Source organism: Microbacterium sp. K27 (genome assembly GCF_004794435.1).
GTDB lineage: Bacteria > Actinomycetota > Actinomycetes > Actinomycetales > Microbacteriaceae > Microbacterium > Microbacterium maritypicum_A.
The window spans coordinates 111,674-169,344 of sequence record NZ_SSDK01000032.1; the positions used below are offsets into that span (position 1 = coordinate 111,674).

General features: G+C 69.2%; 43 protein-coding genes (2 of these 43 running past the window's edge). 28 read left to right on the top strand and 15 right to left on the bottom strand.

Annotated elements, in window-relative coordinates:
• The 3 genes in view from DW307_RS05040 to DW307_RS05050 are tightly spaced (each overlapping or abutting the next) and all read left to right on the top strand, a layout consistent with a single transcriptional unit that may run on beyond the window.
• Positions 1–901, top strand: partial view of a putative FMN-dependent luciferase-like monooxygenase gene (locus tag DW307_RS05040; protein ID WP_136024190.1) — the 3' portion only. Its footprint begins 140 nt before the window's first position; only the last 901 of its 1,041 coding nucleotides appear in the window; the start codon falls outside the window, past its left edge; its stop codon occupies positions 899–901.
• Positions 898–1,530 (top strand): CMD domain protein, encoded by a 633-nt coding sequence (locus DW307_RS05045; protein WP_136024191.1) that lies wholly within the window; start codon positions 898–900, stop codon positions 1,528–1,530. The genes DW307_RS05040 and DW307_RS05045 overlap by 4 nt, the downstream gene beginning before the upstream one ends.
• Positions 1,527–2,135 (top strand): alkylhydroperoxidase domain protein, encoded by a 609-nt coding sequence (locus tag DW307_RS05050; protein WP_136024192.1) that lies wholly within the window; start codon positions 1,527–1,529, stop codon positions 2,133–2,135. The genes DW307_RS05045 and DW307_RS05050 overlap by 4 nt, the downstream gene beginning before the upstream one ends.
• A gap of 15 nt (positions 2,136–2,150) precedes the next feature.
• On the opposite strand, the gene DW307_RS05055 is transcribed toward DW307_RS05050, so the two are convergent.
• Both DW307_RS05055 and hrpA read right to left on the bottom strand, forming a co-directional pair.
• On the bottom strand, positions 2,151–3,095 hold the full coding sequence (locus tag DW307_RS05055; RefSeq protein ID WP_136024193.1) for a quinone oxidoreductase family protein: 945 nt from the start codon (positions 3,093–3,095) through the stop codon (positions 2,151–2,153).
• Between the two features lie 38 nt (positions 3,096–3,133).
• Complete coding sequence (hrpA, locus tag DW307_RS05060) at positions 3,134–7,084, bottom strand: ATP-dependent RNA helicase HrpA (RefSeq protein ID WP_136024194.1); 3,951 nt, start codon at positions 7,082–7,084, stop codon at positions 3,134–3,136.
• A gap of 63 nt (positions 7,085–7,147) precedes the next feature.
• On the opposite strand from hrpA, the gene DW307_RS05065 reads away from it, so the two are divergent.
• Entirely contained in the window at positions 7,148–8,350 is a 1,203-nt protein-coding gene (locus DW307_RS05065; protein WP_240750493.1) for a heparan-alpha-glucosaminide N-acetyltransferase domain-containing protein, read from the top strand.
• A 263-nt stretch (positions 8,351–8,613) separates the two neighbouring features.
• On the top strand, positions 8,614–11,871 hold the full coding sequence (locus tag DW307_RS05070) for a LamG-like jellyroll fold domain-containing protein (RefSeq protein WP_240750495.1): 3,258 nt from the start codon (positions 8,614–8,616) through the stop codon (positions 11,869–11,871).
• Between the two features lie 57 nt (positions 11,872–11,928).
• Here the strand turns inward: DW307_RS05070 and DW307_RS05075 are convergent, their stop codons facing one another.
• On the bottom strand, positions 11,929–12,714 hold the full coding sequence (locus tag DW307_RS05075; protein WP_136024195.1) for an SDR family NAD(P)-dependent oxidoreductase: 786 nt from the start codon (positions 12,712–12,714) through the stop codon (positions 11,929–11,931).
• A gap of 150 nt (positions 12,715–12,864) precedes the next feature.
• On the opposite strand from DW307_RS05075, the gene DW307_RS05080 reads away from it, so the two are divergent.
• The 9 genes from DW307_RS05080 to DW307_RS05120 all read left to right on the top strand — a co-directional run bounded on the left by DW307_RS05080 (position 12,865) and on the right by DW307_RS05120 (position 21,718).
• Positions 12,865–13,473, top strand: a complete 609-nt coding sequence (locus DW307_RS05080; protein ID WP_240750497.1) for a TetR/AcrR family transcriptional regulator — start codon at positions 12,865–12,867, stop codon at positions 13,471–13,473.
• A 54-nt stretch (positions 13,474–13,527) separates the two neighbouring features.
• A complete protein-coding gene (locus tag DW307_RS05085; protein ID WP_029267081.1) occupies positions 13,528–14,364 on the top strand; it encodes an aldo/keto reductase in 837 nt (278 codons plus the stop codon).
• 90 nt (positions 14,365–14,454) lie between these two features.
• Entirely contained in the window at positions 14,455–15,024 is a 570-nt protein-coding gene (gene msuE / locus DW307_RS05090; RefSeq protein WP_029259601.1) for an FMN reductase, read from the top strand.
• Between the two features lie 33 nt (positions 15,025–15,057).
• Complete coding sequence (locus tag DW307_RS05095) at positions 15,058–16,860, top strand: thioredoxin domain-containing protein (protein ID WP_136024197.1); 1,803 nt, start codon at positions 15,058–15,060, stop codon at positions 16,858–16,860.
• Positions 16,861–16,927: 67 nt separating this feature from the next.
• On the top strand, positions 16,928–17,671 hold the full coding sequence (locus tag DW307_RS05100; protein ID WP_136024198.1) for a formylglycine-generating enzyme family protein: 744 nt from the start codon (positions 16,928–16,930) through the stop codon (positions 17,669–17,671).
• Between the two features lie 167 nt (positions 17,672–17,838).
• Positions 17,839–18,930, top strand: coding sequence for a histidinol-phosphate transaminase (gene hisC, locus DW307_RS05105; RefSeq protein ID WP_240750499.1), 1,092 nt, complete (start codon positions 17,839–17,841; stop codon positions 18,928–18,930).
• Positions 18,927–20,330 (top strand): amino acid permease, encoded by a 1,404-nt coding sequence (locus tag DW307_RS05110; RefSeq protein ID WP_021199915.1) that lies wholly within the window; start codon positions 18,927–18,929, stop codon positions 20,328–20,330. Before hisC ends, DW307_RS05110 begins: the two co-directional genes overlap by 4 nt.
• Positions 20,331–20,332: 2 nt before the next feature.
• Positions 20,333–20,815, top strand: coding sequence for an Lrp/AsnC family transcriptional regulator (locus DW307_RS05115; protein WP_021199914.1), 483 nt, complete (start codon positions 20,333–20,335; stop codon positions 20,813–20,815).
• Between the two features lie 30 nt (positions 20,816–20,845).
• On the top strand, positions 20,846–21,718 hold the full coding sequence (locus tag DW307_RS05120; protein ID WP_136024200.1) for a hypothetical protein: 873 nt from the start codon (positions 20,846–20,848) through the stop codon (positions 21,716–21,718).
• Between the two features lie 26 nt (positions 21,719–21,744).
• On the opposite strand, the gene DW307_RS05125 is transcribed toward DW307_RS05120, so the two are convergent.
• Positions 21,745–23,298 carry a dolichyl-phosphate-mannose--protein mannosyltransferase gene (locus DW307_RS05125; RefSeq protein WP_136024201.1) on the bottom strand — a complete coding sequence of 518 codons (1,554 nt, stop codon included), beginning with the start codon at positions 23,296–23,298 and terminating at the stop codon, positions 21,745–21,747.
• Positions 23,299–23,360: 62 nt separating this feature from the next.
• Between DW307_RS05125 and rsmI the strand changes: the two genes are divergently transcribed.
• The 11 genes from rsmI (at position 23,361) to DW307_RS05180 (ending at position 39,766) form a co-directional block, all read left to right on the top strand.
• Positions 23,361–24,182, top strand: a complete 822-nt coding sequence (gene rsmI / locus DW307_RS05130; protein ID WP_136024202.1) for a 16S rRNA (cytidine(1402)-2'-O)-methyltransferase — start codon at positions 23,361–23,363, stop codon at positions 24,180–24,182.
• 169 nt (positions 24,183–24,351) lie between these two features.
• Positions 24,352–27,681, top strand: coding sequence for an NACHT domain-containing protein (locus DW307_RS05135; protein WP_136024203.1), 3,330 nt, complete (start codon positions 24,352–24,354; stop codon positions 27,679–27,681).
• 140 nt (positions 27,682–27,821) lie between these two features.
• Positions 27,822–28,928 (top strand): LacI family DNA-binding transcriptional regulator, encoded by a 1,107-nt coding sequence (locus DW307_RS05140; RefSeq protein WP_136024204.1) that lies wholly within the window; start codon positions 27,822–27,824, stop codon positions 28,926–28,928.
• Positions 28,929–29,135: 207 nt separating this feature from the next.
• Positions 29,136–30,785: an ABC transporter substrate-binding protein gene (locus DW307_RS05145; protein ID WP_136024205.1), complete on the top strand. Its 1,650-nt coding sequence runs from the start codon at positions 29,136–29,138 to the stop codon at positions 30,783–30,785.
• On the top strand, positions 30,782–31,762 hold the full coding sequence (locus tag DW307_RS05150; protein ID WP_021199908.1) for an ABC transporter permease: 981 nt from the start codon (positions 30,782–30,784) through the stop codon (positions 31,760–31,762). The genes DW307_RS05145 and DW307_RS05150 overlap by 4 nt, the downstream gene beginning before the upstream one ends.
• Entirely contained in the window at positions 31,759–32,673 is a 915-nt protein-coding gene (locus tag DW307_RS05155) for an ABC transporter permease (protein WP_021199907.1), read from the top strand. The genes DW307_RS05150 and DW307_RS05155 overlap by 4 nt, the downstream gene beginning before the upstream one ends.
• Positions 32,670–34,397 (top strand): ABC transporter ATP-binding protein, encoded by a 1,728-nt coding sequence (locus DW307_RS05160; RefSeq protein ID WP_136024206.1) that lies wholly within the window; start codon positions 32,670–32,672, stop codon positions 34,395–34,397. Before DW307_RS05155 ends, DW307_RS05160 begins: the two co-directional genes overlap by 4 nt.
• Before the next feature lie 37 nt (positions 34,398–34,434).
• Positions 34,435–35,604, top strand: coding sequence for a glycoside hydrolase family 1 protein (locus DW307_RS05165; protein WP_021199905.1), 1,170 nt, complete (start codon positions 34,435–34,437; stop codon positions 35,602–35,604).
• Positions 35,605–35,667: 63 nt separating this feature from the next.
• Positions 35,668–37,224: a molybdopterin-dependent oxidoreductase gene (locus DW307_RS05170; protein ID WP_446723828.1), complete on the top strand. Its 1,557-nt coding sequence runs from the start codon at positions 35,668–35,670 to the stop codon at positions 37,222–37,224.
• Positions 37,225–37,263: 39 nt separating this feature from the next.
• Positions 37,264–38,856: a methionine--tRNA ligase gene (metG, locus tag DW307_RS05175; RefSeq protein WP_136024207.1), complete on the top strand. Its 1,593-nt coding sequence runs from the start codon at positions 37,264–37,266 to the stop codon at positions 38,854–38,856.
• A gap of 31 nt (positions 38,857–38,887) precedes the next feature.
• The gene (locus DW307_RS05180) at positions 38,888–39,766 is read left to right on the top strand and encodes a TatD family hydrolase (RefSeq protein ID WP_136024208.1); all 879 of its coding nucleotides are present in this window, start codon (positions 38,888–38,890) and stop codon (positions 39,764–39,766) included.
• Here the strand turns inward: DW307_RS05180 and DW307_RS05185 are convergent.
• A complete protein-coding gene (locus DW307_RS05185; RefSeq protein ID WP_136024226.1) occupies positions 39,745–41,013 on the bottom strand; it encodes an MFS transporter in 1,269 nt (422 codons plus the stop codon). The two genes, DW307_RS05180 and DW307_RS05185, sit on opposite strands and share 22 nt — an antisense overlap.
• Positions 41,014–41,103: 90 nt before the next feature.
• On the opposite strand from DW307_RS05185, the gene rsmA reads away from it, so the two are divergent.
• From rsmA to DW307_RS05200, 3 genes are read left to right on the top strand one after another with little or no spacing between them, the layout of a single operon-like run.
• Complete coding sequence (gene rsmA / locus DW307_RS05190; protein ID WP_021199900.1) at positions 41,104–41,997, top strand: 16S rRNA (adenine(1518)-N(6)/adenine(1519)-N(6))-dimethyltransferase RsmA; 894 nt, start codon at positions 41,104–41,106, stop codon at positions 41,995–41,997.
• 9 nt (positions 41,998–42,006) lie between these two features.
• A complete protein-coding gene (gene mgrA, locus DW307_RS05195; RefSeq protein WP_021199899.1) occupies positions 42,007–43,074 on the top strand; it encodes an L-glyceraldehyde 3-phosphate reductase in 1,068 nt (355 codons plus the stop codon).
• A gap of 7 nt (positions 43,075–43,081) precedes the next feature.
• Positions 43,082–44,014, top strand: a complete 933-nt coding sequence (locus tag DW307_RS05200) for a 4-(cytidine 5'-diphospho)-2-C-methyl-D-erythritol kinase (RefSeq protein WP_021199898.1) — start codon at positions 43,082–43,084, stop codon at positions 44,012–44,014.
• A gap of 12 nt (positions 44,015–44,026) precedes the next feature.
• Here DW307_RS05200 and DW307_RS05205 read toward each other — a convergent pair whose 3' ends face one another.
• From DW307_RS05205 to DW307_RS05250, 10 genes are all read right to left on the bottom strand, one after another.
• Positions 44,027–44,488, bottom strand: coding sequence for an Lrp/AsnC family transcriptional regulator (locus DW307_RS05205; protein ID WP_029267058.1), 462 nt, complete (start codon positions 44,486–44,488; stop codon positions 44,027–44,029).
• 282 nt (positions 44,489–44,770) lie between these two features.
• A complete protein-coding gene (locus DW307_RS05210) occupies positions 44,771–46,441 on the bottom strand; it encodes a helix-turn-helix domain-containing protein (protein WP_168440987.1) in 1,671 nt (556 codons plus the stop codon).
• 124 nt (positions 46,442–46,565) lie between these two features.
• Positions 46,566–47,672, bottom strand: a complete 1,107-nt coding sequence (menC, locus tag DW307_RS05215) for an o-succinylbenzoate synthase (RefSeq protein WP_021199895.1) — start codon at positions 47,670–47,672, stop codon at positions 46,566–46,568.
• Positions 47,669–48,580 carry a GNAT family N-acetyltransferase gene (locus tag DW307_RS05220; protein WP_205810386.1) on the bottom strand — a complete coding sequence of 304 codons (912 nt, stop codon included), beginning with the start codon at positions 48,578–48,580 and terminating at the stop codon, positions 47,669–47,671. Before DW307_RS05220 ends, menC begins: the two co-directional genes overlap by 4 nt.
• Positions 48,577–49,728, bottom strand: coding sequence for a M20 family metallopeptidase (locus tag DW307_RS05225; protein WP_136024209.1), 1,152 nt, complete (start codon positions 49,726–49,728; stop codon positions 48,577–48,579). The genes DW307_RS05220 and DW307_RS05225 overlap by 4 nt, the downstream gene beginning before the upstream one ends.
• A complete protein-coding gene (locus DW307_RS05230; protein WP_136024210.1) occupies positions 49,728–53,060 on the bottom strand; it encodes a serine hydrolase in 3,333 nt (1,110 codons plus the stop codon). Before DW307_RS05230 ends, DW307_RS05225 begins: the two co-directional genes overlap by 1 nt.
• A gap of 18 nt (positions 53,061–53,078) precedes the next feature.
• Positions 53,079–54,122: an ABC transporter ATP-binding protein gene (locus tag DW307_RS05235; RefSeq protein WP_136024211.1), complete on the bottom strand. Its 1,044-nt coding sequence runs from the start codon at positions 54,120–54,122 to the stop codon at positions 53,079–53,081.
• A complete protein-coding gene (locus DW307_RS05240; protein ID WP_205810389.1) occupies positions 54,119–56,077 on the bottom strand; it encodes a dipeptide/oligopeptide/nickel ABC transporter permease/ATP-binding protein in 1,959 nt (652 codons plus the stop codon). The genes DW307_RS05235 and DW307_RS05240 overlap by 4 nt, the downstream gene beginning before the upstream one ends.
• Positions 56,077–57,075 carry an ABC transporter permease gene (locus DW307_RS05245; RefSeq protein ID WP_051668055.1) on the bottom strand — a complete coding sequence of 333 codons (999 nt, stop codon included), beginning with the start codon at positions 57,073–57,075 and terminating at the stop codon, positions 56,077–56,079. The genes DW307_RS05240 and DW307_RS05245 overlap by 1 nt, the downstream gene beginning before the upstream one ends.
• A gap of 21 nt (positions 57,076–57,096) precedes the next feature.
• Positions 57,097–57,671 carry the 3' end of an ABC transporter substrate-binding protein gene (locus DW307_RS05250; protein ID WP_136024213.1) on the bottom strand. 1,021 nt of this gene lie beyond the right edge of the window, so the window shows 575 of its 1,596 coding nt (coding positions 1,022–1,596); the start codon falls outside the window, past its right edge; the stop codon is at positions 57,097–57,099.

The window sequence follows — 57,671 nt, forward strand, 5'->3', positions numbered from 1 at the left end:
CTTCCACGCGGCCGAGGGCGGGCTGCCGTCCCCTCTGGTGTTCCTCGCCCACGTGGCCGCCGTGACCCGCGGCATCCGGCTCGGAACCGGGGTCATCACCCTGCCGCTGGAGGATCCGGTGCGGGTGGCCGAAGATGCCGTGGTCGCTGATCTGCTCTCCGGGGGGCGCGTGGATCTGGGACTCGGCAGCGGGGGGACACCGTCGTCGTTCGTGCCCTTCGGGGAGGACGTGCGCGACAAGGCACCGACCTACGACCGCAAGCTGCGCACGCTGCTCGACGGGCTGGCGGGTCGCGACATCGGGGCGGGCAACACGCTCTACCCGGATGCCGGAGATCTCGCCGACCGCATCTGGCAGGCCACCTTCTCGGCGCCCGGTGGGCACCGCGCCGGGGTGCACGGGCACGGACTGCTGCTCTCGCGCACGCAGCCTCGCCGCGCCGACCGGCTGCACGCACCGCTCTCCGAACTGCAGGATCCGATCATCGACGCGTACCTCGAGGCGCTTCCGGCCGGGGTGGAGCCGAGGATCACCGCGTCGCGGACGGTGTTCGTCGCGGACGACCGCGCCGATGCACTGCGGTTCGCCGAGGTCGGGCTGCGCCGGGCGGCGGAGGGCTTCCGCCGACAGGGGCAGACCATCCCCGGAGACAGCATCGACGAGTTGATCGCCGCTCTCGACACGCACCTGGGCACGCCCGAGGAGGTGGCGGAGTCGCTCGCCGCCGACACCACCCTCGCCCGCGCGACCGAGGTGGCCTTCCAGGTGCACTCGGTCGACGCCCCGCACGAGCACGTGCTGCGATCCATCGCCCTCTTCGCCGATGAGGTCGCGCCGGCCCTCGGCTACGCACTCAGCCCTTCCGCCCCAGACACCCTCACCATCAAGGAGAACGCATGACCGACGACATCGTGGACCGCATCGTGGAGGTGACGCCGGAGCTGGATGCGCTGCGCCGTCGTCGGCCGGTCACCCGAGAGCAGTTGCAGGCGAGCTTCGACGCACTCTTCCGACCGGTCACGGTCGAACACGTCTCGCAGGCGGAGCGCGAGCTCGTCGCCGCCTTCGCGACGGGGCTCGCCGGAGCGGATGACGCGACCGCGGTGTTCTATGCCGACCGCGCACAGGACGCGGATCCGGAGACCGCGAGCGTCGTGCTCACCGAGGCCGACGGCGCGGCCGTCAGCGGACCCTTCGGCGTGTACACCGAACTGGGTCTGCAGGAGGAGAACACGGAGGGGGAGCGGTACGTCCCCTCCGACGCGGTCACCGCGGTCATCGGTGAGCGCCTCGCCGCCGCCCTCGCACACACGCACCTGCTCGTGTTCCGGCCCCGCGAGGCCTCGGGAGCCGACCTCGGGCGGCTGCTCGACGCCGGGTGGTCGACCGACGGGATCGTGACGCTGTCGCAGCTGGTGTCGTTCCTCGCCTTCCAGCAGCGCGTCGTCACCGGACTCCGCGTGCTCGGGGCCGCGGGGCTGGCGACCGCTCCCGATACCGCCGTCTCCGAGGAAGAGGAAGCCGCATGACCATCGAACAGACCGTGCTCCGGCACGACGACGCCCCGCACCCGCACGCCTTCACCCGCGGGGAGGTCGGCTGGGTCCCGCACCTGGACCCCCTCGCGGAAGACGAGCTGACCGCGCGGCACTACGACGGTCTCGTCGACGCCGCACGGGCGAAGAACGACTACTTCCGACTGCTCGCCCGCGACCCCGAGGTGCTCAGGGCGCGGACCCTCGTCGACAAGGACATCTTCTACAACGCGGCCGAGGGGCTCCCGCGTGCCGACCGCGAGCTGGCGGCCACGGCGGCATCCCGCCGCAACGGCTGCGTGTTCTGCGCGTCGGTGCACTCGCGGTTCGCCGCACACCACAGCAAGCGCGTCGACGACGTCGACCTGCTGCTCGACGAGGGCGTCGACGCGGACCTGGGCGAGCGATGGAACGCGATCGTCGCGGCATCCGTCGCCCTCACCGACACGCCCAGCGCATTCGGGGAGCACGAGATCGCGCGGCTGCGCGCGGCAGGGCTCGACGATCTGGAGGTCGCGGACGTCATCCACGGCGCCGCGTTCTTCAACTGGGCGAACCGGCTGATGCTGTCGATCGGACGGCCAGTGGCTCCGGCCTGACCCGGAGCCCTGCGACTACGGGAGCAGGATGATCTTGCCCGAGGCGGCGCCGGATTCCATGAGCTCATGGGCCTGCGCCGCTTCGGCGAGCGGCATCTGCGGTCCGAGCTCGATCGTGAAGTCGCCGGTGTCCAGGAGGGCGATCGTCTCGGCGAGGGCCTCGGCACGCCAGGCGAGTTCCTGGTCGGTCAGCGGCACCGGCGATCCACCGGAGAAGGCGCGGATGCCGAAGGACGCAGCATCCGGACCCCGCACGATCGTGGCGATGCGGTCGCGGTCGGACACCAGCGCGAGCGAGGTCTCGATCGCCTCGTCGGTGCCCGCGCAATCGAGCACCACCGTGACGGCGGACGGAGCCGCCTCGCGGACCCGGTCGAGCAGGCCGTCGCCGTAGGCCACCGGGATGGCGCCGAGCTCGCGCAGCTGGTCGTGACGGGCGGGGCTCCCGGTCGCGATCACGGTCGCACCCCAGGCGACGGCGAACTGCACGGCTGCCTGTCCGACGGCCCCGGAGCCTCCGTGCACGAGCAGCACGTCGCCCTCGGTCACCCCGAGCGAGCGCAGCGCCTGGTAGGCGGTTCCGGCGGGGATGCCGATGCCCGCGCCCTCTGCGGTGGTCACGGAGTCGGGGAGCTTCGCGAGGTTCTCGGTCGGGACGGCGAGCGCCGAAGCGTAGGTGCCGTGCCCATCGCGGATCGCCACCCGGTCGCCGACCGCGAAGTCGTCGACGCCTTCGCCGAGCGCTTCGACGACACCGGCACCGTCGAAGCCGACCGGACGAGGTTCGGTGATCGGCGGCGACGGGCGCTTGCCGCCGCGCAGCTTCGCATCGATCGGGTTCGCCCCCGCCGCCTCGATGCGGACGACGACCTCGCCGCGGCCCGCCACGGGGTCGGGGATCTCGATCAGATGCAGGACAGCGGGGGAGCCGATTTCGGTGTACACGATCGCGCGAGCCATGCATTCAGGCTACCTGCGCCGACAGTGGCGGTCACGGATCAGCGCCCGGACAGCACCTTCATGATGCGCTGCGGCGACACCGGCTGCGCGGTGCCCAGACGCTGCGCGAACACGCTGACGCGGTACTCCTCGAGCAGCCAGCGCACCTCGACGAGCGCCGGCGAGGCGTCGGCCGCGAGCGGGATCGTGCCACCGGCGTCTTCGAAGGCCTTCGCCATCCGCTCGTACTCGGTCATGCGTGCACGGTCCTTGCCGGGCTCGCTGGACAGGGTCTTCAACCGGTCGAGCATCCCCTCCAGGTACCGGGGGAAGTGCGCGAGGCGGTCGACACCGGCGGTGGAGACGAACCCGGGGTGCAGCAGTCCGCTCAACTGGGTGCGGATGTCGTTCAGCGGGCCGAGCAGGGCGAGGGAGTTCTGCGACTTGATGCCGCGCTCCACGTCGCGTGACTTCGTGAGGATGCGTGCGACCAGGGAGACGCAGGCGAACAGCTCATCGACGAGGACGGCGGAGACCGCGTCGCGCACGCGGGCGAAGCCCGCCTCGTCGCGCACGATGCCATCCGGCACGATGCCTTCGATGACGTTGCGGGCGACCGCCGCACGCGCGTCCTCGATGAGGGCGGCGGCCGACGGATAGGGCGAGGCGGCGAGTGCGAGCTTCTCCTGGCTGGTCAGGTGCTCCTGCACGTACGAGGAGGGCGACGGCACACCCAGCAGTACGAGACGCAGCACGCCGTCGCGGGTGGCGGCCGCCGCGGCATCCGGGGTCGATTCGACGCGCACCGACACGCTCTTGCCCTGGTCGACGATGGCCGGGTACCCCCGCACGACGCCGCCGGCGACGCGGGTGTCGAGCACCTCGGGCAGTTCTCCGAAGGTCCAGGCGGTGAGGCCGGTCTGCTCGAGGGGCGCGGCCGCGATGCGTTCGATCCCGCCGCGTTCGGTGCCGCGTCTCGCTCCCGTCCCCCCGGAGCGGGGAGGAGCTGCGATCGAGCGGGCGACGCTGCTGCGGGCGCGGTCCGAGAGCTGGGTCTGCAGGGCGCGCAGATCGCGTCCGGAGCCGACGATCCTGCCGCGTTCGTCGACGGCGCGGAAGTTCATGCGCAGGTGCGGGGGCACGCGCTCGTCGTCGAAGTCGGCGGCGGAGACCAGCTGGTTCGCGAGCGGCTGGATGCGGCGGGCGAGCGCCTCCTTGAGCGTGCGCGGAGGCAGGCCGCCGTGCGACTCCGGCCCCTCCTCGACGAGCTCGGCACCGAACTTCTCGGCCCAGTCTGCGGCGGGGACCACGTGGCGACGGATCGCCTTGGGGAGGGCGCGCAGCAGGCCCGTCACCAGTTCGGCACGCAGGCCGGGAACCTGCCAGTCGAAGCCGCGGTCCTCGATCTGCGCGAGGAGCGGTAGCGGCACGACCACGCTCACGCCGTCGTCGTCGGCGCCCGGCTCGAACCGATACGCGAGGCCGAGCACCTGGTCGCCCTGGGTCCACCGGGTCGGGAACTCGCGCTGATCCGCACGCTCCTCGTCGTCGATCAGGTCGCTCTCGCGCATCACGAGCAGCTTCGGCGTCGTCGCCATGGCCTCTCGCCACCAGCTCTCGAACGACCGCACGTCGAACACCTCGGCGGGGATGCGCTCGTCGTAGAAGCGGAACACGGCCTCGTCGCCGGCGAGGATGTCGCGGCGACGCTCGCGCTCCTCGAGCTTCTCGAGGCGCTTGCGCAGTTCGGCGTTGCTGCGCCAGAACGCGCTCACCCGCTTGTCGAGCCGTGTCGGATCCCACTCGCCCTCGACGAGAGCGTGCCGCACGAACAGCTCGCGTGAGGCAGCGCGGTCGATGCGGGCGAACTGCACGCGCCGACGCGGGATGATCTCGAGGCCGAACAGGGTCACCTTCTCGAAGGCGACCGCCGCACCGGCATCCTTCGACCAGTGCGGCTCGGTGACCTGACGCTTGGCGAGGTCGCCGGCGAGGGGCTCGGCCCAGGCGGGGTCGATCGCGGCGACCGTGCGGGCGAACGTGCGGGAGGTCTCGACGATCTCGGCGGCGATCACCGCCCGCGGACTCTTCTTGCGCAGACCGGAGCCGGGGAAGATCGAGAAGCGGATGCCGCGCGCCCCGCGGTACTCGGCGATGCGACGGCCTTTCGGTTCCTTCGCAGGGGAGTGCGCCTTGCCTGCGGGGGCGGTGCGCTCGTCGAGGATGCCGATCTGCGAGAGCAGGCCCGACAGCAGTGCGCGGTGGATGGCATCGGGATCGCTGGTGCCGCCGTCGTCGCCCGCTCTCCGGTCGTCGCGGGGGCGGTCGGGCGTCTTCACGAGCGTGCGCAGCTGGCGATGCACGTCGAACCACTCGCGCACTCGCACGTAGTTGAGGTGCTCGGAACGGCACAGGCGGCGGAACGCGCTCGAGCCGAGCTCGCGCTGCTGCTCGCGCAGGTGGTTCCAGAGGTTCAGCAGGGTGAGGAAGTCACTGGTCGGGTCGACGAAACGCGCGTGCATCCGGTCGGCTTCGTCCCGGCGCTCCTCCGGCCGCTCCCGCACGTCCTGGATGGTCATGCCCGAGACGATCGCGAGCACGTCACGCGTCACGGTGCCGCCGGAGTCCGCCTTCCCTGCTTCGATCAGCATGCGTGCGAACCGCGGATCGATCGGCATGCGGGAGATGTCGCGACCCGTGCGGGTGAGGTGCGGGGTACCGTCGCGGCGCGATGCCTCGACGGCGCCGAGCTCGGTGAGCAGGTCGAACGCGGCCTTCACGCCCCGGGAGTCGGGCGGGGTGAGGAACGGGAACGCGGTGATGTCGCCGAATCCGAGCGACAGCATCTGCAGGATGACCGAGGCCAGCGAGGTGCGCAGGATCTCGGGCTCGGTGTACTCCGGTCGCCTGTCGTAGTCCTCTTCCGAGTAGAGACGGATCGCGATGCCGTCGCTGGTGCGGCCCGCACGGCCCGAACGCTGGTTGGCCGAGGCCTGGGAGACAGCCTCGATCGGCAGGCGCTGCACCTTGGACCGGTTGCTGTACCGGGAGATGCGCGCGGTGCCGGTGTCGATCACATATTTGATGCCGGGCACCGTGAGGCTGGTCTCGGCGACGTTCGTGGCGAGGATCACCCGGCGGCGCACGCCGGCCACCCGGCTGCGCTCGAACACCCGATGCTGGTCGGCGGCGGAGAGGCGTCCGAACAGGGGCAGCACCTCGGTGGGGGCGCGGTCGTTCGCGTAGGCGCCGCGCACGGCATCGGCGGCATCGCGGATCTCGGCCTCGCCGGGGAGGAAGACGAGAACATCGCCCGGTGCTTCCCGGTCGAGCTCGCGCAGGGCCGCGACGATCGCCGAGACCTCGTCCTCCGGCTCGGGCGGCGCATCCTCTTCGTCTGCATCCTCGACCGGCCCGCGGTAGCGGATCTCCACCGGATAGGTGCGGCCGGAGACCTCGATGATCGGTGCCGGGGTGCCGTCCGGAGCGGCGAAGTGCTTGGCGAAGCTCTCCGGATCGATCGTCGCCGAGGTGATGATCACCTTGAGGTCGGGGCGCTCCGGGAGGATGCGGGACAGGTAGCCGAGCAGGAAGTCGACATTGAGGGAGCGCTCGTGCGCCTCGTCGATGATGATCGTGTCGTAGCGGGTGAGCAACCGGTCGCGGTGGATCTCGTTGAGCAGGATGCCGTCCGTCATCAGGGCGATGCGCGTGACGTCCGACACCTTGTCGGTGAACCGCACCTTGTATCCGACGAGCGTGCCCAGCTCGACGTGGAGCTCTTCGGCGACGCGCTCGGCGATCGTGCGGGCGGCGAGGCGTCGCGGTTGCGTGTGGGCGATGCGCTCCCGACCGAGTTCCAGGGCGATCTTCGGCAGCTGGGTGGTCTTTCCCGATCCGGTCGCACCGGCGACGATCACGACCTGGTGGTCGCGGATGGCATCGGCGATCTCAGCCCTGGCGGCGCTGACCGGCAGCTCCGGGGGATAGGAGATCACGGGGGAAGACATAGCCCTCCATCGTATGCCGGGATCGGTCCTCCACGCACCGATGCCGGCCTCTACGATCAGGGGGTGATCACTGCTCTCGCCCCCGTCCGGTGGTTCCACGAGTTCGGACGACCTCCGCGCATCCTCGGGCTCGACGTCGCCCGAGGACTGGCGATCCTCGGCATGGCCGGAGCGCACATCGGCGAGACCGAGCCGTTCGACTGGTTCGACCCGTCGACGTGGACCGACCTGGTGCATGGACGCTCGTCGATCCTGTTCGCGGTGCTCGCGGGCATCTCGATCGCCCTCATGACGGGACGCAGCGCGCTGCCCGAACGTGAGCGCATCCCCGGCATCCGCCTGAACCTCATCGGCCGGGGCGCGGTGATCTTCGTGATCGGCCTGGCCCTCGAGATGTTGAACACCCCGATCGCAGTGATCCTCACGCTCTACGGTCTGCTCTACGTCGCGGTCATCCCGTTCCTGCGCTGGAGGCCCTGGCAGCTGCTGACGGGGGCGGCGGTGCTCGCACTCCTCGGTCCGGCGCTGCTCGCGTTCCTGAACGCGGTGATGCTGAACCCCTACGGTTCCGGCATCGGGTTCGTGCTGTACGGCACGTACCCCGTCACGGTCTGGATGTCACTGGTGCTGGCTGGCATGGCCCTCGGACGCCTGCGCGTCGAGCGGATGCGCACCGCGGCGGTCGCGCTCGGCGTCGGATTCGCGCTCGTGGTGGTCGGGTACGGTCTGGGCGGGGTCGGCCACGCCGCCGGTCTCGCCAGCGACGTCGGGAACGGCTCATCGGGGACGGAGGTCTCATCGGGCAGCTCGATCGTCGACCCCGGCTTCGTCGACATGGGCACGGCTCCCACCGGGTGGGAGGCCTACCCGCAGGCGCTCGCCGAGACCGACCCGCTCCGTGCCGTGCTCACGGCGGTCTTCGCCGTCGACCCGCACAGTGGAGGTACGGCCGAGATCCTCGGGTCCGGCGGGTTCGCCCTCGTCGTCATCGCCCTGTGCCTGCTGCTGAGCACACCTCTGCGCTGGGCGCTGCTCCCGCTGGGTGCGCTCGGTTCCATGCCGCTCTCGGCATACAGTGCGCATGTGCTCTCGATCATGCTGGTCGGTGGACCGGGGTCGTTCTTCACCAGCAACACGTTCTGGGCCGCGACTGCGATCGCTCTGCTCCTGCTGACCACGCTCTGGTCGATGTTCTTCGGCCGCGGACCGCTCGAACGCCTGGTCGGTCGGGGAGCGACGGCGATGGCGTCGGTGCCCCGGAGCTGACTCCGTCGATGCCGACCACGTCGCCGACCATAGGGCCGACCACGTCGCCGACCACGACGAGGGCCGAGAAGACGATGTGCTAGCGTGGAACGGCGACGCTTTCTGGCGTTCGCGACCGACCCCGATCTCGGGTCGGACTGGGGAGTTTCGAACTGGGGAGTTCACACCACCGCGTTGCGGCGATCCATTCGCCGTCTCGATGTCGTCGAGTGCGCGGGGGATGACGCCTGCGCGTTCGGAACGGCATCGACTGGGGAGTCACGGTGGGGAACACGAGTTTCGGGCGACGGGCACGCGGTGCCGTCGCATCAATTCTGACGGCCGGCCTGCTGATCGCGGGTCTGTCCGGTGTGGGAGCGACGGCGGCTGCTGCAGCCGACGTGCCGCCGACGACGCCTCCGCAGCTGCAGCGCGATGAGAACGTGGTGACGTCGGATCCGATTCCGACCGTCCAGATCGACAACGGATACGTGTGGGCGCAGACCACGATCGGCACCACCGTGTACGCGGTCGGCAAGTTCGACAACGCGCGTGAGCCGAAGGCCGCGCCCGGCACGGCCCTCACCGCACGCTCGAATGTGCTGGCGTACGACATCGTCTCCGGCGCGCTGTCGTCGTTCGCCCCGAAGGTCAACGGCGTGATCAAGGCCGTCGCGGCATCGCCCGACGGCACGCGCATCTACATCGGCGGATCCTTCAACAGTGTGAACGGCAAGGACCGGTGGAACTTCGCGGCGCTCGATGCGAAGACCGGCGAGCTGGTCCCGCAGTTCGCGCCGTCGATCGGCGGCAGTGGCGTGTACGCGATCACCACCGACGGATCGAACATCTACCTCGGGGGTCTGTTCACTCAGGCCAACGGCGTCGCCCGGAAGAACCTCGCCGCCTTCGACCAGAAGAACGGTGCGCTGCTGAGCTGGGCTCCCCAGGCCGACCGCCAGGTCGATGCCCTGGTGATGGATCCGGCCGGCACGAACGTCATCGTCGGAGGTCGCTTCTCGACGGTCAACGGCAGCAGTCTCCGTGGCTCGGCCGCTGTGGACAAATCCACCGGTGCAGCGGACACCTCCTGGGGCATCTCCCAGGTCGTGAAGAACAGCGGGAGCAGCAGCAACTCCGGTATCTTCGCCCTCGCCACCGACGCGAACTCGGTCTACGGCACCGGGTGGAGCTGGGCCGGCGGGGGCAACCTCGAGGGCACGTTCGCCGCAGAGGCGGGAACCGGAGCGGTGCGCTGGATCGCGGATTGCCACGGCGATCACTACGGCGTGTACTCGACCGGCAAGGTTGTCTACACGACGAGCCACATGCACTCCTGCAACACGATGGGCCTGCAGCCGCAGAAGAACCCGGCGGTCTACCAGTACGCCGAGGCGTACACGGCCGATGCGCGCGGCACCCTCTCCGCGAACACCTACTCGGGGTACGCCAACTGGGCGGGAACCCCTGCGCCGTCGCCCTACCAGTGGGCACCGGACTGGTCGGTGGGCACCACCACCGGACTCGGCCAGGCGGGCCTGTCCATCACCGGCGCGGGCGACATGATCTCGATCGGCGGCGAGTTCCGATCCGTCAACGGCGGTCAGTTCGAGGGACTGGTCCGGTTCTCCACGAACCCGCCTGGCGGCGCCAAGGACGGTCCCCGTGTCGCCGCTGCGGACTGGAAGCCCACGGCGGGCACATCGCCCGTCCCCGGGCGCGCTCGCGTGACGATCCAGACGAACTGGGATCGGGATGACCTGACCCTCACCTACGAGCTCTACCGAGCCGGAACCGCTGAACCTGTGGCGAGCACGACTGCGGACGGCACCTGGTGGAAGCGCGCGACGGTCACGCTCGATGACCCGACGGCGACGCCGGGCGCGACGCAGAGCTACACCGTGGTCGCGAAGGACGCCGCCGGGAACACCGCGACCAGTGCGAGCGTGAACGCGAAGGCGAACGCGGGGACCGTCTCTGCATACACGGCCAAGGTCCTCGCGGACGGTCCCTCGCTGTACTACCCGATGGGAAACATCTCGAAGGATTGGGCGGGCGCTAACACCCCGGTGAACGGGTCGGGCGCCACGGTCTCGTCGGCCGGCATCGAGAACAGCGGCACGGGATCGACCGCCTTCAACGGCACCACGACCGGCCGGGTCTCGTCCGACGCCAAGGCGGCGGTGTCGAAGGATTTCTCCTCGGAGATCTGGTTCCAGACGACCACGAAGACCGGCGGCATGCTCATCGGCTCCGGAGCCGCCAAGACGGGAAGCTCCGCGACCGTCGACCGACAGCTCTACATGACGAACAGCGGCACTCTGACCTTCGGCGTCTTCGCCGGTCAGACGCGCGCCACGGTGGCAGGGGACAAGGCGCTGAACGACGGAACGTGGCATCACGCGGTCGTCTCGCAGAACGCGGAGGGGATGAAGCTCTACGTCGACGGTGAGCTCGTCGCCTCGGATCCCGCGGTGACGACGTCCAGGACCGACTCCGCCTACCTCCGCATCGGCGGCGATGCCCTCGCGGGCTGGCCGTCGGCTCCCTCGTCGAACTACTTCAAGGGTGCGCTGGACGAGGCCGCGGTGTACCCGTTCGCGTTGAACGCGGATCAGGTGCGGTCGCACTTCCAGCTGGGGAAGGGCATGAAGGCTCCGACGGCGGCATTCACGGCACAGTCGACCGATCTGAGCGTGGCGGTCGACGCGTCGGGCTCGTCCGCGGACGGCGGAGCATCGATCAGTGCTTACGCCTGGGACTTCGGCGACGGTTCGACGGCCACGGGCGCGACCGCGACGCACGAATACGCGGCAGCGGGGACCTACACGGTGCGCGTGACGGTGACGGACAGTCGTGGACTGTCGGCATCGAGCGAGAAGCAGGTCGTGGTCACGGCCCCCGTCGTCGCCGATGTCGTCGTGGCATCGGACGGGTTCGATCGTGCGGTCGATTCCGGCTGGGGCACCGCTGATGTCGGTGGTCTGTGGACGCCGATGCAGGGCAAGTCGACCGCGCTCTCCGTGGCAGAGGGTGCCGGGGTGATCGACCTCGCCGCAGGGCAGACGCGCGAGATGCTGCTGGACGATGCATCGGTGCGGGATTCCGCCACGACGATGTCCTACACGCTCTCGGCCGGTCCGGAGTCCGGCACGGCGTACGTCGGTGCGGGTTCTCGTCGCGCCGGCGACAGCGGGTTCCGAGCCCTGGCCTGGCATCGCGCCGATGGGGCGGTCTGGGTGGTGATCCAGCGCAACGGGACGGCGATCGCCAGCGCGGCGGTCCCCGGTCTGACCTGGAGTGCCGGGACGATGTTCCACCTGTCGACGGAGACGTCGGGTTCACCGTCGACGACCATCCGCGCCAAGGTGTGGGCCGACGGCCAGCCCGAGCCGACGGCGTGGCAGGTGTCCGCGACGGATACGACGTCGACGCTCCAGGGCGAGGGATCGCCGTCGGTGTTCTCGTATCGGGCCGGCAGCGCGACCGGCACGAACATCGTGCGGGTGCACGAGGTCAAGGCCATCCGCTCGGGCGAGTGAGCTCAGGAACGAGTGCGCGGGTGGGGGCACCGGATCGGGTGCCCCCACCGGTGTCTCTCAGAAGTGCGTGCCGCCGTCGATGCGCACCTCGGTGCCCGTGATGAACGCACCGTCCTCGCTCGCGAGCATCGCCACGACGCCGGCGACCGACTCCGGTCCGGCGAAACCCTGACCGATCGCGGGCGCGAGCTTCATGAACAGGCTCATGTCGGCGTCGGCGGGCAGGCCCGGACCGTTGCTCTGGTTGCTCTGGCCGGATCCGTCGGTCATGCCGGACGAGATCGACCCGGGCTGCACCGCGGTGAAGCGGATCCCGCTCTTCGCGTATTCGGCGGCGAGCGCGTGGGTCATCGACTGCACGCCGCCCTTGCTGGCCGCGTAGGCCGCCATGTAGGGGTGCGCGAAGCCGGCTGAGGTCGAGCTGAAGTTCACCACGGCGGACGACGAGCCGTCGAGCAGTGCGGGGATCGCCGCGCGGATCACGAGGAACGTGCCGACCAGGTTGATCCGGATGACCTGCTCGAACTGGTCGAGCGTCGTCTCGTGGGTGTGCGAGGAGCGCAGGATTCCGGCGGCGTTCACGAGCACGTCGAGTCCGCCCAGAGCAGCGACGGCCTCGGCGACGCCGGCAGCCACGGAGGCTTCGTCGGCGATGTTCATCGTGACGGTCGTGAGGCGTTCGGCGAGTGCGCCGGCCTGGGCGACCGTGTCTTCGAGACCCGCGGTGCTGACGTCGGCGGCGACGACGCTGCCGCCTTCGCGGAGCATGCGCAGCACGGTGGCCTGACCGATGCCCGACCCTCCGCCGGTGACGAGCGCCCGACGTCCTTCGTAGCGGTTCATGATCTTCCCTTTCGTGGTGAATGTCGTGGTGGATGCGGTGATGGTGTCGCGAGGCGACGTTCCGTTGTAGGCAGACTATGCCTGTATGGCAGAACGTGCCACATAGACCCAACCTGCCGCGGCGTTCGCCTATTCCCGTACGCTGTGACGGTGGAGACCTCGACCCTCACCGAACGCCGCCGGGCCGCGACCGAGCGGGACATCGCGGCCGCCGCCGCCGCGCTGTTCGCCGAGCAGAGCGTGGCGGGGGTCACCGCCGAGCAGATCGCGGCGCGCGCGGGTGTCTCGGTGCGTACGATCTACCGGTACTTCGCCCGGAAGGAAGACGCGATCACGCCCATCCTCAGCGTCGGCGCCCAGCGCTGGCAGGAGGCATTCGCGCAGGTGGGGGAGCTTTCGCTGCGGGAGCGGATCCCCGCCGTGATCCACGCCCAGCTCGCCGAGGACGGGTCAGGGGAGCGGTCATCCGAGGGGCTCGAACTCGACACGATGCTCGGCGTGCTCCGGGGCCTCGACGACGACACGGCGATGCGCGATGTCTGGCTGCGCGTCAACGACGACTCCGAGCGTCGACTGCGAGCGATCCTCCGGGAGCGGGGGATCGCGGTGTGGGATGCGGCTCTGCTCGCCGCTGTCGCGACGGCCTCCATCCGCGTCGGTCTCGAGCAGTGGGCGGCGGATCCCGACGGTGCTCGTCCCGCGGAGCGCGCTGTCGAGGCCTTCCAGGCCATGTCGCAGGGGCTCGACGGGCTCGACTGACTTCTTTCGTCACCGGCCGGTCCGACCTGTCATCACAGGTCATAGGCTGGAGGCATGACGATTCCTGCACTCGAACTGAACGACGGCAACTCCATCCCGCAGCTCGGCTACGGCGTCTTCAAGGTGCCGCCGGCAGAGACCGAGCGGGCGGTGAGCGAGGCGCTCGAGATCGGCTACCGCCACATCGACACCGCCGCCATCTACGGCAACGAAGAGGGCGTCGGCGCCGCCATCGCCGCCTCCGGCATCCCGCGCGACGAGCTGTTCGTCACGACGAAGCTCTGGAACGACCGTCACCACGACGACGAGCCGCGCGCCGCCATCGGCGAGAGCCTCGAGAAGCTCGGACTCGACGAGGTCGACCTCTACCTCGTGCACTGGCCGACCCCGGCCAAGGACGACTATGTGCACGCGTTCGCGAAGCTCATCGAGCTCCGCGAGGCGGGTCTCACCCGCAGCATCGGCGTCTCGAACTTCCTGGTCCCGCACCTGGAGCGCACGGTCAAGGAGACCGGCGTCGTCCCGGCCGTGAACCAGATCGAGCTGCACCCGGCGTACCAGCGCCGCGAAGAGGTCGCCTGGGCCGACGCGAACGGCGTCCGCATCGAGGCGTGGGGTCCTCTCGGCCAGGGCAAGTACGACCTCTTCGGCATCCCGGCGGTGGCAGATGCCGCCGCAGCGCACGGCGTCACCCCGGCACAGGCGGTGCTCCGCTGGCACCTGCAGAAGGGCATCATCGTGTTCCCGAAGTCGGTGCGCGCCGAGCGGCTGCGTGAGAACCTCGACGTCTTCGGCTTCGAACTGACCGACGCCGAGATCGCGGCGATCGACGCCCTCGACCCGCTCGACGGCTCCGGCCGCGTCGGCTCGCACCCGGACGAGGTCAACTGACCCCGCTCCCGTGGGACGGAGCCTCGGGCTCACATGACGCCCCGTGTCGCATCGCGCGACACGGGGCGCCGTCGTGAGTACCGTCGAGGCATGACAGCTCCGTTCCGCGTCGTCGCCGTGTCGGGATCCCTGCACGAGCCCAGCAAGACGACCGCCCTCGTCCGCGCGATCACCGCCGCCATCGCCGAGCGCGCCGAGGTCGAGTCGCAGCTCATCGAACTGACGCAGATCGGTCCGGGACTGGCCGGCGCGCTGCAGCGCGATCAGCTGCCGCCGGAGGTCGAGGCGCAGCTGCAGGCGATCGAATCGGCCGACCTGCTGATCGTGGGCAGCCCCGTCTACCGGGCGTCGTTCACGGGGCTCTTCAAGCACCTGTTCGATTTCGTCGGCCAGTACGACCTGGTGGGCAAGCCGGTGCTGCTCGCCGCGACCGGTGGCGGCGAGAAGCACGCGTTGATCATCGAGCACCAGCTGCGTCCGCTGTTCGCGTTCTTCCAGGCGCTCACCCTTCCGCTCGGCGTCTACGCGAGCAACACCGACTTCGACGGCTACGAGATCGCCTCCGAGGTGCTCGAGGCCCGCATCGCGTTGGCTGCCGAGCGCGCCCTTCCGCTGGTGGGGTACGCGGCATCGCGTCCGATCGAGCTGCTCGTCGGCTGACCGCACCCCCTCCGCGCGGCGTAGCGTGAAGGCATGACTAATCGGCTCGCCGACACTCTCAGCCCGTATCTCCGCGCGCACGCCGACAACCCCGTCGACTGGTACCCGTGGGGCGAGGAGGCATTCGACGAGGCGCGGCGGCGGGATGTGCCGCTCCTGATCTCGATCGGCTACTCGACCTGCCACTGGTGCCATGTGATGGCTCGGGAGTCGTTCGCCGACCCGGCCACCGCCGCGCTCATCAACGACGGGTTCGTGGCCGTCAAAGTCGACCGTGAGGAGCACCCGCAGGTGGACGGCGCCTACATGGCCGCGGCCTCCGCCTTCACGCAGAACCTCGGCTGGCCGCTCACCGTGTTCGCCACACCGCGTGGGCGCACCTTCTATGCCGGCACCTACTGGCCACCGGAAGCCCGGCCGCCGATGCCCGCATTCCGCGACGTACTCGCGGCGGTGCGGGAGGCGTGGACGCTGCGTCGTGCGCAGGCGGAGGAGTCGGCGGGTGCCGTGACCGACGCGCTCGCCCGGGCGGCGGAATCCACACCATCCGACCTGCCGGACATGGTGGCGATCGCCGCGGCGGCCGCGTCCATCGCGCAGCGCGAGGATCGGCAGTTCGGCGGCTTCGGAGGTGCGCCCAAGTTCCCCGTCGCCACGACGCTGCGATTCCTGCAGCATCCGCTCGTGCGAGAAGGCGCGCCCGAGGCGGCGGCCGCGGCGGCACGCGCGCTCGCGGCGATGGCGGGTTCGGACCTGCGCGACGCCGATGGAGGATTCTTCCGTTATGCGACACAGCGTGACTGGACCGTGCCGCACTACGAGCGGATGCTGACCGACAACGCGCAGCTGCTCGAGATCGCGCGCGACGCGGGAGACGAGCAGACCGTGCGGGGCATCGCCTCCTTCCTGATCGACGTGCTCCAGCGCGACGGCGGGGGATTTGGTGCGGCGCAGGACTCGGAGTCGACGATCGACGGCGTGCGCAACGAGGGTGGCTACTACCTCCGCGCCCTCGCCGACCGCGCGGGTCTGGAGGTGCCGGCGGTCGACGGGAAGGTGATCACCGGTTGGAACGGACTCGCGATCGGCGCCCTCGCCCGGGCGGGGGCGGCCTTCGGGGAGCAGGGCTGGATCGACGCGGCCACTTCCGCTGCGGAACAGGTGCTGCGGATCAATCGGGATGCCGACGGTGACCTGGTGCGTGCTTCCCTCGACGGGCGGGCATCCGCCGCGGTCGCGACCGCCGCCGACCTCGGGCTGCTCGCCGACGGTCTGTTCGCGCTCGCCCTGGCGACGGGCGACGCGGGGTGGGCGGTCGAGGCGCGCGTCGTCCTCGACGAGGCTCTCAAGGGGGCGGCCGGTGACGACCCGCTCCTGTCGGCCCAGGGCATCGCGACGTCGCCCGATCAGACCGATGGCGACCTGCCCTCAGACGCGGCGGCCGTCGCCGGTGCCGCCCTGACGGCCTGGTGGCTGGGGGCGGGGGAGCGATATCGCGAAGCGACCGTCTCGACGGTGCGCGCGCTCGCAGAGCGCTCTCGGGAGCAGCCGTTCGCCCACGGCACGCTGCTGCGGGTGGCCGCGGGACTCGCCGTTCCGCCTCGCCAGCTCGTCGTCGTCACCGAAGCACGTGACAGCGCCCTGGCCGTGGCGGGCAGGGGTGCGGACGCCGAGGTGGTCGCCGTGGTCAGCGCCGAGCAGGCACGATCGTTCGCGGATGCGGGATTCGCCCTGTTCCAGGGCAAGGATGCGACGACGGAACGCGCCTACGACTGCCGGGCGTTCGTGTGCCGACTGCCGGTGAGCGACCCCGCCGAGGTGACGATCGCGCGCTGACGCTCGGCCCTCGCTCGCGCCAGGGCTCCTACGCTGGGAACGAACCGGTTTCGATGGAGGAGCGGGCATGGCCGTGCAGCAGATCGAGTGGGTCGACATCCCGGCGGGAGCACTGCAGCGGGGAACGCCGCTCGATCAGGTCGACGCCCTCACCGTCCGGTATGCTCACACCGGCGTTCCCCGAGCCTGGTACGAGAAGGAGACGCCGCGCACGCAGGTCGTCGTCCCGGCGTTCCGGCTCGCCCGCACCCCGGTGACGGTGGCGCAGTGGAGGGTGTTCGCGGAGGCGACCGGCGCCCGTGCCCTCTCCGGCATCGACGAGCATCCGGTGGTCGGGGTCTCGTGGGACGAGGCCACCGCCTACGCCGCCTGGATCGGCTCGCAGCTCGGCGTGGACGCCCGGCTGCCGACCGAAGACGAGTGGGAGCGGGCGGCGCGCTGCGACGACACCCGCGAGTTCCCGTGGGGTGACGAGTACGTCCAGGGCCGGGCGAACCTGTTCGACCTGGGACTCGGCACCACGACACCCGTCGGTTCGTTTCCCGACGGCGCCAGTCCGTTCGGGGTGCTCGACATGGCGGGCAACGTCGACGAATGGACCTCGACCCTGTACGCGCCGTATCCGGGGGCACCCGACGACGTCCCTGCCGTCGAGGACTGGGCGGCCGACCCGCACATCACACGCGGCGGAGCGTTCCGCCACGACGTGGATCTGGCCCGCTGCGCCCGACGGCACGGGGCGTACGAGGAGGACCTCGTCGCTGTGGGCATCGGGCTCCGGCTCGCGGCGCCCGCGATCGCGACAGCGTGACTGTGCAATCTGACTAACCGTTGCCCCGGGGGTGCCGGTCGGTTGCGCGAGATGCGCAGCTTCCGGTGCGCCGATTGCCCAGTGGATGCGATCCGTTCTACTGTTGCGCGACAGCAGGCGGTGCCGCTCGGGGGCCGCCCATGGATCACAGCAAGGACGCTCTGACGATGCCCCTCCCCACCCGCGCCGGACTCGACGCCGTTCCCGCGTACCGTCAGGGGCGCTCCGCCCCGGCCGGTGCCTCGAAGCTCTCCTCGAACGAGTCCCCGCATCCGCCGCTGCCCTCGGTCGTCGCGGCCGTGCGCGATCGCCTCGACGGCATCCACCGCTACCCGGACATGAGCGCCGCCGCCCTGCGCGAACGGCTGGCCGACCGCTACGGCGTCGATCCGTCGGAGGTCACGGTCGGTGCGGGGTCGGTCGAGATCGCCGCTCAGCTCATCCACGCGGTCGCCGGCGATGGTGACGAGGTGGTCTTCGCGTGGCGGTCGTTCGAGGCGTACCCGTCCCTGGTTCGCATCGCGGGTGCCACGCCCGTCCCGGTGCCGCTCGACGCAGACCACGGACACGACCTCGACGCGATGCTCGCGGCGATCACCCCGCGCACCCGCCTGATCTTCGTGTGCAACCCGAACAACCCGACGGGCACCGTGGTCGGCGCCGATGAGCTCGAGAGCTTCGTCGCCGCGGTGCCGCACGATGTGCTCGTGGTGATCGACGAGGCCTATGTGCACTTCGATCGCACCGAGAGTCGAGGTGCCGGCATCGAGCTGTTCCGGCGGCACCCGCATGTGGCGGTGCTGCACACGTTCTCCAAGGCCTACGGGCTCGCGGGCCTGCGCATCGGCTATGCGATCGCCCCGGCCGCCGTCGCCGAGAACCAGCGCAAGGTCGCCGTGCCGTTCGGCGTGACCGACCTCGCGCAGACCGCGGCGCTCGCCTCGCTGGACGCCGAGGACGAGCTCGCGACACGCATCGACGAGGTCGTCGTGCAGCGCGACCGGCTCCATGCCGTGCTCGTGGCGGCCGGATGGCCCGCCGTCCGGTCCCAGGCGAACTTCGTGTGGGTGCCGTCCGCCGACCGCACCGCGGAGCTCGAGCACCTGCTGCAGGCGGGCGGCGTGATCGCGCGCGCCTTCGCCGGGGAGGGCATCCGCATCTCCTCGGGCTCTGTGGAGGACATCGACCGGGTGGAGGCCGCGCTCGCAGGCGCCGCCCGGGAACGCGGTGCCGCTGAGCGTGTGGAGGTCGGCGCATGACCGATGACCGCATGACCGAGATCCCCCCGACCACCACGACCACCAAGGGTCTGCACCCGGGCCTGACCCGCCGCCAGATCTCGATGATGGGGCTGGGCGGTGCGATCGGCGCCGGGCTGTTCGTCGGATCAGGTCAGGCGATCAGCATCGCGGGGCCCGCCGTGCTGGTGTCGTACCTGGTCGCGGGCGGCATCGTCGTGCTCGTGATGGCGATGCTGGCCGAGATGGTCGCCGCCCGGCCCAGCTCGGGGGCTTTCAGCTCATATGCCCAGAAGGCGATGGGACGCAGCGCCGGCAGCGCGGTCGGCTGGCTCTACTGGATCCAGCTGGTCGTGGTGATCGCCGCGGAGGCGACCGGTGCCGGTGCGATCGTGGCCAACTGGACACCGGGCATCCCGGCCTGGGTGTGGGTGCTGATCTTCGTCGTCGCGCTCACCGCGGTGAATCTGTTCGGGGTGCGCAACTACGGCCGCTTCGAGTTCTGGTTCGCGGCGATCAAGGTCGCGGCGATCATCGCCTTCCTCGTGGTGGGGGTGTGCGCGATCGTCGGGCTGATCCCCGGTGTGCCGGCGACCGGCATCGCGAACCTGGTCGACAACGGCGGCTTCGCACCGAACGGCATCGCCGGGATCGCCGGCGCCCTGCTGATCGTCGTCTTCGCGTTCGGAGGTACCGAGGTCGTCGCGATCGCCGCCGCGGAGTCGAACGATCCCGCGCACAACATCCGCCGCATCGTGCGGGAGGTGCTCGTGCGCATCCTCGTCTTCTACGTCGGATCGATCTTCGTGATCGTGGCTGTGCTGCCCTGGAACGACCCCGCCGTGAAGGCGGGGCCCTTCTCGGCGGTGCTCGAGACGCTGAACGTGCCCGGCGTCGGTCTGGTGATGGACCTCATCGTGATCATCGCGCTGCTGTCGGCCATGAACGCCAACATCTACGGCGCCTCGCGCATGGCGTATTCGCTGGGGGAGCGCGGGCTCGCCCCGCTGGCCGCGACCCGCACGAGCCTCAAGGGCGTGCCGTTCGTCGCAGTGCTGGCCTCCGTGGCGTTCGGGTTCGTCACGGTCGGGCTCAACTGGGCCTTCCCTGACGTGGTGCTGCCCGCCCTGCTCAACGTGGTCGGCTCGACGCTGCTCGTGATCTGGACCGCCACCGCGGTGGCGCAGATCATCCTCCGCCGTCGCGCGGATCGTGCCGGCGAGGCGATGCCGATGCGTATGTGGGGCTTCCCCTGGCTGTCGTGGCTGTGCCTGGTGCTGCTCGCCGCAGTGATCGCCCTCGCGATGATCGATGAGGCCGCGCGCATCCAGCTGCTGCTCACGCTGGGTCTCACCGCCGTCCTCCTCCTCGTCGCCCGGGCGACCAGGAGCGTGGCCCGGCCCGGCGTCCCACGGGAGTAGCGATGCGCATCGATCGCCTCGACGCCCAGCTCATCCGCCTGCTCACGGAGTCGCCGCAGCTACCGATCCTGGAGTGCGCACGGCGACTCGGGATCGCGCGCGGCACCGCGACGAGCCGGCTCGCGCGCCTGCACGAGGGCGGGGTGATCGAGGCGATCGTGCCGCGGATCGATCCGGCGGGTTTCGGCTACGGCGTCGTCGCGTTCTGCCTGGTCGAGATCGATCAGAAGGTGGGGCACGACGACGTCGCCACGGCTCTTGCGGATGCCGTCCCCGAGATCGTCGACATGCACACCGTCACGGGGGCCAGCGACATGCAGCTGCGGCTGGTGGCGCGCGATGCCACGCGGCTGCAGGAGGTGCTCGATCGGGTCGCCCTGGTGCCGGGAGTCGCGCGCACCGCCTCGTCGATCGCGATGCGCACGCATCTCTCGGGCCGTGTGCTCCCGCTGGTCGAGCACGTCGCCGCGGACGAGGTGCTCTAGGGCGACGGTGATCCCGCTAGCATCGTCGTCATGGTCGCTGCTCCTGTGCTCGTGGACCTCGACCGTGACAGCGTCGCGATGGGCGACGACATGTCCTCCCATGCGCGCCGCTTGTCGTTTCCGGGCGGCACGCGCCTGGCAGATCTGCTCGAGGCGACGCATCCGGAGATCGAGAACCGCGGATGGTCGTGGGTCGCCGTCGTCGACGGCACCGTGTCGGCGGTGTGGTCGGTGGACCACGGTGTGCGTCTGCTGGTCAGGAACCGCCGACTGCGAGGGTCGGCGTCGCCGATCCCGGTCGTCTTCCGCTACTTCCTGCAGCTCGATCCGCAGTGGCTGCACGGGCGACTGGCGGCGGGCGCGGCGGCGAATCGGGATGCCCTGAGCGTGGAGTACGCGCCGCTCGCGGCCGAGCGCCTGGAGGCGGAACAGCGCCGCCGCGAGCGGGAGGTTCCGGAGAAGCTGCTCTCCTCAGCGGCCGTCGGCGCGCTCGCGCGGCTCGGCGCGACGATCGACCTGCACTCCGACGTGCGCTGTCGGTTCCTCGCCGCGGGGGAGCGATGGGTCGTCGTGCGTTCCGACTCCATGACGGTCGTCTACCGCGCGGAGACCCCCGCACCGATCGCGTCGCTGCGTCCCCGCGCCTTCGCCGAGCTCTGGCTCGCGACGGCTGTGGGGGCGCGTGGACGGCAGGCGCACGGCCTTCCTCCGTTGCCGCCATCCGCGTCGACGGAGGTTCCGCAGCCGGAGACCATGGCGTCCTGGCCCCCAGGCGCCTCGCGATGGTCGTTCAGCGGCGAGGACGGTCACGTCGCTCAGCTCTCCGGCGAGGACGCCCTGGACTGGTACCGCTTCGCGTTCGGGCGCACGCTCGACGAGATCGTGGAGTCACTCGCGGTCTGAGGGACGCTGTGGTGCGTCGGGCGGGCTCACACCCAGCCGGGCAGCCAGTTGTGCACCAGCCAGAACTCGTACGGCACGCTCATCCCCGTCCACAGGGGAAGGAAGAACGCCGACACGAGCACCACGAACGCGAGGAAGATCATCACGGTGCGCTCGCCGGACTGCCGGCGGTGCAGCGGATCCTCACGTCGCCCGGCGATGATCCGCAGCGTCATCGCCAGCGCGAGCACGAGGAACGGCATCATCACGACGGTGTAGAACTGGAAGATCGTGCGGTCGGGGAACATCAGCCACGGCACGTAGGTGACGGCGAGGCCGACCAGGGGGATGCTCAGTTCCGGGCCGACGGGCTGCCGGGTGATCCAGCCGCGCACCAGGCGGTAGAGCAGGTAGATCGCTGCGGCCACGCCCGCGTACCAGATGAGCGGATTCGGGATCGCCGAGATCACGCCGATGCAGTGGTCCGTCCCGCAGCCCGCGGGGTCGGAGTCGACCCAGACCGCCGTGGGGCGCAGCAGGAACGGCCACTCCCAGGCGGGACTCGCGTAGGGGTGGCCGCGAGTGAGGCCGACGTGGAAGCCGAGCATCGACTCGTGGTACTTCCACAGCGCGATCAGCGGGTTCGGGTCGCTCTGGCGGTCATAGCCCCCTGCCGTCACCAGCCAGCCGGTCCAGCTGATCAGGTACACCGCCAGCGCGGGGAAGACGAGCAGCACGAACGAGACCGGCCCCTGTCGGAACGCGGCCGCAGTCGGCCACAGCACCACTCCCGCGCGACGGCGGGCGAGCGCATCCGTGACGACGACGTACAGGCCGAAGCCCGCCAGCACGTACAGCCCCGACCACTTCACGGCCGACGCCGCGCCGAGGGCGGCTCCCGCGGCGATCAGCCACGGACGACGCCAGAGCACCGGACCCCAGAACGGATCCGGGGTGTCGGGATCGCGCTTCTCGAGCACGGGGATCGTCCGCTGCCGGTCGATGATCACGAAGAGCACACCCAGCAGGACGAAGAAGGTCAGGATGCCGTCGAGCAGGGCGATGCGACTCATCACGATGCTGAGACCGTCGATCGCGAGCAGCGTCCCGGCCACGCTCGCGACGATCACGGAACCGCTGAGTCGTCGCGCGATCAGGTAGACCAGGAGCACCGAGGCGCTGCCGAGCACCGCGGTCGCGAGTCGCCAGCCGGCGCTGTTGTCGGGTCCGCCGATCGCCATGCCGAGCGCGATGAGCCACTTGCCGAGCGGTGGATGCACGATGAACGCGCCCTGTTCGGACAGCGGCAGCTGCTGCAGAGTGACGAAGGCGTCGTTGGCGTTCTCGCCCCAGGTGCCCTCGTAGCCGAGGGTCCACAGCGACCAGGCGTCCTTGACGTAGTAGGTCTCGTCGAAAGCGAGCTGATGCGGATGGGCGACGTTGATCAGTCGCAGGAGAGCGGCGATCGCGGTGATGACGAGAGGCGCGAGCCATCGGATAGCGCGTCCCCAGTCGGGGGCGTGGAGTAGACGGTCACGCAGCTGCCCGTAGCGTGTCAACCGCTCATCGGGAGCGGGAAGCAGGGGCACGGGCGCGGTCACCGCTCCAGCCTAGACAACCGGCCTTCTCGGTCGGCTGCATCCGGCCCGCCTAAGCTGGGCGGGTGATCATCCTCGCCGCCACTCCGATCGGAAATCTCGGCGACGCATCGCGTCGCCTCGTCGAGGTGCTCGAGAACGCCGAGGTCGTCGTCGCCGAAGACACCCGCACCACGCAGCGCCTGCTGAAGGCTCTGCAGATCGACAACAGGCCCCGCCTGATCGCCCTGCACGACCACAACGAGAAGCAGAAGGCCGCCGAGCTGGCAGCACTCGCGGCGGAGACCGACATCGTGGTGATGAGCGATGCCGGGATGCCGACCGTGAGCGACCCCGGCTATGGGCTGGTCGCCGAGGCGGTCGCCCAGGGGGTCACGGTGACCGCGATCCCCGGGCCGAGCGCGGTGCTGATGGCGCTCGCGATCTCGGGCCTGCCCACCGACCGCTTCACGTTCGAGGGGTTCCTACCGCGCAAGCCGGGGGAGCGGCGCTCGACTCTGCGCGCGCTGGCCGCCGAACCCCGGACCATGGTCTTCTTCGAGTCGCCCGCCCGCCTCGCGAGCTCCCTCGCCGACATGGGGGCAGCCTTCGGAGACGAACGGCGGATCGCGGTGTGCCGGGAACTCACGAAGCTGTATGAGGAGGTGCGCCGCGGCACGGCGTCCGAGCTGGTCGCCTGGGCCGAGAACGGTGTGAAGGGCGAGATCGTCGTCGTGGTCGAGGGGGCGGCGCACCGCGATGCCTCCCCGGAGGACGCCCTCGCGCAAGTGCAGAAGCTCGTCGCCGACGGCATCCGGTTGAAGGACGCCGCCTCCGAGGTCGCCGCCCTCTCCGGCCTCTCGTCCCGCGATCTCTACCAGGCCGCCCTCGCCGCCCGCAATCGATGACCCGCGTGGCGCCAACTTTCCAGAGGGAGAGGCTAGCTTCGCTCGAGGTGGGCGTCGAGGAAGTTCGAACGATGAGAACGAAAACCGAACTCGTCGCTTGGAACGTCGATCCTCAATAGAATCGCCCGAAGGATGGTTGGGGCGTCGACTTTCGATTGGACTGAGATCTATGGAAGCACTTTCTGTGGCGCTGGGAATCGCAGCCGCCAAATTCACGTTGCGGCTTTGGACGCACGGCACCGCCATAGACGGTTTGGGCGGCGACATGATCACGATCTTCGGGAACAAGATCCAGGGCCCGCTAGCTGCACGAGAGGTCAGTCGCCAGACAGATCGGATGGCAGATCAGATCGCCGACCGAATAGCACCCTTTCTTTCAGTTGAAGTGGCTGGCATCGCAGCGAACGAGATCGAGGCTGCCGCGCTGGCAGCCCAGAAGAGCCTTGAGAGAGCGGGTGCATTAGACCTGCGGCAGATTATCAGTCTCGATCTGGACTCGGCGCAACTTGCGAAGGTGATCCGCCAGGACGATACTTCGATACTTCGAGGCGCTGCGCTAAGCGAGGCCGGACTGGCCGTTTACGACACGTTGATCTCTGAGTGCGCGAGTTACATAACCAGCATCGCGACTCAGCTGCCTGGTTTCGCTACTCAGGAGGCTCGGGAGATCCTGACTCGACACTCTCGACTGGCTGATCTTGCGCAAGAAATTCTAAGCGGGATTCCTGCTTCGACCGTCCCCCGCGAATGGGGTCTCGGATCAGAGGATCAACGATTCGAAAATAAATACCGAAACTCTGTCCGGGAGTTTGCCGGACAATTGCAGCTTTTCGGGGCGGCGGCGGATCATGTCAGACGCCCCTACCCCCTCTCGATCGCATACATCTCGATGGCTGTTGAGGAGGGTCGAGGCTCACTGTCTCGTAATGCTGTCGTGAGCGATCTCGACCCAAGCGCTGTGGACGACTCCAAACCAGCAGTGCAAGCCGAGCCCAAATCCTTGCACCCGGAACTTGCGCCGGCCGACATGCTGAGAGTGGAAACGCTGCTCGCCGACACCGACCGTCTTCTCTTGACGGGCGGCGCCGGGAGCGGGAAGACCACGCTAATACAGTGGATAGCCCTGTGCTCAGTATCCGGGTTAACTAGCACGGCCGCACCCCAGGACTGGCAGGATCGCGTTCCGTTCATTGTGCCCCTTCGCCGGTTTGTTGATGCTGCATACCCAACCCCCGGGCGTTTCGTCGAGCAGGTTGCGCCCAACCTGGCAGAGGCGATGCCGCAGGGTTGGGCGCATCGTGTTTTAGCGTCGGGCCGGGCGACTGTCTTGATCGATGGTCTGGATGAGGTGCCGACTGACGCACGGGAGGACGCACGAACCTGGGTACTGGGGTTAGTTCGCGAGTTCCCCTCAAACAAATATCTGATCACGTCACGCACTACCGCTGTGACGAAAGAGTGGCATGACGAGGAGTCGTTTCGACACGCCGAGCTTCTGCCGATGGAGCTGGCGGACATTCGGGCATTCATCGCTCATTGGCACGAAGCGACCCGTCAAACCGCTGATCCCGAGCGGCGGTCTGACATCCTGAATGCCGAAAGATCGCTCCTGGGCATCGTGAGGGACCGGGCTCCAATACGAGCATTGAGTACCTCGCCACTTCTTTGCGCGCTGATTTGCGCCCTTCACCTTCAAAATGCGTCTTCGTTGCCAAATAACCGCATGGACGTTTATAGGACGGCGTTGGAAATGCTGATTCACAAACGGGACAGCGATCGCAGAGTTCAGCCATCGGACGTCGAGATTGATTTTACCGAGCGCCAGATATTACTAACACGTTTCGCGGCTTGGCTGCACGAGAACGGTGCTGCCGACGCGACACGAGACAGCTTCGATGCTCTGATCGAGCGCGCTGTCGGGCAATTGCACCGCGTGAAGAGTGACGCGTCCGATGTGGCCAAATTTATGTTGGAGCGAAGTGGCGTGCTACGAGAGCCCATACAGGGACGCGTCGATTTCGTCCACCGCACATTCCTGGAGTATTTGGCCGCATCAGCTTTCGTGGACGAGAACTCAATTGAGAAACTGATTCTGCAATCTCACGACGATCATTGGCGTGAAGTCGTCATTCTGGCAGCGGGTCATGCCAATTCGGAACAGCGGGAGAAGCTAACGCGCGGCCTACTTCGTCGGGGAACGGAGTCGCCCGATCAGCGGCACAGATTCTTCCTGCTAGCGATTGCATGCATGGAAACCTCACCGCAGCTCTCTCGAGAGCTACGGAATGATCTGCAGGACGCCTTGCGTGAAGTCCTCCCGCCAACGAACATGACAGAAGCAATGGCTGTGTCGTCGGCTGGGGAATTGGCGGCACCTCTACTCGCGAGGTATTCGACGGAAGGGGTTTCGGTTGCTGCGGCGAGCGTGAGGGCATTGAGCCTGATCGGCGGACAAGACGCACTGAACTCGCTTGAGCAGTACAGAAGTGACTCGCGAGTCACGGTAGCCCGGCAGCTCATTCGAGCCTGGTCTGCGTTCGACGCCGAGGAGTACGTTGCAAGGATTCTCGCATATTCTCCGTTAGATCATGGGCTGATCACAATCAACGATCCGGACCAGCTCGCTCTCATATCCGGGTTGGCCCGAGCGCGCGGGGTGTTTGCTTCTTTCCCTCGCCGATTTAAGCTCGTCGAGGACCTCCCTCCTTTTCCGGATATCGTGTACGGCGTTGACATCTCTGGGTTGGAGAACATAACTTCCATCCAAGAGCTTCCTCTTTCTTCCAAGATTGTATCTCTTTCTGTCCGGAACTCGTCCCTTCGGCACCTTCAGGGTATTGAGAGTTACGATTCTCTGCATTTTTTGTCTACGTCGGGGAGCACCCAAGTAACGGATCTTTCACCGCTGAGGGATTCGTCACTTTCTTATCTGGACGTATCGGGAGCCTCGATCGCAGATTTTGACATGGGCGGGGGGTCCAGCGATACCGTTCGATTCTATTCTGCCTTCGAGTTGCTAGAGATCAGTAGGCCTGTAAATGTACATGACTTGGCGATTGGTTATGCCCCATCGCTGCAGCACGCCGAAGGCATTGCCGCATCAGATTCACTCGAGGTTTTGAGCCTCAATTTCGGCAGCCTGGAGGATCTTGAATTGCCGAGGTCGCTCACTCGCGCCGAACTTAGCACCTACGGGCAGTCGATTTCGCTCTCGGGTGGAGACTCGTTGGTTTCGCTGGGCGTTAGTTCCATGATCACCCCGCGCACCCTGGAGTGGATAGTTGAGCACTCAAAGTTGAAGAGTGCTCGACTTGCTGTTCGTGATGGCGAGATTGGTGGATGGTCGCCGGGCACAGCTGTTGCGGAGATCTGCGCGAACAGCTCAATGACGCACGTAAGAGTAGACAGCACCTACGAGAAAGCGCCGTATATCGAGGCGCCCGTTGGATGGAACAAGCGAGAAGGAAGGTCTCACGTCTGGTTTACTCGGGAGTCCTGAAGTGGCCAATACGGCCGATCGCCGTGTTGAGGGAGATGTTTTGAGGGCCTCGGACTGCGATGAGCTGAGTCGACGCCCGCACGGAGCCCTCGTCTCGCGCCCGGTACCCTGGGCAGGATGACAGGACAGAGGGTGCGGTCGTGAGCAAAGCGGCGACCGTGTACGACGTGGCCGACCGGGCCGGCGTCTCGATCGCCACCGTCTCGCGCGTGCTGCGCTCGCCGGACGCGGTGCGTCCGGTCACGCGCGAGCGCGTGCTCGATGCCGTCTCGGCGCTGGGGTACGTCCCCAGCGGCAGCGCCCGCGGGCTCGCTGAGCGCCGCACCGGCGTGCTCGGGCTGTACTTCCCCGGATTCGACGCCGCGGAGGACGCCCCGCCGCTCGACGCCCTCTCCGCCGCCCGCTCCGACGCGCCGCCGTTCACCATCGTGCGCGAGGAGGCGGATGCGGACGGCGGTCACTCCTCGATGCTGTTCCTGGACGAGGTGCTTCGCGGTGCCGAGCTGGAGGCCTGGAAGCAGGGGTTCGTGCTCATGGTCGGCGTCGGACGCGACGACCCCGACCGCTCCACCGTGCGGGACATGGCCGGACGGGTCGACGGACTCATGGTCCTCGCGCGCAGCGTGCCGGACGACGTGCTGGCGCGGCTGGCGCGGCGCATCCCCGTCGTGGTGCTCTCGGGCCCGCCCCGGGGCGATCACTACGACCACGTGACGGTGAGCAACGCCGAGGCGATGGGTGAGCTGACCCGGCACGTGCTGGCGCAGGTGGGGGAGGGGCGGCTCGCCTTCCTCGCGGGACCGGCGGATTCGCCGGACGGCCTGCAGCGCTGGGAGGGGTTCGCGGCCGCCGTGACGGCTGCCGGTGGTGGGCTCGACGACGTGACCGTGCTGCGCGGCGACTTCACCCGCGCATCGGGGCGCCGCGCGGCCGAGGAGCTTCTCGCCGCGGGGGTGCCGGCCGCGCTGATCGCCGCGAACGATCAGATGGCGCTCGGAGCGCTCGACGTGCTCCGAGGCGCCGGTATCCGCGTGCCGGACGACGTGCTGGTGACGGGCTTCGACGGGATCGAGGCCGCCGCGCTGTCGCAGCCTCCGCTGACCACGATCCGTCAGCCGATGATCGACCTCGGCCGGGCGGCCGTTCAGGTGCTCGCCCGGCGGCTGGAGAACGCGGAAGCCGACCCGGTGGTCGCCCGGCTGCCCCTCCAGATCCTGCTGCGCGAGAGCTCTCAGCGCCCCGTCTGAACGGCGCGGCCATGGTCGGCGCGCCCGTGTCAAGGGGTTGCGATCGCAAAATGTATGCGCTTACAATCACTGAGGCGGTGCACACCGCCCTGAGACGGCGCAGGCCGTGCGGGTGTTCCGAAGTTCCGGTGGTCCGGCAGGGGCGCCCTTCATGACAGAGACGACATGAGGTGGCAGATGTCAGGTGGCAGAACACCGGGACGGCGCATGATGCAGCGCTGGCGCCGAGCGACGATCGTGGGCCTCGCGGCCGTGGCGGTCGCCCTCAGCGGCTGCAGCATCCAGATCACATCCCAACCCGATCCGTCGATCGGCGCCGACACGATGCTGATCAATGCCGACAAGGGCAATCCGTTCTTCACGAAGAACTTCAACCCGTACCTCACCAACACGCGCACCGCGTCGCGGTGGATCTACGAGCCGCTGATCCTGATCAATCCGCTCGACGGCACGCAGAACCCGTGGCTCGCCTCCGAATGGAGTCAGCCCGACGCGCGCACGATCGTCATGACGATCCGCGACGACGTGAAGTGGAGCGACGGCGAAGACCTGACGCCCGAGGACGTGGCCTTCACGTTCCAGCTGCTCAAGGACAACCCGTCGCTCGACATCAAGGGCGCATGGCAGCACCTCGACAGCGTCGAGGCCGAGGGCAGCGACGTGATCCTGCACCTCAAGACCGAGGACGCGCCATCGCTGGCGATCCTCGGTCAGACCATGATCGTGCCCGAGCACCTCTGGTCCGATGTGAAGGACCCCGGCACGTATCGCAACGAGGATCCGGTCGGAACCGGGCCGTTCGTGCTCGGCAACTACAACGACCAGCAGTACTCGATGGACAAGAACCCCGACTACTGGCAGGCCGACTCGATCGAGATCGAGCACATCATCCTCCCCGCCACGAACTCGCAGCTCGACACCGTCACCCGCGGTTATGACTGGGCCTACTCCTTCATCTCCGACGTCGAGGGCACCTGGGGCGCGGCGAGCGAGCACAACGCGTGGTGGTTCCCGCCCGGCGGCGTGATCGCGTTGATGCCGAACCTCGAGGTTGCGCCCTTCGACGACGTGAACGTGCGACGCGGCATCGCACTCTCCCTCGATCGTGAGGAGATCGCCGAGACCGCCTCCGAGGGATACATGAAGCCGGCGGGTCAGACGGGTCTCATCCTTCCGAACCAGGAGCAGTACCTGGATCCGAGCATCCCCGATCAGGGCATGATCACGCAGGACGAGGATGCCGCTCTCGCCGCCTTCGCCGACGCGGGCTACACCCTCGACGGCGACCGTCTCGTCGACGCGAACGGCGAGCAGCTCGAGTTCGCGCTGACCACGGCGAACGGGTATTCCGACTGGACCAGGGCGGCGCAGACCGTGCGCAGCCAGCTCGCCGACGTCGGCGTGAAGGTCACGCTCAAGCTTCCGCAGCCCGCGGGATATCAGAGCGCGATCAGCAACGGCGACTTCGAGATGGCGATCGGCGGCATGGGCAACGGCGACGTGTACCAGGCCTACAACAACCTGCTCTCCAGCGAGTTCTACGTGCCGTCGGGAAAGCCGACCGCGAACAACTTCGAGCGCTACAAGTCGGACAAGGTCGACGCACTGCTCGCCGAATATCGCGAGACCGTCGACTCCGCCCGCCAGGCCGAGATCGTGAAGGAGCTGCAGGGCGTCGTCTACGACGAGATGCCCGTGATCGGCCTCTACTACGGCGGCATCTGGGGACTGTTCAGCGACGCCAAGTTCACCGGCTGGCCGAGTGAGGAAGACCCGTACATGATCCCGCAGAACTACGACTCCGCGCCGCTGGGCATCTTCACCCGGCTCGAGCGCGTGAAGGAGGACGACAAGTGAAGTACGTGCTCCAGAAGTTCGGCCTGTTCGTGCTCACCCTGTGGGCCGCGGTCACCCTGAACTTCTTCCTCCCGCGCATGATGCCCGGTTCCCCGGCGGATGCCGCCATCGCCAAGCTGTCCCAGAACGGGCCGGTGTCGGACGCCACGCGCGCCGCCATCGAGGCGCAGCTGGGGGTTCCGACCGGATCGCTGTGGGACCAGTACATCGCCTATCTCGGCCAGGTCGTCCGGCTCGACTTCGGCGTCTCGTACACGTTCTATCCGCAGTCGGTGTCGAGCATGGTGTCCACGGCGCTGCCGTACACGATCGGGCTCGTCGGCATCGTCACGATCCTCGCGTTCGTGATCGGCACGCTGATCGGCGTCGCTGCCGCCTGGCGTCGCGGCACCTGGCTCGACACGCTCCCGACGCTGACCGGTTCGTTCCTCAGCACGTTCCCGTACTTCTGGACCGCGCTGCTGCTGCTGTTCTTCTTCGGCTACGTGCTGCACTGGTTCCCGACCACCGGCGCCTATTCGGCGACCACGACACCCGGGTTCACCTGGGAGTTCCTCGGAGACCTGCTCAGCCACGCGTTCCTGCCGGCCCTGACGATCCTGCTCACCTCCCTGGGCGGCTGGATCATCGGCATGCGCAACGCCATGATCAACACGCTCGGCGAGGACTACATCACGTTCGGCGAGGCGAACGGGCTGCACGGCCGCACGATCGCCCTCCGCTACGCCGCGCGCAACGCGATCCTGCCGAACCTCACCGGCTTCGGGCTCACGCTCGGCGGTGTGGTCGGCGGATCGATCCTGGTGGAACAGGTGTTCGGGTATCCGGGCATCGGCTATCTGCTCTTCAACGCCGTGATCGGGCAGGACTACCCGCTCATGCAGGCGCTCTTCCTGATGATCACCGTGAGCGTGCTCATCGCCAACTTCCTCGTTGACATCCTGTACGGGGTACTCGACCCAAGGACCCGCCGATGACTTCCACCATGAACGTCAAGATCCCCGCCGAGCGCATCGCCGCGCCCAGCCCATGGCGCGCCTTCGGACGCATGGTCGCCACCCTCTGGAGCAATGGCAAGGCACGGCTCGGGTTGTGCATCCTCGCCTTCTTCGTGCTCGTGGCGGTGTTCGCCCCCGTCCTCGCCCCCTACGGCGCGAAGGACAACACCTTCGAGCGCAACGCCGATGCGTCGTGGGCGCACTGGCTCGGCACGACGGCCGCGGGGGAGGACGTGCTCAGCCAGCTCATCTACGGCGCACAGGTCAGCCTGCTCGTCGGCTTCGCCGCCGGCATCCTGTCGACCATCGTGGCGGTGCTCATCGGTCTCAGCTGGGGCTACATGCGCGGTTTCGCCGGCGAGGTGGTCGGCTTCATCGTCAACCTCTTCCTGGTGATCCCCGGACTCCCGCTCATGATCGTGATCGCCGCGTACCTGCAGAACGGCGGCATCCTGATGATCATCGCGGTCATCGTGGTGACCGGCTGGGCCTGGGGCGCCCGTGTGCTCCGCAGCCAGACGCAGTCGCTGCGCGGCAACGACTTCGTCACCTCGGCGCAGTTCTCGGGTGACAGCAGGACGCGCATCATCTTCCGCGAGATCCTGCCCAACATGACGTCGATCATCGCCGGCACGCTCTTCGGGGCGGCGACGGCCGCGATCCTGGCGGAGGCAGGCCTGGAGTTCCTCGGCCTCGGCGACTCCAGCATCGTCAGCTGGGGCACCATGCTCTACTGGGCGCAGAACTCCAACTCCCTGCTCACCGGACAGTGGCTGCTGCTGTTCGCCCCCGGTCTGTGCATCGCACTGCTGGCGTTGAGCCTGACACTGATCAACTTCGGCGTGGACGGCATCTCCAATCCGCGCCTGCGAGAGGGGAAGGGTCGATGACCGCCATGGCACCCGCGACCACCACCACGGAGAACGACATCCTGCTCGAGGTGCAGGGGCTGTCCGTCGAATACGCCTCGCCGGGCACGAAGCCCGTCACCGCGGTCGAGAACGTGTCGTTCTCGCTCCGCCGCGGCGAGTTCGTCGGTCTGGTCGGCGAGTCGGGGTCGGGCAAGTCGACCCTCGGCTTCGCCCTCACGCGACTGCAGAAGCCCCCGGCGCGCATCAGCGCGGGGCGCATCCTCTTCGGCGGGCGCGACATCCGCGAGCTGGATGCCGAGGAGCTGCGTCGTCAGCGTCAGGGCGGATTCGCCATGGTGCTGCAGTCGGGCATGAACGCCCTCAACCCCGTGCGCACGATCGGCAACCACTTCCGCGACATCTTCGCGGCGCACGGACACGTGCCCAAGGACGCCCGCGATGCGCGTGCCCGTGAGCTCATCGGCAAGGTCGGCCTCGACGCGTCGGTGCTCGCCCGTTACCCGGGTGAGCTCTCCGGCGGTATGCGCCAGCGTGCCTCGATCGCGCTCGCGCTGTCTCTCGAACCACAGCTGATGGTGTTCGACGAGCCCACCACGGCGCTCGACGTGCTCGTGCAGCACGCGGTGATGGACACGATCAAGGAGCTGCAGCGGGCCGAGCACTTCACCGCCATCCTCATCAGTCACGACCTCGGCATCGTGCTGGAGGCGACGGACCGGGTGATGGTGATGCACGAAGGGCACATCGTCGAAGACGCCAGGAGCATCGACGTCCTCGAGCGGCCGCAGGACGAGTACACACGGATGCTCCTCAGCCACTACGCGGACCCCCGCGCGGAGAAGATCGAGATCCCCGGCTTCCTCGACGCCGGTACCCGCCGTCGTGAAGGACGTGCGCGGACCGACGTCACCGAGACGCTCCCGACCGTGTCGTCGCGCGACACCCGTCGTGCGGATGCGGCGATCGTGGTGGAGGGCGTCTCGAAGCACTACCCGGCCCCTCGACGTGGGCAGGACGCCGTGACCGCGGTCGACGACGTGTCGTTCCGGCTCGAACCGGGGGAGGCCCTGGCACTCGTGGGCGCCTCGGGCTCGGGCAAGTCGACCATCGCCAAGATGTTGACGGGCGTCGAGAAGCCGACCTCCGGCACGGTGCACTTCGGCGATGTCGACGTCGCGACGCTCAAACGCCGTGGACTGCGCGACCTGCGCAAGGACGTGCAGATGGTGTTCCAGGATCCGTATGCGGCGCTCAACCCGCTGCACACGGTCGAGTACGCCCTCACCCGTCCGGTCATGAACTACACGACGTTGCGGGGGCCCGAGGCGAGGGCGCGAGTGCTCGAGCTGCTCGAGACGGTGGGCCTCACGCCCGTCGAGCAGTTCGCCGCCAAGCTGCCGCACCAGCTCTCCGGCGGGCAGCGGCAGCGCGTCGTGATCGCCAGGGCGCTCGCGAGCGACCCGCAGGTGCTGATCGCCGATGAACCCGTCTCGATGCTCGACGTCTCGCTGCGTGCCGGGGTGCTGGCGCTGCTGGAGGACCTGCGCGAGAGGTGGGGCATCAGCATGCTCTACATCACGCACGACCTGCTGAGCGCGCGCCTGGTGACCCAGAACATCCTGGTGCTCAACGGCGGCCGGGTGGTCGAGCGCGGTGAGACCTCGGAGGTGCTGCAGCATCCGGAGGATCCGTACACGATCCAGCTGCTGGACGCGGTGCCCAATCCCGCGCGCCTGCGCTGACCGTCACGACTTCAACACAAGAGAGAGGAGAGCACTCGTGCTCGCATTCCCCGACGGCTTCCTGTGGGGTGCCGCGACAGCGGCCCACCAGGTGGAGGGCAACAACACCACGAGCAACTGGTGGGCGATGGAACACGCGCCCGGCTCGCCCATGGTGGAGCCCTCCGGTGACGCCGCCGACCACTTCCACCGCTACCCGGAGGACATGCGGCTGCTCGCCGCCGCCGGGCTGAACTCCTACCGGTTCTCGGTGGAGTGGGCGCGGATCGAGCCCGAGCGCGGCTTCGTCTCCCGGGCGATGCTCGACCACTACCGTCGCATGATCGACACCGCCCGCGAGAACGGGCTCGACCCCACGGTCACGCTCATGCACTTCACGGTGCCGCAGTGGTTCCAGAAGGACGGCTTCTGGCGTGCCGACGACGCGGTGGATCTGTTTGCCCGCTACGTCGAGACCGTGCTGCCGATCCTCGACGGCATCGACTACGTGTGCACGATCAACGAGCCGAACATCGCGGCGATGCTGGCCGGGGGAGAGGACGCGGCGAACCTCGTCGCCTACGGCCTCCCGAACCCCGATCTCGCCGTCGCCGACACGCTGCTCGAGGCGCACCACCGCGCATCGGAGATCCTGCACTCGGTGCCCGGTGTCAAGGCCGGATGGACCATCGCCACGCAGGCGTTCCACTCCACGGGAGAGCCGGGAGCCGACGAGATGCTCGCCGCGTACGGCGACCCCCGCGACCACTGGTACCTCGACCAGTCGGCCGGCGACGACTTCGTCGGCGTGCAGGCCTACACCCGCACCTTCATCGGTCCCGAGGGCCCGCGCCCGGTGGCGGACGATGTGGAGACCACGCTGACCGGCTGGGAGTTCTTCCCCGAGGCGCTCGAGATGGGAGTGCGCAGCGCCTGGGAGCGCAGCGGGGGAGTGCCCGTGCTCGTGACCGAGAACGGCATCGCGACCGCTGACGACACGCGGCGCATCGCCTACACGCAGGGTGCGCTCGAAGGACTGCACCGCGCCATCTCCGACGGCATCGACGTGCGCGCCTACCAGCACTGGAGCGCCCTCGACAACTACGAATGGGCCAGCGGCTTCCGGCCCACGTTCGGCCTGATCGGCTTCGACCACGAGACGTTCGAGCGCTCGCCGAAGCCGTCGCTCGCCTGGCTCGGAGAGGTCGCGCGCCGCAACGGCCTCTGAGAGGCGCCGCCGACCCCGCCGCGGATGCGCCCCCGGCATCCGCGGCGGGGTTACCCTCGGGTCATGACGAACGCGATGCACGCGACGCGGGGGGAAGAGACGCGGCGGGACACCCTCCGGGCAGCCGCCGCCGGCCTGAGCGCGTCGTTCCTCGCCGTCGGCCTGGCGGAGCTCGTCGCCGCGGTGGTGGAGCCGAGCGCGAGCCCGTTCGCCGTGATCGGGAGCGGGCTCATCGATCTCGCACCGAGCTGGGCGAAGGACACCGCCATCGCGCTGTTCGGCACCGGGGACAAGGCGGCCCTGATCACGGGGATCGCCGTCGTGCTCGTCGTCGTCGCCGCCGTCGCCGGGATCCTGGAGCGCAGACGATCCGGTCTTGGGGCGGTGATCCTGGGAGCCCTCGGCGTTCTCGCCGTCGTCGCGGCGATGATCCGACCCGGCGCGGGACCCTTCGCCTGGCTCCCCGGTCTCATCGCCGGGCTCGTGGCGGTGATCACTCTGCGTCTCCTCGTGGCGCGACTGCGACCGGTCGCGGGCCTGCAGCCCGACGGCGAGGACCGGAGACGGTTCCTGCTGTGGACCGCCGGGGTCGCCGCGGCCGGCGCCGTGGCTCTCATCGTCGGGAACGTCGCGCGCGGCGCGAGCCGTTCGATCGAAGCCGTCCGCGAGGCCCTGCGGCTGCCGACCGCGGCACGCGCAGCAGCCGCGGTTCCTGCCGGCGCGGAGCTGGGGATCCGCGGTCTGGCTCCCGTCGTGACGCCGAACGCGGAGTTCTACCGAATCGACACCGCGCTCATCGTGCCGCAGGTCGACCCGGCCGACTGGTCGCTGCGCATCCACGGGATGGTCGACCGCGAGATCGAGATCACCTGGGACGAGCTGCTGGCCATGCCTATGCAGGAGTCCGACGTGACGCTCGCCTGCGTGTCGAACGAGGTCGGAGGGTCGCTGATCGGCAACGCCCGCTGGCTGGGTCTTCCGGTGCGGGAGCTGCTCGCGCGCGCGGGTGTGGATCCCGACGCCGACATGGTGCTCTCGACCTCGGCCGACGGCTTCACGGCATCGACCCCGATCGAGGCGCTCACGGATGACCGCGACGCTCTGCTCGCGATCGGCATGAACGGAGAGCCGCTGCCGATCGAGCACGGATTCCCGGTGCGGGTGGTGGTGCCGGGTCTCTACGGCTATGTGTCGGCCACGAAGTGGGTCACACAGCTGGAGGTGACGCGGTTCGACCGTGCCACGGCCTACTGGACGACGCGAGGGTGGTCGGATCGCGGGCCCATCAAGCTGCAGTCCCGCATCGACGTCCCGCGCCGTGGGCAGTCGGTCCCGGCGGGGGCCGCGGTGATCGCCGGGATGGCCTGGCAGCAGCACGTCGGCATCGCCGGGGTGGAGGTGCGCATCGACGACGGCCCGTGGCGCGCCGCCGAGCTCGCGACCGCGATCTCCGCCGACACCTGGGTGCAGTGGAGTCTCGACTGGACCGCCGAGAGCGGTGCGCACACCATCGAATGCCGGGCGCTGAGCGCTGACGGCGAGACGCAGACCTCGGATCCGGCTGCCCCGGCACCCGACGGCGCGCAGGGATGGCACCGCATCGACGTCTCCGTCGGCTGAGCGCGTAACTACCCGCGGCATCGCACCTAGAATTGCTCCATGCCCGCAGGCGAATCCTTCTACATCACCACGCCCATCTACTACCCGTCCGACGTGCCTCACATCGGTCACGGGTACACGACGGTGGCCGTCGACACGCTCGCACGGTGGCACCGCCAGGCGGGGGATGACACCTGGATGCTCACGGGCACCGACGAGCACGGTCAGAAGATGCTGCGCGCCGCGGCCGCCAACAACGTCACGCCGCAGGAGTGGGTCGACAAGCTCGTCAGCGAGAGCTGGTTCCCCCTGCTGAAGACGCTCGACGTCGCCAACGACGATTTCATCCGCACGACGCAGGAGCGGCACGAGACGAACGTGCAGACGTTCTTCCAGCGCCTGTACGACCGCGGGTACATCTACGCGGGCGAGTACGAGGCGCTCTACTGTGTGGGCTGCGAGGAGTTCAAGCCCGAGTCGGAGATCGTCGACGGCACCGGTCCTTTCGAGGGACTCAAGGTCTGCGCGATCCACTCCAAGCCTCTCGAACTGCTGCAGGAGAAGAACTACTTCTTCAAGCTCAGCGAGTTCCAGGACCGCCTGCTCGAGCTCTACAAGACCCAGCCCGATTTCGTGCGCCCCGACTCCGCGCGCAACGAGGTCGTCTCCTTCGTGAGCCAGGGTCTGAAGGACCTGTCGATCTCGCGCTCGACCTTCGACTGGGGCATCCCGCTGCCCTGGGACGAATCGCATGTCATCTACGTGTGGGTCGACGCGCTGCTGAACTACGCCACGGCCGTCGGCTACGGCTCCGATGAGGAGACCTTCGCACGCCGCTGGCCCGCCTACCACGTGGTCGGCAAGGACATCCTGCGCTTCCACGCCGTGATCTGGCCCGCGCTGCTGATGGCGGCCGGCCTCGACGTGCCCAAGGGCGTGTTCGCGCACGGCTGGCTGCTCGTCGGCGGCGAGAAGATGTCGAAGTCGAAGCTCACCGGTATCGCGCCGACCGAGATCACCGACGTCTTCGGTTCCGACGCGTACCGCTTCTACTTCCTCTCGGCGATCGCGTTCGGCCAGGACGGATCCTTCTCGTGGGAAGACCTGTCGGCACGCTACCAGGCCGAGCTCGCGAACGGCTTCGGCAACCTCGCCTCGCGCACCACCGCGATGATCGAGAAGTACTTCGAGGGCGTCGTGCCGCCCGCGGCCGAGTACACCGAGAAGGACCTCGCGATCCAGAAGATCGTGGCGGATGCGGCGACGAATGCGGATGCGTCCATCGCGCAGTTCCGCATCGACGAGGCGATCTCGGCGATCTGGACGATCGTCGACGCGCTGAACGGATACATCACCGCGAACGAGCCCTGGGCGCTGGCCAAGCAGGCGAACAGCGGAGACGAGGACCAGCGCGCACGCCTCGGCACCGTGCTGTACACCTGCGCCGAGGGGCTGCGCGCGCTCGCGGTGCTGCTGTCGCCGGTGATGCCGGAATCGACCGAGAAGCTCTGGGTCGCCCTCGGCGCCGCCGAGACCCTGGGCCGCCTGCAGGACCAGCCGATCCGCGAGGCGGGCGCCTGGGGCGTGCTGCGCCCCGGCACCAGTGTCAACGGCCTCTCGCCGCTGTTCCCGCGGGTGGAGTCAGCGGGCTGAGCCCGCGGCCCGGAACACAGAGCGCGAAGAGATGGCCGAGACCTACGTGCGTGAGCGTTCGGGGGACGGACGCAAGGATCTGAAGTATCCGTCCGCCCCCGAACCGCTGACGGTTCCGGTGTACGACAACCATGCGCACCTCGAGATCCTCGACGGAGACGATCCGCTCTCGCTGAGCGAGCAGCTCGACCGGGCGGCGGCCGTGGGCATCGCCGGGGTCGTGCAGGCTTCGGGCGACATCGAGTCGTCGCGGTGGGCGGTCGAGGCCGCGGCATCCGACCCTCGTGTGCTGGCCGCCGTCGCGATCCACCCGAACGATGCGCCGACGTACGCAGAGGAGGGGCGTCTGGATGAGGCGATCGCGGTGATCGACGAGCTCGCCGCGCACCCGCGCACCCGGGCGATCGGCGAGACGGGGCTGGACTTCTTCCGCACGGAGCCCGAACGGCGGGCGCCGCAGTTCGAGTCGTTCGAGGCGCACATCGCGCTCGCGAAGAAGCACGGCATCGCGATGCAGATCCACGACCGCGACGCACACGACGCGGTGCTGGAGACGCTCGCCCGCCTCGGTGCCCCGGAGCGCACGGTGTTCCACTGCTTCTCGGGCGACGACGCGATGGCGCGCATCTGCGCCGACGCCGGGTACCACCTGTCGTTCGCCGGCAACGTCACGTTCAAGAACGCCCAGAATCTGCGCGATGCGTTGAAGGTCACCCCGCTCGATCGCCTCCTGGTCGAGACGGATGCGCCGTTCCTCACCCCGGTGCCGCTGCGCGGACGCCCGAACGCGCCCTACCTGGTGCCGATCACGGTGCGCTTCATGGCCGCAGAGCTCGGTCTCGACGTGGATGAGCTGTGCGCCCAGCTCGCCGAGAACACGCTGCGGGTCTACGGCTCCTTCGACTCCTGAGGCTCGTTCGCCGACCGACTCGCGGGTTCCGCGTCGTCGGGCGCGGTGTCGGCGATGGGCTTCGCCGACACGATCTGCGAGATGGGCTTCCACACCAGCAGCAGGGTGAGGGCTGCGCCGACGAACGCGAACCACCACGGTGCGGTGAGCCCCCACACCTGGGCGATCACGCCGCCGAGCGCCTGCCCGACGACCATGCCGCCGAACACTCCGACCATGTTCACCGACGCCACCCGTCCCTGGAGCTCGGCGGGGACCAGTCGCTGTCGGACGGTCGTGGAGATCGTGCCCCACACGAACGCGTAGGCGCCGAAGAAGAACATGATGACCAGGGCGACCCACCCGGTGGTGGTGAGTGCGAAAGACAGGTGCATGAGCACCTCGAGCGAGAGCACGACGCGCATCAGCGTCGCGAAGGAGACATGCCGCTCCAGCCACCCGAAGCTGAGGGTCGCGAGGATGCCACCCGCCGCGGACGCGGTCGTGAGGGCACCGTAGCCGACCGCGCCCATGTGCAGGTGCTCGGTGGCGTACAGCACGAGGACGCCCCAGGGTGCCGCCCAGGTGATGTTGAAGACCAGGATGATGAGCACCAGCATCCGCACCGGCGGGTTGCGCCACAGCCACCGCAGGCCTTCGGCGATGTCGGTGTGCACGGGCGGGTGGGTGTCGGTCTCCCGGGGCGGGACGGGCGTCTTCGCCATGCGCGAGATGAGCACCACGGCGAAGCTCACGCACACGACCTCGAGCAGGAAGGGCCACGCCGTGCCGGCCGCGAACAGGAATGCTCCCAGCGGGGGACCGGCGAACTGGTTCGCGACCAGGTATCCGGCCTGCAGGCGCGCGTTGCCGACGCCGAGGTCTGCGGGTTTCACGAGCATGGGCAGCAGCGTGCTTCCCGCCGTGTCGACGAAGACCTCGGCGGTGCCGTAGAGGAACGCGACCGCGAGCACGATCCAGATGTTCGCGATCCCGGTGAGGAGGAACACGCAGAGAGCTGCGAGTACGAGGGCTCTGGCGGCGTTGGCGAACATGACCAGGCGACGACGGTCGAAGCGGTCGGCGATCGCGCCGGCGTGCAGGCCGAAGAGCAGCCAGGGGAGGAACTGCAGGATCGCGCCGGCCGCCACCAGGATCGGCGACGAGGTCATCGACGCGATGAGCAGCGGAGCGGCCGCGAGCGCGACGCCGTCGCCGACGTTGCTCGTCCACGACGACGCGAGCAGCCAGCGGAAGTCTCGGCCCATGCGGCGGGGCGCGACGAGTTCACCGAGAGAAGGCACCAGAGAAGACTACTGACGGCGGGGGACATCGAAGGAGTGGGGGAGAATGGGGGGATGACCGTCACCCTGCTCGGCGCCACCGAGATCCGCCGCCTCGCCGCCGAGCTCGACGTCACCCCGACGAAGAAGCTCGGCCAGAACTTCGTCACCGATGCGAACACCGTCCGCAAGATCGTGCAGGCGGCCCGCGTGCAGCCGCACGAGCGTGTGGTCGAGGTCGGACCGGGGCTCGGCTCCCTGACGCTCGCGATCCTCGAGACCGGCGCCTCCGTCACAGCCGTCGAGATCGATCACCGACTGGCCGCCCGCCTCGCGCAGACCGCGGCCGAGCACGGCGTCGAGGCCGATCGGCTCACGGTCGTCGATGCGGATGCGCTGCGCATCACCGCGCTGCCGGGGGAGCCCACCGTGCTGGTGGCCAACCTGCCCTACAACGTCTCGGTGCCGGTGCTGCTGCACTTCCTCGAGAACTTCGCCTACCTCCAGCGCGGCGTCGTGATGGTCCAGGCCGAGGTCGCCGAGCGCCTGGCCGCGAAGCCCGGCTCGAAGATCTACGGCTCGCCCAGCGTCAAGGCCGCCTGGTACGGGGAGTGGAAGCTGTCCGGAAACGTCTCCCGCCAGGTGTTCTGGCCGGTGCCGAACGTCGACAGCCTGCTGGTCGGCTTCGACCGCTCCGAGGGCGAGCGCGGCACCGAGGAGGAGCGTCGCCGCACGTTCCAGATCGTGGACGCGGCGTTCAACCAGCGCCGCAAGATGCTCCGCCAGGCCCTCTCCGGGATCTTCGGCAGCTCGGCCGCGGCGTCGGAGGTGCTGATCGCCGCCGGCGTCGCCCCGACCGCACGCGGAGAAGACCTCACGGTCGAGGACTACCAGCGCATCGCGCAGCATGCCCCGGCGGCGGACGCCGCTGCGGAGATCGTCACCGACGACGTCGCTCCCACCCAGTAATCTGGCACCGTGACCGACTCCCCCCGCTTCCGCCCCGATGTCCCCGAGCTGCACCGTCCGTATGCGGCGGACGAGAACCGCTACCAGCAGTTCGCCTACCGCCAGGTCGGCACGTCCGGCCTCTACCTGCCCCCGATCTCGCTCGGGCTGTGGTGGAACTTCGGCGACAACATCCCGCTCGACAACCAGCGCGCACTGCTGCGCCACGCGTTCGACCGCGGCATCACGCACTTCGATCTGGCGAACAACTACGGCCCGCCCTACGGCTCGGCCGAGAAGAACTTCGGGCGCATCTTCGCCGAAGACCTCCGCCCGTACCGCGACGAGCTGATCATCTCGTCGAAGGCCGGGTGGGACATGTGGCCCGGCCCCTACGGCGACTTCGCGAGCCGCAAGTACATCCTCGCCAGTGCAGAGCAGTCCTTGACCCGCATGGGTCTCGACTACGTCGACATCTTCTACTCGCACCGCGTCGACCCGGTCACCCCGATCGCCGAGACGGTCGGCGCGCTCGACACGCTCGTGCGTCAGGGCAAGGCCCTGTACGTCGGGATCTCGTCCTACAGCGCCGAGCGCACGGCCGAGGCCGTCGCGGTCGCGAAGGACCTCGGCACGCCGCTGGTCATCCATCAGCCCGCGTATTCGATCCTCAACCGCTGGGTCGAGGACGGCCTGACCGACACCCTCGAGCAGTCAGGCCTGGGGGCGATCGCCTTCACGCCGCTGGCGCAGGGGCTGCTCACCGACAAGTACCTCGGCGACGGTACGGCCGAGCGCGCGCAGAAGCGCGGCTCGCTGCCGGAGGGTCGGCTCACCGACGACGCGGTGCAGACGCTGCGTTCACTCAACGAGGTCGCGCAGGGACGCGGCCAGTCGCTCGCGCAGCTCGCCCTGCAGTGGACGCTGCGCACCCCCGTCGTTGCCTCCGCACTGATCGGCGCTTCGCGTCCCGAACAGCTGGACGAGAACATCGCGGCGGTGAACGGACCCGCCTTCACGACGGAGGAGCTCGCCCGCATCGACGAGCTCGCCGGCGCCATCGACGTCAACCTGTGGGCGAAGTCCTCGGAGCTGTGACCCGATCATGAGCCATGCCGCGTTCACCGATTCCGTGCACGTGCGCGCCCCGGGGAAGATCAACGTCTTCCTCGGGGTGGGCGGGCGGCATGACGACGGCTACCACGCGCTGGCGACGGTGTTCCAGGCGGTCTCCCTCTACGAAGACGTGATCGCGCGCCCGGCCGACGACTTCTCGGTCACGGTCTCGGGCGTGGAAGACATCGGCTCGGTTCCTCTCGACGACCGCAACCTCGCGATGCGTGCGGCCAAGCTGCTCGCCGCGGCCGTGGATCATCGCGGCGGAGTCGCCCTGGAGATCCGCAAGAGTGTGCCCGTCGCGGGGGGCATGGGGGGAGGATCTGCGGATGCTGCGGCCGCCCTGGTCGCCTGCGATGCGCTGTGGGGCACCGGGCTGTCGCAGACGCGCCTGCACGACCTCGCCGCGCGTCTCGGCGCGGATGTGCCCTTCGCGCTGCACGGCGGCACGGCGGTCGGCACCGGTCGCGGCGATCAGCTCAACCCGGCACTCGCGCGCGGACGCTTCGACTGGATCCTGGTGCCCAGCGAGCAGGGGCTCTCGACGCCCGTGGTCTACGAGCGCCTCGACCTGCTGCGCGAGGAGGAGGGGGCTCTCGCCGACGATCCGCCGCTGTCGCTCGACGTGCCGATCCCGGTGCTGCAGGCGCTCCGGTCGGGCGACCCGGTGAGGCTCGCCGAGACGCTGTTCAACGATCTGCAGGCTGCGGCCCTCTACGAGCGACCCGACCTCGCTGACACGATCCGTCAGGGGGTCGCTGCCGGCGCGTTGCAGGGCATCGTCTCCGGTTCCGGACCCACCGTGGCACTGCTGTGCCCCGATCCCGAGACCGCACAGGACGTGCAGTCCTCGCTGCGGGAGGGAGGGCTCGACCCCCTGCACGTGCACGGTCCCGTTCCGGGCGCGCGTATCATCGGCTGACGGGCGAGACGCTCACTCCGCCTGCAGCAGTGCGCTCACCCGGTAGGGGATGACCTCGCGCAGGAACAGGCTCGTCGAGGTGCGGAGGATGCCGGGGCACAGCCGCACCACCTCGGCGACGCGGTAGAGGTCGTCCGGGTCCCGGGCGACGACGCGCAGCAGCAGGTCGGTGTCACCGGCCGGCGCGAAGCACTCCAGCACCTCGGGAACACGGCTGAGCGCCTCGATCGCGGCGGTGATCTTGTGCTGGTCGAGCTCGACGAGGATCGAGGCGGCGACGCCGCGGCCCAGTGCCTGCGGGAGGATGCGCGAGCTGTGCGCACGCAGATAGCCACCCGACTCGAGACGGTCGAGACGTGCGTGCACGGTGCCGCGTGCGAGGCCGAGGTCCTGGGCGATCAGGGCCACCGGGCGCCGTGGGTCGGTGTCGAGCACCGTGAGGATCCGTCGGTCGGTCTCGTCGAGGTTGGCCATTTCGATCACCGTCGCCTTCTTCGGGTCGCGTGGATTGATCGAATCGATCAATTGAAACTCACTCTATGGTCTGAATGCCCTATACGTGTTGAGATGAGTGTCAGATAAGCAGGATGTCGGCCACGAGCGGGCATCACGCGCACTCGACGGAGAGGCCACGAGCCGCCCCTGCCGGGTGTCGACGGCGACGGGCCACGAGCCTCGGCCGGCCCCGTCCCCGGGAGGGGCGGGGCAGGCGCTGTCCCTGAGGTGGCGCTGTCCCCTGATGGTGCGAGGGGGGCGTCAGTCGCGGGGAACGAGCAGACGCAGCTGCACCATGGCCGAGAACCGGGCTTCCGGATCGGTCAGATCGAGTCCGCTGATCTCCGACAGTCGGCGCAGCCGATACCGGAAGGTGTTCGGGTGCGTGTAGACCCGGGCTGCGGCCACCGCGACATCGCCGAAGGCATCGAGCCAGGCCCGCAGCGTCTCGACCAGGTGCGTGCCCTTCTCCCGATCCTGGGCGAGGAGCTGGGCGACGGGGCCGGTGGGCTGGTCACCCCGTGCACGCACGAGGTCGCCGAGCTCGACCAGCAGTGCCTCCATCTGCACAGCGGTGAAGCGTGCCACCGGTTCATGCGACGGGGCCTGTCGGACCACGCGGAGGGCGCGGTCGGCGTTCGCGCGGGATGAGGGGATACCGGCGGTCTCGTCCGCCACCGTACCGACGCCGATGCGGATCTCGCTGGTCGCTCCGAGCCGACCGAGGAAGTCGGTGGCCACACGCGCAGCGCGGTTGTCCGCGTCGCTGCGCTCGGCTCCGGAGTCGGCATCGCCCTGCTCCGGGCGGGTGCCGACCACGGCGTACACGACATCGCCGATCACGGCGACGGCGGAACGGAGGTAGACCGCGCCCAGGTGCACGGCGAAGGCGTCGGCGATGTGCTGTCTCTCCGCGACACCCCGGGCGCCGGCCGATGGTTCGTCGTCGGCCTCTTCCGCCGCGGACAGCGCGAGGACCACGCATCGGTGGTCGTTCAGCCGCAGCCGCGCCGTGGCGTCCGCCGCCCCCGGACCCCCTTCGAGGATGGTGGCGAGCAGATCGGCGCGCAGCCGGCGCTCGACATCGGCACCGGCCCGCAGGCGCAGCATGTGCAGGGCCACCAAGCCGGCGGAGTCCTTCAGCGCACGCACACGGTCGGGGGAGAGCGGCTCCTGCACCGCGGCCCAGATCGATCCGAGGATCTCGTCGCCCGCGCGCACGGCCAGGGCCACGCGGGGGAAGGACGGAAGGCCCTCGGTGTTGAGCACGGGGCCGACGTCGATCGGATCCTCGCTGCGATACAGCTCCTGGAAGACCCCGCGCTCTTCGAGCTGGCGTGCGAACCGCTCGGGGACCTGTCGTCCGAGAACCGTCTCGATGCGTGCCGGATCGGCTTCGTGCTGGCGCCCCGAGAACGCGACGACCCGGGAGTTGCGGTCCTCGATCGTGACCGGTGCGTTCAACAGGGTGGCGATCGCGTTGGCGAGGGCGAAGAGATCGCCGGAAGGCATCCCGCCGAGCGTGGTGGCTCCCTGATCGCCGACGTCGCCCTCGGCGATGAGCGAGCGCAGCATCGCGGCCAACTGTGCCCACGACGCCCCGCGGGTGAGGGCGAGGACAGGGATGCCGGTGGCCTCGGACGCATCGCGCACCGGCTGCTCGGCGCGCACCGGGGCGCGTAGCACGAGGGCGGAGGCGTGCTGGGCGGCGAGGGTCTGCAGCAGTGCGGCGATCTCCTCGGGGTCGCTCAGCCCGACGCCGAGGACGAGGGCACCGCGCATCGGCATGGCATCGTCGAGGACGTCGTGGATGACGACCGTCTCGATCTCGGCGTCGTCGTCGGCCGCACCGCTCACGACCTCGAGCAGGGTGTTGCCGAGGTCTTCGATGACCCGGCCGAGGCTGGCGCGGGGCCTGGTCGTCACGGACATGAGCACAGGGCCCAGGGTAGGGGGAGACCGCCGGTCGCGGAGCTGTGGGGCACGACGAAATCGTATCGACTCTTGGTCGATCTCGACAGGATCGTCGTGCCCGGCTCGGGCGGTCATCCTGTGCTCAGACGGCGATCCACTCGGTGCGGACCGTCACGGCGTCCAGCGCAGCCTGGTCCGGGGTGACACCGATCCCCGGGCCCGTCGGAACCGTGAGTGTGCCGTCTTCGACGACGAACGGCTCGGTGATGTCGCGGGAGTAGTAGCGGCCCGAACCCGAGGTGTCGCCGGGGAGCGTGAAGCCGGGCAGAGCCGCGAGAGCGACGTTCGCCGCACGGCCGATCCCGGTCTCGAGCATCCCGCCGCACCACACCGGGATGTCGTTGGCCACGCACACGTCGTGGATGCGACGCGCTTCGAGGTATCCGCCGACGCGGCCGGGCTTGATGTTCACGATCGAGCACGCGCCGAGGGCGATCGCATCCGCCGCCGCGCGGGCCGACACGATCGACTCGTCGAGGCACACCGGAGTCGTGATGGCCCGGGCGAGCTGCGCGTGGCCGAGCAGATCCTCCTCGTCGAGGGGCTGTTCGATCAGGAGCAGGTCGAACGGGTCGAGCTTGGCAAGATGCCGGGCGTCGCCGCGGTGGTATGCGGTGTTCGCGTCGACCTGCAGCAGCACGTCGTCGCCGAAGCGCTCCCGCACCGCGCGCACGGGGTCGATGTCCCATCCCGGTTCGATCTTCAGCTTGATGCGCACGTACCCCTCGTCGAGGTATCCGCCGACGGCGTCGAGCAACTCGGGAATGGAGTCCATGATGCCGACCGAGACACCGCAGTCGACCCGGTCGCGCACGGCACCGAGCTCGCGGGAGAGCGGCACTCCGGCCGCGCGCAGCTGCGCATCGAGGATCGCCAGCTCGACCGCGGCCTTCGACATGCGGTGCCCCTTGAACTTCGCCAGCGCCGGCGCGACGCCACCCGCGTCCAGATCCTTCACCTGCGCGAGCGCCGGAAGCAGGAATCGCGTGATCACATCCACGCTCGCCTCCACGTACTCGGAGGAGTACAACGGGTCGTTCATCGCGACCCCCTCGCCCCAGCCCTCCGCCTCGTCGGTGACCGCGCGGACCAGCAGCGCCTCGCGCACGGTCTGCACCCCGAACGACGTCCGGAACGGCGACACCAGGGGCATCTCGATCACGCGCAGCTCGAATCCGGTGAGCTTCATCCCTGTTCTCCTCTGTCGATGGTGTAGGCGCCGGAGCGGTCGAACGCGAGCACGCGACCTCCACCCTCCAGCGATGATCCGAGCGTCTCCCGCAGCGCCAGACGCCACGCGGTCGCGCGGGCGGGTTCGGTCAGACGCAGGGTCTCGATGTCGCGCGGCAACGCCACGCGCACCAGGCGCGCGTCGGTGCGATGACGGAGCGGCCCGAGATCCTCGCCCACGCTGAGCAGGGGCTCGACGTGCGCGGATCCGTCGGCGGATCCGTCGGTCAATCCCTCGTCGGGTCGGTCGGCGGAGACGGCGGGATCGCCGTGGCAGGCGGCCACGACCCGGGGGTCGCGCACATACCAGGTCACCAGCATCCGATCGGTGTCGTCCGCGCCGTTGAGGGCGTCGGCCATGTGTCCGTAGAAGTTGCGGTGATACGACGTCGGGCTCGCCGCGAGCTTCACGAGGTTGAAATGCGCGTTCCGGCTGATGAGCGGATCGAACGTCCAGGAGATCTCGTCCAGCCCCTCGTCGAGCGCCCATGCCCGCTGATGCACCTTGAGGGCGAAGCCGACGCTGCGGCCCCGCATGCGCGAAGAGACACCGGCGATGTGGCTGTGCAGGGCGCGCTGGCCGGGGGCGGCGAAGAACCCGAAGCACGCTCCCACCAGCTCGTCGTGCTCGAAGGCACCGCCCACGTAGCTGCCGGCCTTCGACAGCGCCCGCAGGGTCTCGACGTTGACGGGAGAGGCCTCGCCCTGCTTCGTCCAGATGCTCTGGAACAGCTCGGCGACCCGGGCGAAGTCGTCGACCTCCGAAAGCAGGCGGATATCCACTCCCGCTCTCCTGGCGGCGGCGCTCGCGGCATCGGCCGCCTCCTCCGGCGAAGCGCGGAACGCGGCGGCATCCGTCATGCTCATGCCCTTCCTCCGGCCCGTGCATCCCGATCGAGCGGTGTCTCCCGCTCGGCCAGGACGGTGGCGATCAGCTCCTGCAGCAGCAGGGTGCGTTCGGGGATCATCGCGATCACCACGTGCTCGTCATCGGCGTGCGCGCCACCGCCGACGGCACCGAGGCCGTCGAGCGTCGGCACGCCGAGCGCTGCGGTGAAGTTGCCGTCCGAGGCCCCGCCGACCGCGACGCCCTGGAACGGAGTGAGTCCGGTGCGCGCGGCGATCGCGACCGCCTGCGCGAACAGGTGCGCCGACGACTCCGGCTCCAGCGGACGTCGGTTCGCACCGCCCTCGATACGGACGGACGCACCCGGAATCGTCGGAGGGAGGTCGCGGAGCGCCGCATCCACCCTGTCCTGCTCCGCCACTGTGCGCACCCGTACGTCGACCGCGAACTCCGCCGCGGCCGGCACCGTGTTCGTGGTGCTGCCGGCGCGCACGAGCGTAGGGGTCACACTGGTCCCCGCCGCGCGGTCGCCGATATCGGCGATCGCGAGCAGCAGATGCGCGGCCTCGATGGCGGCGTTCACCCCGCGCTCCGGTTCCAGCCCGGCGTGAGCCGCCCGGCCGGTGACGTGCACCCGGTAGAGCGAGACGCCCTTGCGCGCGATCTTCACGGCGCCGCCCTCGGCCGCGGCCTCCAGCACGAAAGCCGCGGCACAGCCGAGCGCCTCCTGCTCGATCAGTGCGCGTGAGCTCGGCGAACCGAGTTCCTCGTCACCCGTGATCAGGATGCTGACGCCGGTGCGGTCGGGCAGCGCCGCCACGGCGTGCAATGCCATCACCACGCCGGTCTTCATGTCGAAGCATCCCGGCCCCCGCAGCACGCCGTCGTCGAGGCGGAACGGAAGTCTCCGCAGCGAGCCGAGCGGCCAGACCGTGTCGTGATGACCGAGGACCAGCACCGCCGGTTCGCCGAACCGCCACCGCAGATGCGTGCGCCCTTCGATCACGATGCGCTCGGGGGCCACGCCCAGCAGCCGCTCGCCGAGGGATGCGACGACATCGGCGCTGTGGGAGACGGCGTCGAGGTCGTCGGAGGGGGACTCGCAGGAGACGAGGGTCTCGATGTCGGCCAGGACCCGGTCGAGGTCCACGTCCGCCTGCACGCTCATCACGACACCTTCGGCGCCGCGCGGACGCCGTGGTGCAGGTAGCGCTCGCCGGTGGGCAGGGAGTAGAAGACCACAGCATGCCACCCCTGCTCGCCCTCCGGTCGCATCACGAACTCGCCGTGACGCACCGGGACCAGCGGGTGCTCCTGCACCGGATCGGGGAGGAGGGCGGCGAGGGGGCCGTTGAGCGTGGTGCGCATGCGGAGACCTTCGTCGCCGCGGAAGATCTCGGTGCGGACCCCGGAGCGGTCGTAGATGCCCTCGAACTCGGAGAAGTCGTCGGCGAACGGCTCCTCCGGAGGGGTGAGGCCCGCCGGCACGTGCACATCCGCGAGCTCAGAGAAGATCTCGTCGAACAGCTCGGCATACAGGTCATGCGTGTTGCCGCCGTTGGTGAGCATCGTCACCGCGAGCTGCTCGTCTGGCAGGATGCGCAGGAACGCGGCTTGGCCGATGGTGTTCCCGTCGTGTCCGTAGAGTCGGCGCCCGTCCCAGTCGAACAGGATCCACCCCACGCCCCAGGCGTCTCCGAGCGAGTACGGATCGGGCATGTCGACCTCCCGCTGCTGCATCCGTCGCACGCTCTCCTCCGACAGCACCCGCGTGCCGTCGGCGGCGAGTCCTCCCGTGAGGTGCATGCGCGCGAACGCGAGCACGTCGGCGGTCGTGGAGTTCACCAGTCCCGCGGGTCCCATCGCGCGGGGGAGCATCCACGCCGGGGCGAGGGTCGGTCCGTCATCACCCACTTCGGTGTGGCCGCTGGCGGCACGGAACATGATGGCCTCTTCGGGGAGCGTGCAGGAGTGCGTGAGACCGAGGGGCGTCATCAACAGGTCGCGCATCGCCTGGTCCCAGCTGGCACCCGTGATCTTCTCGATCACCCGACCGGCCAGCACGAATCCGGAGTTGCAGTACGACATCGTGGCACCGAGCGGGTGGTTCTGCGCGATGCCGTCGAGCAGCGCGACGTACTTCTCCAGGGTGTCGTCTCCGCGGCCGGTATCGGTGAACACGTCGCCGTCGATCCCGCTCGTGTGGTTGAGCAGGTGACGCATCGTCACGGTGCGGGTGACCTCGGGATCCGACGAGGCGAACTCCGGGACGTACTCCACGATCGGGGTGTCGAGGTCGAGCCTGCCCTCGTCGACGAGCTTCATCACCACCGAGGTGGTCCACACCTTGCTCATCGAGCCGATCTGGAACACCGAGTCGTCGGTGGTCTCGATCCCCGTGCGCACGTTGAGTATGCCGTGGTGCGCATACACGGGCTCTTCCCCGAGACGGAGGATGCCGAGGGTCGCCCCGGGAACCTTGTGCGCCTCGGCCAGGGCGCTCAGTCGCTGCTGCCAATGCCGGGCGTCGAGTCGTGCGCGCACCGGCTTCCCCGCTGGCGGGGCGTACTGCTCCACCCAATCGATCACCCGCTGCGAGAAGTCGGCGCGGTGCGACGGCGGCCCGGAGAGCACGAAGAGGTGCGAGCCACCGGGGTAGAGCACGAGACGGGTCGGCACCCCGCGCTCGCGCAGCGCCGTGAACCACTGCTCCGCCTGACCCACCGGGCAGCGGTCGTCGGCTGCGCCGTGCAGGATCAGCGTCGGCGTCTTCACCTGATCGACCCGCGTGAACGGCGACTGCGCGGAGATGCGCTCCTCGTCGCGCCACGGCAGACCGCCGTTCTCCTTGGAGGAGAGGTAGTGGCCGAAGTCCGACGTGCCGCCCATCGAGAACAGGTCGGTGACGACGCCACCGGCGACAGCGGCGGCGAAGCGGTCATCGCGCGAGGTGAGGAAGCACGTCATGAAGCCGCCGTAGCTGTAGCCCGTGACGGCGAGGCGCGCCGGATCCGCGACGCCTTCCGCCACGAGAGCGTCGATCGGCTCCAGGAAGTCGTTCGCGTCGTTGACTCCCCAGCCGCCGGATACCGCCGAGAAGAACGCGTCGCCGTAGCCGTCGCTTCCTCGGGGGTTGAGGGTCAGGACCGCCCAGCCGCGTCGCGTGAGCACCTGGTGATAAGGGTGGGCGATGTCCGCTGCCCCGTTCCAGGCGTTGTGCGGCCCGCCGTGGATGTCGAGCAGGAGCGGGAGCGGGCCAGCGGCGTCGGGGTCGCGGCGCAGCCAGCCGGTGACGACCGTACCGTCGGAGATCGTGAATCGGCGCTCCTCCGCGGGCACGAGCTCGAACTCGGGAGTGCCGTAGTCGGTGAGGGTGCGCGCCGTGCCGTCGGAGAGGTCCAGGAGCGCGACATCGCCGAACGACTCCGGTGTGGCGAGCACGATCGCGGCGGACGATCCTGCGACCGACAGCCCCGAGACGTTCGCGGTGCCGTTCACGAGAGGCGCGGCACCGGAGCCGTCCTGCGCGACCCGGTACACGTGCGAGTAGCCGTTGTCGCGAAGGCAGAACACGATGTCGCCGTCCTCCGTGAACTGCGGCATGCCGCCGGGGTAGCCCGGACCACCGGGCATCACGTTGCGGTCGAGGCCGGCGGTGAGGTTCCGCGGGTCTCCGCCGTCGACGGGGAACAGCAGCAGGTCCGCGTTGCCGACCTCGGTGTCGGTGCGTCCGGCCGCGAGCACGTGGCGACCGTCGGGGGTCCAGCCCACCGCCGTCGCCTGCACGTCGGCGGCGCTGACCTGCACCGGGGGGCTGTTCGGGTCGGTGGATGAGCACACGAGCACGGGGATCCGCATCGTCAGGTCCGCATCGTCCTCGACGCTCGCGGAGTAGGCGATGCGGGTGCCGTCCGGCGACCAGAAGGGCTCGGAGGCGTGCGAGCGTCCACGCGTGAGCACGGTGATCTTCCCGGAGGCGACGTCGAGCACGTGCAGCTGCTGCACGAGCGTGCCGAGGGTTCCGGCGCCATCCGCCTTGTAGCCGAGACGGTCGGTGCCGGTGGGAGCCGAACGACGGGCCAGGATGGTGTCCTTGCCCTCTCCGGGGAGGGCCGCGCTGTCGACCGGGGCGGTGAAGGCGATGCGTGCACCATCCGGACTCCAGGCCGCGGCGCCGGCGCCGAGAGGGAGAGCGGTCAGGCTGCGGGCCTCGCCGCCGCCTGCAGGGAGGACCCAGAGCTGCGCGGGGCCGTCCTGCGCGCGCAGGAACGCCAGCTGCGAGCCGTCCGGGCTCCATACCGGCGTCGAGTCCGCCGTCGCGTAGGTCAGCGCGGAGGGGGTTCCGCCCGCGGCCGGAACCTGCCACAGCGCCCGTGCGTCGCGGTCGCCGTCGCGGTCGGTGGTCCGCAGCACGAAGGCGATGCGGGTGCCGTCCGGAGACAGCGCGGGCTGCTCGGGCGTGCGGACGGAGAGCAGGTCGTCGACGGTGACGCGGTTCATGAGAGCTCCAATCGATGGTCAGTCCACTGTGTCCGCTGAGAGCGGGGACCGTGTTGTGGTCGCGGCCGAAACCAGGGGGATGCTTTGGGAGGTGGGCACAGTCCCGAGCGCGGCGTCGGCAGGCGTCCCCGCGAAATGACAGGCAGCGCCCGCCGTGCCCGCGGGCAGCGGAGGCTCCGCGATGACGCAGATCTGACGGTCGGGTCGTGCGGCCGGGCCGATCGGACACCGCGGGTGGAAGCGGCATCCGCTGGGCGGCGCGTGCGGATCGGCCGGCTCGACATCGATCGGTGCGAGCGGATCGACCGCGAGCAGGTTCCCGTGCCGGGTGGGCGCCGCCTGCAGCAGATCCCGCGTGTACGGGTGCTGCGGGTCGGCGAGCACCTGCTCGGTGGGCCCGAACTCGACGATGCGCCCGAGGTACATCACCGCGATGTAGTCGCTCAGGTAGCGCACGACAGACAGATTGTGCGAGATGAACAGCATCGTGAGGTCGAGCTCGCCACGCAGCTCCCGCACGAGGTTGAGCACGGAGCCCTGCACCGACACGTCGAGTGCTGAGGTGATCTCGTCGGCGATCACGACCTCGGGCCGGGCGGCGAGCGCCCTGGCCAGGGCGATGCGCTGACGCTGTCCGCCCGAGAGCGCGGCAGGGAGCGACTGCGCGCGGTCGGCGTCGAGGCTCACGAGGTCGAGCAGACGGGCGACCTCGGTGCGCCGGGCGTTCGCACCGCGGATGTCACGCGGCAGCGCCTCGGCGATCGACTCGCCGATCGTCATGCGCGGATCGAGTGAGGAGAACGGATCCTGGAACACCATCTGGATCGGGCGACGACGACGGAAGGTCCGCACGTCCACGCCGTCGAGCGTGATGGTCCCCTCGCTGATCGGGGCCAGCCCGATCGCCGCGCGGGCCAGGGTCGACTTTCCGGATCCCGACTCGCCGACGAGTCCGACGACGGATCCGGACGGGACCACGAGCGAGACGTCGTCGACGGCGGTGAGGCCGGAACGATGCGTGCCGTAGCGCACGCTGACCTGATCGAAACGCAGCTCGCTCATCGCAGGACCGTCTCTTCCTCTTCTGCGGTCGTCTCGTCGGCGACCGTGGCGATCGCCACCGGGACCGGGGCCTCGCCGTCCACCGGGTGCCAGCACGCGACGCGGTGTCCATCGGCATCCGCCACCAGCTCGGGATCGCTCTCGCGGCAGAGATCGGTCGCGAGAGGACAGCGGGCGGCGAACGCGCAGCCGACCGGGAATGCCCCGGGAGCCGGGGGACGGCCGGGGATCATCTTGAGCGGCTCGCTGCGGTCGGCGTCGAGCTCGGGAACGACCTCGAGCAGGGCTCGCGTGTACGGGTGCCGGGCGTCGGTGTGCAGCGTGGCCGCAGGCAGGTCCTCGACGATGCGGCCCGCGTACATGACCAGCACTCGGTCGCAGGTCTGGGCGACCACGGCGATGTCGTGGCTGATCAGCAGGATGGCCGCATCGGTGTCGCGGCGCACGCCCGCCAACAGCTGGAGCACCTGCCGCTGCACGGTCACGTCGAGCGCTGTCGTCGGCTCATCCGCGATGATCAGACGCGGGTGGTTCATGAGTCCCATGGCGATCATGGCGCGCTGTCGCATGCCGCCGGAGAACTCGTGGGGGTACTGGTGGGCGCGTCGGGTGGCCGCGGGCACCCGGACCGACTGCAGGCGTTCGATCGCCCGATCCATGGCCTGCTTCCGGGTGATGTCCTGGTGCTCGGAGGCGGCCTCGGCGAGCTGCGATCCGATGCGCCTGGTCGGATTGAACGAGGTCATCGGGTCCTGGAACACCATCGAGAGCGAGGTGCCGAGCAGGCTCCGCACCGCGCGGTCCGATGTGGTCATCAACGGCGTGCCGCAGAAGTCGAGGCGGTCGGCGGCGACATGACCCGGGCGTTCGATGAGGCGGGCGGCCGCGAGCGCGGTGAGGCTCTTGCCCGAGCCGGATTCGCCGACGACACCGATCGCCTCACCGCGCGAGATCGTGAACGAGACGCCGCGCACCGGGGTGACCCAGCCGGCCGGCGTCGGGAAGGAGACGCGCAGGTCGTCGACGAGGAGCACCACTTCTTCACCGTCGACCTGCGCGGGCTGGGCGGCGCCGGGCGTGCTCGCGCCGGGGAGCGCGACGGCGGGGAGACGGTGCCGGCGCCTGGCGGATCGTCCGCCGAGGGCTGCGGCCGCGGTCTCGCCCAGGAGATTGAACGCGAGTCCCGCGATGACGACCGCCACGGCGGGGCCGAGGGCGGCCGCCGGGTTCAGGTAGATGCGGTTCAGGCCCTCGCCGAGCAGCCGGCCCCAGTCGTATTCGGGCACCTGCACGCCGAGGCCGAGGAACGACAGCCCGGCGAAGGCGAGCAGCGCCGAGCCGGCCGCCACTGTCGCGTTCACGATGAGCGGTTCGCCGATGTTCGGCAGGACGTGGCGGATCAGGATGCGGAAGCGCGAGACGCCGGCGACCTGGGCGGCGGAGATGAAGTCGCGGCCCGCGATCGCGGCCGACAGGGTCTGCGTGAGTCGGGCGAACTGCGGAGCCATCGCGAATCCGATCGCAAGCACGGCGCCCGTGGAGCCGACGCCGAAGATGACCGCGAAGAACAGGGCGAGCAGGAGGCCGGGAAAGGCGACCGCGATGTTGACGAACCCGACGATCGGGCGTCCGAGCCACCGGGGGAGCACCGACGGCGCCGTGCCGAGGAGGGTGCCGGCGACCACCCCGATGATCACGGCGATCACCGCGAGCACCACGGAGAGCCGGGTCGCGACCAGGACACGGGCGAGCACGTCGCGTCCGAGGGTGTCGGTGCCCAGCAGGTGCTCGGCGCTGGGGCCCTGGGTGATGGCGGCCGGATTCACCTGCTCGGCCTGCGCACCCCAGATGATCGGGGCGAAGATCGCGCCGAGGGTGACGAGGAGCATCAGGCTGAGAGCCGTGATCCCGAGGGGTGAACGGACGATGCCCGACCAGGCGGTGCGTGCCGACATCATGCCTCCCTGATGGTGGAGCGAGGATCGAGGAGCGCGAGGATCACGTCGATCACGAGGTTCACGACGAGCACCCCGACCCCGTAGACGAGCACGATGCCCTGCACGACGGAGTAATCCTTGCTGAGGATCGATTGCACGATCATGGTGCCCAGGCCCGGCCAGGCGAAGACGTTCTCCACGAGCACGGTGCCGGCGACCATGCCGGTCAGGAGCAGGCCGGTGAGGGTGAGGGTCGCGGTCATGGCGTTCGGCAGCGCGTGGCGCGAGTAGATGCGGTGCGGGGCCAGACGTTTCGCCCGTGCGGTGCGGATGAAGTCTTGACCGAGCACCGAGAGCACCTCGACCCGGATGATGCGGGAGAACACGGCGATCGGTCCGACCGCGAGCGCCACCACGGGCAGCACGAGCGAGAACGGCGCGGTGTTGCCCGCCACCGGGAACCAGCCCAGCGACACCGCGAAGACGTAGACGAGACCGACGGCGAGCAGGAACTCGGGAATCGCGGCCAGGATGACCGATCCGGTCGCGAAGGCGAGTTCGAGGCCACGTCGCCGCCCGCCGCGGGTGGCGACGGCCATCGTCACCCCGAGGGGGACCGAGACCAGGAGCACGAGCACGACAGCGAGCACGGCGAGCTGCAGCGTGGCGGGGAGCCGGGTGGCGATGATCTCGGAGACCGGCTGACTGGTGATCATCGAGGAGCCCATGTCGCCCGTGAACAGGCCCCCGATGTAGCGGAAGTACTGCACGATGAGCGGCTGGTCGAGGCCGAGCGCCGCGCGTCGGGCCTCGACCAGCTCGGCCGGGGCGTTCAGCCCGAGGGCAGCGCGCACCGGGTCGCCCGGCACGAGGTGGATCATGAGGAAGGCAGCCGTGACCAGCACCCACACCGAGAGCACGAACTGCCCTCCGCGCCGGACCAGGAAGGACACCCACGGGTTGTCCGACCGTGCGGATCTGATCAGTATCGCCTGCGTGGCGGTGGTGCTGGCCATCGGCTGTCTCCGGTCTTCGGTCTACTCGTACATGCGGATCGACGTGGGGTCGATGCCGTCGCCCTCGGTGAACGTCGATTTGGTCGCGAAGGTCGAGCGGTTGATGTTCGCGTACGGCACGACGCTGGTCGTCGCGTACAGGGCCTGTTCCGCAGCGCCCCAGTCGTCGCATCCTTCGCTGCCGGCCTTGGCGGATGCCGCGGTGACGGCGTCGGTGTACTCCGGGTTGTCGATGGAGGCGAAGTTGGTGCCGTTGGGCGGTGTCGGACCGGAGTAGAACGGCACGAGCATGCTGGGCAGCGAGACCGTGAGCGGTGCGGCCGAGATGTCCCAGTCGCCGGTGGAGAACAGGGTCTCGCTCAGCGTCGGGGAGTCCACGGCGGCGACGGTGATGTCGACTCCGAGATCCTTCCACGCGGCCTGGGCGAGCTCCGCCGACGCGTTGCCGGCGTCGCCGAGCTGCGAGGAGTAGATCATGCGCAGCGTCAGCGTCTCCCCGTCCTTGGTGCGCACCCCGTCGCTGCCGGCCTTCCAGCCGGCGCTGTCGAGGGCGGCGGCGGCGGCCTTCGCATCGAACTCCGGCATGAAGCCCGTGA

Excerpts from the sequence above, each read along its gene's own strand:
- DW307_RS05205 (WP_029267058.1), bottom strand. The coding sequence starts at position 44,488 with ATGGCCAACCTCGACGAGACCGACCGACGGATCCTCACGGTGCTCGAC.
- DW307_RS05115 (WP_021199914.1), top strand. The coding sequence starts at position 20,333 with ATGCGCATCGATCGCCTCGACGCCCAGCTCATCCGCCTGCTCACGGAG.
- hisC (WP_240750499.1), top strand. The coding sequence starts at position 17,839 with ATGCCCCTCCCCACCCGCGCCGGACTCGACGCCGTTCCCGCGTACCGT.
- DW307_RS05230 (WP_136024210.1), bottom strand. The coding sequence starts at position 53,060 with ATGAACCGCGTCACCGTCGACGACCTGCTCTCCGTCCGCACGCCCGAG.
- DW307_RS05240 (WP_205810389.1), bottom strand. The coding sequence starts at position 56,077 with ATGTCGGCACGCACCGCCTGGTCGGGCATCGTCCGTTCACCCCTCGGG.
- DW307_RS05220 (WP_205810386.1), bottom strand. The coding sequence starts at position 48,580 with ATGAGCATGACGGATGCCGCCGCGTTCCGCGCTTCGCCGGAGGAGGCG.
- DW307_RS05180 (WP_136024208.1), top strand. The coding sequence starts at position 38,888 with ATGGCCGAGACCTACGTGCGTGAGCGTTCGGGGGACGGACGCAAGGAT.
- DW307_RS05170 (WP_446723828.1), top strand. The coding sequence starts at position 35,668 with ATGACGAACGCGATGCACGCGACGCGGGGGGAAGAGACGCGGCGGGAC.
- DW307_RS05155 (WP_021199907.1), top strand. The coding sequence starts at position 31,759 with ATGACTTCCACCATGAACGTCAAGATCCCCGCCGAGCGCATCGCCGCG.
- DW307_RS05095 (WP_136024197.1), top strand. The coding sequence starts at position 15,058 with ATGACTAATCGGCTCGCCGACACTCTCAGCCCGTATCTCCGCGCGCAC.
- DW307_RS05100 (WP_136024198.1), top strand. The coding sequence starts at position 16,928 with ATGGCCGTGCAGCAGATCGAGTGGGTCGACATCCCGGCGGGAGCACTG.
- DW307_RS05050 (WP_136024192.1), top strand. The coding sequence starts at position 1,527 with ATGACCATCGAACAGACCGTGCTCCGGCACGACGACGCCCCGCACCCG.
- DW307_RS05120 (WP_136024200.1), top strand. The coding sequence starts at position 20,846 with ATGGTCGCTGCTCCTGTGCTCGTGGACCTCGACCGTGACAGCGTCGCG.
- DW307_RS05245 (WP_051668055.1), bottom strand. The coding sequence starts at position 57,075 with ATGGCCAGCACCACCGCCACGCAGGCGATACTGATCAGATCCGCACGG.
- DW307_RS05210 (WP_168440987.1), bottom strand. The coding sequence starts at position 46,441 with ATGTCCGTGACGACCAGGCCCCGCGCCAGCCTCGGCCGGGTCATCGAA.
- DW307_RS05235 (WP_136024211.1), bottom strand. The coding sequence starts at position 54,122 with ATGAGCGAGCTGCGTTTCGATCAGGTCAGCGTGCGCTACGGCACGCAT.
- DW307_RS05160 (WP_136024206.1), top strand. The coding sequence starts at position 32,670 with ATGACCGCCATGGCACCCGCGACCACCACCACGGAGAACGACATCCTG.
- DW307_RS05135 (WP_136024203.1), top strand. The coding sequence starts at position 24,352 with ATGGAAGCACTTTCTGTGGCGCTGGGAATCGCAGCCGCCAAATTCACG.
- DW307_RS05185 (WP_136024226.1), bottom strand. The coding sequence starts at position 41,013 with ATGGGCCGAGACTTCCGCTGGCTGCTCGCGTCGTCGTGGACGAGCAAC.
- DW307_RS05055 (WP_136024193.1), bottom strand. The coding sequence starts at position 3,095 with ATGGCTCGCGCGATCGTGTACACCGAAATCGGCTCCCCCGCTGTCCTG.
- metG (WP_136024207.1), top strand. The coding sequence starts at position 37,264 with ATGCCCGCAGGCGAATCCTTCTACATCACCACGCCCATCTACTACCCG.
- hrpA (WP_136024194.1), bottom strand. The coding sequence starts at position 7,084 with ATGTCTTCCCCCGTGATCTCCTATCCCCCGGAGCTGCCGGTCAGCGCC.
- DW307_RS05085 (WP_029267081.1), top strand. The coding sequence starts at position 13,528 with ATGACGATTCCTGCACTCGAACTGAACGACGGCAACTCCATCCCGCAG.
- DW307_RS05045 (WP_136024191.1), top strand. The coding sequence starts at position 898 with ATGACCGACGACATCGTGGACCGCATCGTGGAGGTGACGCCGGAGCTG.
- rsmA (WP_021199900.1), top strand. The coding sequence starts at position 41,104 with ATGACCGTCACCCTGCTCGGCGCCACCGAGATCCGCCGCCTCGCCGCC.
- DW307_RS05145 (WP_136024205.1), top strand. The coding sequence starts at position 29,136 with ATGATGCAGCGCTGGCGCCGAGCGACGATCGTGGGCCTCGCGGCCGTG.
- DW307_RS05225 (WP_136024209.1), bottom strand. The coding sequence starts at position 49,728 with ATGAGCGTGCAGGCGGACGTGGACCTCGACCGGGTCCTGGCCGACATC.
- DW307_RS05200 (WP_021199898.1), top strand. The coding sequence starts at position 43,082 with ATGAGCCATGCCGCGTTCACCGATTCCGTGCACGTGCGCGCCCCGGGG.
- msuE (WP_029259601.1), top strand. The coding sequence starts at position 14,455 with ATGACAGCTCCGTTCCGCGTCGTCGCCGTGTCGGGATCCCTGCACGAG.
- menC (WP_021199895.1), bottom strand. The coding sequence starts at position 47,672 with ATGAAGCTCACCGGATTCGAGCTGCGCGTGATCGAGATGCCCCTGGTG.
- DW307_RS05075 (WP_136024195.1), bottom strand. The coding sequence starts at position 12,714 with ATGAACCGCTACGAAGGACGTCGGGCGCTCGTCACCGGCGGAGGGTCG.
- DW307_RS05110 (WP_021199915.1), top strand. The coding sequence starts at position 18,927 with ATGACCGATGACCGCATGACCGAGATCCCCCCGACCACCACGACCACC.